This window comes from Streptomyces sp. NPDC059718 (genome assembly GCF_042733315.1).
Taxonomy (GTDB): Bacteria; Actinomycetota; Actinomycetes; order Streptomycetales; family Streptomycetaceae; genus Actinacidiphila.
Genome location: NZ_JBHWGA010000030.1, coordinates 62832 through 118162, shown reverse-complemented (window position 1 = coordinate 118162; position 55331 = coordinate 62832). Strand labels below are relative to the sequence as shown.

The window sequence follows — 55331 nt, the reverse complement described above, 5'->3', positions numbered from 1 at the left end:
GGAAGCCACCCGAGGTCGAGGAGTCCGTGGCGGCGGAGATGCCGTGTGTGCCGTACCCGCGGGCTTGGCCGGGGATCGGGCCGCGCCGGGCGCAGGACGGAGGGCATTCCGTCTCAGTCGGGCAGACCCCAGAAAAGGCCGTGCAGGCCGACCTCGGCGAAGTAGGCGTCGGCGGCGGCGGGGTCGCGGCGGGTGTAGCCCGGGTCAAGGCGCCCGGTGTACCAGTCGCCGGCGAAGCGCCACAGGGTGGCCAGATCCATGACGTACCCAGGCTCCTGGCTCGTCTTCCGCAGCCAGGTGTCGACGCAGCCGGTGGAGCAGAACAGGCGCTGGTTGGCGCAGGTGTGCACGACATCGTCCCAGGCCCGGCTCATGGGGGTGAGGAAATGGGCCACCTGTTCGCCCTTCGGGGGTGCTTCTCGGCCGACCACCCAGGCGTGCGGGGTGTCGCAGGCCGGACAGCGGGTGGCGACCAGCACGTCGGGCTCGTCCTTGAGCAGGTGGGGCAGGGCGAACGAGTCCCAGGCGCAGCCGCCCCACCAGAGCGTGTGCGCGCCCATGACGGAGAAGCCGAGCGGAACGGAGGCGAAGGGGTGGGCCATCACCACGTGGTCGCTGTCCTGCGGGTCCAGGACCAGATCACGACGTGCGTGAAGGGTGCGCAGCTCCTGACGTACCTGGTCGGGAGCGAGCCGGGCGACTGCGGCGATTTCCGGCACGCCGGGAGCCTGGCCGGTGCGCGCGAAACCGTGGTACACGGCGAGGCGGACCCTCTCCGTCCCGTCGGGGCTCATCGGTACTGGTGAGGCGTTCCTGGTCATTCCTGTGGTTCCTTCGCTGATCGGGCCGATGAGTCCAGCGTGCGCCTTGCGGAGGTCGGGGGGCTTGAACGCTCGTGCGGGACAATGGGACATGGACAATGGGACGTGACGTCTTCAGGGGAACGAGCCGCCTACTGGCGGGTCGCCGGGCTCGCTCTGGAAGCCATGGACGCCCACTTCGAGCGGTACGCGTATCCGATGCACGCCCACGACACGTACTCGTTCGGAGTCACCGATCACGGAGCGCAGTCGTTCGTGTGCAGGGGAGGGCGGCACGTCAGCGCGGCAGGGCTGGTCATGGCGTTCAATCCGGACGACCCCCACGACGGACAGCCGGCCGTCCACGACGGCTACCGCTACCGGATGCTGCACCTCGGCGAAGACCACGTCCGGGAGGTACTCGCCGACGCGACGCCGGGCGCGGCCGGACTGCCGCTCTTCGACACCCCGGTCCTGGACGACCCGGCCCTGGCCCGAGCCGTCGCCCACCTCCACGTCGCGGTCGCCGGGCAAGCGCCCCGACTGATCGTCGAGGAACGCCTCACCGCCGCCGTGCTGGCCCTGAGCCGTCACGCATCGACGAAGCCCGCACCGCTGCCGGACCGGCCAGGCCGCGTGGACGTGGCGGCCATGGAACGGGCCCGCCGCATGCTGCGGCAGCGCTTCGTCGACAACATCTCCGCCGACGACCTGGCGCGGGCGGCCGGATGCAGCCGCTTCGCGCTGTATCGGGGCTTCCGCGCGGCGTACGGCTTCGCCCCCAGCGACTATCAACGCGATCTGCGGCCGCGCCGAGCTCGGGCACTCCTGGCTGAGGGCATGACGCCGGCGATGGTGGCCGCCGGGGCCGGCTTCGCGGACCAGGCCCACCTCACCCGCTGGTTCACCCGCACCTACGGCGTCACCCCGGCCGCCTACCGTTCAGCGTGACGCACTGCGGCCGGCCGGGCCGGCCACGTCCTGAGGAAACGGCACCCAGGGCTCTCACAGCCGCGTGGGGCGAGGCCTTCCGGAAGGGCAACCAGCTGCAAGCGAAGGAACGGTGAAGCGGACTCAAGCACCACGGATACGACCACGAAGGTGACCTAAGCGGCCTGGCCAGTCCACGGCCAGCGCCGCGTGCGGCAGCTGCAGCCGCAGGTGGACCAGGGTGATCAGCACCGGGTCGACGAAGACCAGCTGGTGATCGGGCCCGGCACCGGCCGCCCGCCGCGCTACCGCGTATCGAGTCGTTAGGCTCGGAGACATGACTATTCTGCGGATGGACAACGTCGCCATCGTCGTCGACGATCTGGACGCGGCTGTCGCCTTTTTCACCGAGCTCGGCATGGAGCTGGAAGGAAAGGCGCAGATCGAAGGCCTTTATGCGGACCGCACCGTCGGACTCGACGGCGTCCGGAGCGACATCGCGATGATGCGGACCCCCGACGGCCACAGCAAGCTGGAGCTGACCAAATTCCACGCCCCCGCGGTATCCGACACCGAGCCGCGGAACCTTCCGCCCAACACGCTGGGCCTGCATCGCGTCATGTTCGCCGTCGACGACATCGACGACACCATCGCCCGCCTGCGCGCTCACGGCGCCGAACTCCTCGGCGAGGTGGCGCAGTACGAGAACATCTACCGGCTCTGCAACCTCCGCGGCCCCGCAGGCATCATCGTCGCCCTGGCCGAACAGATCGGCTGACGCGGGCCTGCCGCACGGAGCATGTCGATGGTCAGCACCGCGATGACGCATCCGCGACAGGGGCGGTGCGGGCTGCTGTACGAGCCCGGGGATTCCGCCGGCGGACGGTGTCGGGCGCGGGGAGGACTTCGCGGGCCCGTACGGCCGCCCCGCCCGCAACCGCGAACCGTTCGACCTGACCGTCCCGGAGATCCGCCGTCTGGCCAACGTGCCCTTCAGCCCACCACCCAAGTCCCTGAGCATGCTTCCGCACTGGTCGAACCGGCGTAGAAGCCGGCAGGCTCCAGCACGCCGCAGCCACTACCGACAGCGGCTCTCCACGCCCTCAAGCTTGTGGATCGCGAAGTCGCACTGGAGTACTGACAGGCCGCTGACTGGCGTCACGCATCGAACGACACCCCACCAGGTCGGTCAGGCCAGGGACGGGAGGGACAGCCGCATGCGGAGACCGTGGTCAAGCGGCTCGGCGGTGATGGTGCCGCCGTGGGTCTCGGCGACCTGTTTGACGATGGCGAGCCCGAGTCCGGACCCGGGGAGGGACCGGGCGGACGGCGAGCGGTAGAACCGGTCGAACACAAAGGGCAGGTCGTCCGCCGGGATGCCCGGTCCCTGGTCGGTGACCGTGACCGTGCCGTCGCGGGACACCTCGATCAGCACTTCGCCGCCGTCCGGGCTCCACTTGACGGCGTTGTCGACGAGGTTGCCGACGGCGCGTTCCAACGCTTCGGGGTCGGCGTGTACCAGGCACTCGGTCAGCTCCGTGCGCAGCGACACCCGGGGGCCGCGCCGGGTCGTGCGGGCCACGACCCGCTCGGCGAGGAGATCGAGGCGGGTGTCCTCGGTGTGGACGTCCTGCTGCCCGTAACGGGCCAGTTCCACCAGGTCGTTGACCAGGTCCCGGAGTTCCTGGGCCTGCGTGCGGGCCTGTTCGACCAGGGCGGGGGCCTGCGGATCGGCCAGGCCGGGGCTCTCGCTGAGCAGTTCCAGATTGGTGGTGATGCTCGTGAGCGGAGTGCGCAGTTCGTGCGAGGCGTCGGCGACGAGCCGTCGCTGGGCCCTCACGGATTCCTCCACCGCCGCGATCATCGCGGTGAAGGAGTGTGCGAGCCGGGCGATCTCGTCGCGGCCCCGCACGTCGATGCGTGCCGTCAGATCCGGCGTTGCCGCGACGTGCTCGACCGTCTCGGTGAGCTGCCGTACCGGGCGCAGTACCCGTCCGGCCAGCAGCCGGGCACCGAAGGCGGCCAGTAGGGTGCCGCCCGCGGTGATCACGGCGAGCAGCGCGGTGAGCCGGTCCAGGGTGGAGCCGACGACCGACTGGCGGATGGCGGCCCGGACCAGCGCGCCGTCCCAGTCGGTGAGCGGCGCGGTGTACACCCGGTAGCTCACCCCCTCGAACTCCGCGTCCTGGAAGTACGCCGGTGCCTTGCCCAGGGCGACCTGGACGTCGTGCTTGGTGACGGGAATGAAGCCGCCGCCCGGTCCCGGTGCGACCGGCGGCACTATGAACTGCAACTGCGTGGAGCCGACGGTGACCGGCGAGGTCGGCACCGTCAGATGTGTGCCTTCCCGTTCCATCTGCTGGACCTTGAACTTGAATTCCTTCAGCAACTGCGAGGCGTCCCGGTCGGCGGCGGACACCAGCACGTCGTCACTCTGCCGGTGCAGACCGGCGCTCAGCGAGGGATAGATGATCAGCGACGCCAGCAGCAGGGCCGCGCAGACCACGGCACCACCGGCCAGGGCGACCCTGTTGCGCAGGGTCACGGCTCCTCCCGCAGCACGTAACCCAGTCCCCTCACCGTCTGCAGCAGCCGCGGCTCACCACCGGCCTCCAACTTGCCACGCAGATAGCTGATGTAGACCCACAGCGCGTTCGACGAGGGACCGAAGTCGTACCCCCACACCGCCTCGAAGATCAGCGACCGGCTCAGCACTCGTCGCGGGTTGCGCAAGAACAGCTCCAGCAGGGCGTACTCGGTACGTGTGAGCTCCAGCGTCCGCCCACCGCGGCGTGCCCGGCAGGCAGCCGCGTCCAGCTCCAGATCGGCGAAGCGGATCACCTCCTGCTGCGCGGCGCCGCTGCGCCGCAGCAGGGCCCGGATCCGGGCCCTGAGCTCGTCCAGGGCGAACGGCTTGACCAGATAGTCGTCGGCGCCGGCGTCGAGCCCGGCCACCCGGTCCTCCACCAGGTCCCGCGCCGTCAGCATCAGGATCGGCACGCGATTCCCGCGGGCCCGGATCCGGCGGCACACCTCCAGGCCATTGGGCTCCGGCATCAGCACATCGAGGATGACGGCATCAGGCCGGCTACCGCCGAGCGCCTCCAAAGCCGCCATTCCGTCGGCCGCCTCGGCAACCTCGTGGCCGTCCCGGGCCAGAGCCCGGGCCAGCGCGAGGCGCACCGCGTCGTCATCGTCCACCACCAGCACACGCATGACCGCATCGTCCTGTCCGGTAAGTCAACAACGGATAAGGACGGCCGGCCCGGACTCCTCCGGACCGGCCGCCTGGCCGTGCAGGCTCAGCCCTTCTTGGACCGCTCACCGGCGGCCAGGTCCTGCTTGGTGCCCGACAACGCATCCTCGAACCGGTCGGCGCCGACCCCGAGCTTCTTCGCGATCGCCGCGAACTGCGGGCCGTGCGGGTCGACGCCGCCCGGCCGGTCGGCCAGCGCGAACAGTTCCCCGACCGCTCGCTCCGCCGCGACAGTGCCGACGCCCAGCCGGTCAGCGACGCCCTTCGCGAAGAGCTCCACATCGGCGTCGTTGTCCGGTCCCTGGTGCTTGATGACGACCTTGCCGCCCCCCGGCTTGCCCTTCCCCGCGTGCTTGTCGTTCACGACCTGCTTGCCGAGGGCCCGCTTGGTCTCCCCAAGGGCCCTCTCCAAGCGGTCGGCGCTGACCCCGAGCTTCTTCGCGATCGCCGCGAACTGCGTGCTGTCCGGGTTGACACCGCCCGACCGGTCGGACAGCGCGAACAGTTCCTTGACCGCCTCCTGCGCGGACGCCAGGCTCACCCCCAGCCGAGCGGCGACGCCCTTCGCCAGGGCGTCCGCGGTCTGTGCCCGATTCTCCGTCGGCTTCCCCGGCTTCCCCGGCTTCCCCGGCTTCCCCGGCTTGCCCTTGGCCATCGCGGCCACGACCGCCTCGGCCTTGGCCGGGCCGGGCGACGGGGCCGCAACTGCGGACGCCGTCAGGCAGGCCACTGCGGCGGCCGCACCCGCCACGGTGATCCAACGCGCCTTACTGCTCATACCTGGTCTCCTTCGAACTCGCAGGGCGGTCCGGCGGCTGCCGGCGCCCACGACCGAGAAGACCACCAGGAACTCAAGGAAACTCTCAGGGAACCTTAGGACGGCCTTAGAGGTCATCCGCTCCCGGTGAGCCGACCCCCTGCGGCCCGAACGAGGTGAGCCCGAACGCGCGGGGACCAGCGGCAAGCCCAACGACTTCGGGGCACATTGGGCTTCGGGCGTGCCGGCCTGGCGACTTGTGCGCAGTCAAACGGTGTCGCGGACGGTCCAAGCGGGACGATGACGGTGTCCGCCGAGGCCGTAAAGCGGTGGACAGCCTTGCGGCGCTGGGCGAGTATCTCCGCGATGACCAACGAACCTCACTCCGCCCCCAAACACGTCCGCTTCGTCGAGCTCAGCGCAAAGGCGCTACGGGCGCTGTCCGAGGGTGACCTCGCCGGCGGCAGCGCCGAGGCCGGGGTCGCCCTTGACGAGTACTTCGTCTCCGACCGGGCCCGCGGGATCTTCGGCTACCGCGCCGGCCAGCTCGCCGAGGACCCGTCTGCCGCGCCCTGGATCGTACGGGCAGCGGTGTCCGAGCCGGACGGGACCGTCGTCGGCGACGCCGGGTTCCACGGGCCGCCGGACGAGGCCGGCATGGTCGAGGTCGGCTACACCGTCGCGCCCGGGTACCGCCGCCGGGGCTATGCCCGCGCCATCCTGGCAGCGCTGCTCGTCAGGGCCGCCGCCGAACCCGGTGTCAGGGCCGTGCGGGCCACCATCAGATCCGACAACCACGCCTCCCTGGCCACCATCGCGGGCTTCGGTTTCACGTGCGTCGGCGAGCGGGGGAACGAGTGCGACGGGCTCGAGCTCGTCTTCGAGGTTCCCGCTGACGCGATCCACGCCGAGTAGCCGTACGGCCGCGGCGGACGTCGCAAGCGTCCCGGTCGGGCTGTGCCAGGCCCGCAGGCCCGTCCTGGACGCCGGGCCTCCGTCTCCGGCAGACGCAAGCAGAACACCGTCAAGACCACCGCGTTCAGCGACGGCCAGGGCCCCCTGCTGCTGTCCGGCCTGGTCCGCCCAGGGCGGATGCACGACCAGAGCGCCGTGCGCATCGAGGGCAGGCGTCACCTCGCTTGAGAGGGGCTCTTGCGCATGACCTGGTTGGCGGCGGCCTTCTGCAACAGGCCGTAGGCGAGGACCGGCAGCAGCAGATGCGGCCGGTCGGGCAGCGCCGTGGAGATCAGGACGGCACTCGCGCTGCTGTTGTTCATACCGCAGGCCAGGGTGAGCGAGGACTGGGCACCCGCGTCCAGGCGCAGCAAACGCGCGGCGGTCCGGCCCAGGGTGAACGACAGGACGCACAGCGCCGAGGCCACCGCCAGGGCCGCCACGAACAGCACCGGCCGTGGGTGAGCGAAGAAGGAGCCGAGCGCGCCGCCGGCGTTGACGTAGGTGAGGACCACCGAGCCCCCGAGCGAGGCGGGAAGCACCGCGCTGGAGAGCCGATGCAGCGCACCGCGCGGCAGCATCACCGCGCAGGCGAGTCCGGCGCCGCAGGGCAGCAGCACGGAGGTGAGGGCGAAGCCGCCTGCTGCGACGTGTGCGGCGCGCGACAGCGTGCCCGCGTACTCGCCGCGGAGCAGGGGAGACAAGGCCTTGAACGTCCAGGGGATGGTGAAGGGACTGGCGAGGGTGGACGCGAGCACGATGCCCACCATGACCGCCTGGTCGCCCTCGCCCCGAGCGGTCCACACCGTGGCACCCGCGGCGACAGGCATCGCCGCGCTCAGGATCATCGCGGCGATCATGCCGCTGCCGCCGTCGCTGTCCGGCGTGTGGTGCAGGACGAAGGCCACCAGGGGGATCACCAGCAGCGGAGCGGCCACGTGCAGCACCAGCCCGGCCAGCAGAGCGACCGGCCGACGCAGGCGGCCGCCCAGTGTGCGCAGTGGCACCTGCAACCCGGCCGCGAACAAGATCAGGAACAGCAGCGCCTGGGGCGTGCTCCAGTGCACCGCCTGTCCGGCCACCCGAAGATCGAGCGGACGGCGCAGCCAGCGACCCGGCGACGGCAGGACCACCGCGGCCACGTAGGCCGCGACGACGGCGCTTGTCAGACGGCGCCGCAGCCAGGTGGCCGCGGGCGCCCGCGACGATGGCGGGACATGGGCAGGCATGCCTGGCATGCTCCGTCACACAACGCGCCCACGGCCGTGCGACCGGCCGACGCTCAGGATGCGTTCAGGTTCCCGCTGGCACCGTCGGGTCCCATGACTACTGAGATGTCTGAGACCTCTGGCTCCTCCGGAGCCGCCGCCTCCGGGCGGCACATTCGGTGGAACAAGGTGCCCGAGGTCACCGCGTACTTCTGGGTGATCAAGGTGCTCTGCACGACCGTCGGCGAGACGGCCGCGGACCTGCTGAACGAGAAGCTGGGACTGGGCCTGACCGGGGTGTCGCTCCTGATGAGCGTGCTGCTGACCGGGGTGCTCGTGGTGCAGTTCCGTACCCGCGCCTACCGTCCCGCCGTGTACTGGGCGGCCGTGGCGCTGATCAGCGTCGTCGGCACCCTGATCAGCGACAACCTCACCGACAACCTGAACGTGCCGCTGGAGACGAGCACAACGGTGTTCGCCCTCGCGCTCGTGGCCGTGTTCGCCGCCTGGTACCGCACCGAGCGCACTCTTTCCATCCACGACGTCGACACCGTCCGCCGCGAGGCCTTCTACTGGCTGGCAGTGCTGTTCACCTTCGCCCTCGGCACCGCCGCCGGCGACCTGGTCGCCGAGCGCATGAACCTCGGCTACTGGATCTCGGCCGGCCTGTTCGCCCTGGCGATCGCCGCAGTGGCGGTGGCCCACTTCGCGCTCGGGCTCAACGCGGTGTGGAGCTTTTGGATCGCCTACGTCCTCACCCGGCCCCTGGGCGCGTCGATCGGCGACTACCTCTCCCAGCCCACAGCCGACGGCGGCCTGGGTCTGGGCACCGTGATCACCAGTGCCCTGTTCCTGGCGGTCATCCTCGGACTCGTCGTCCACCTCACGGTGACCCGGCGCGACGTCGTCGAAGCCGACCGCCGCCCCCTGCGGGCGAACTGACACACGCCCACCTACAGGGCCACGGAGCGGTTGCGCACGCCTCCGCGTCCCGGCCGTGTCAGCCGGCCGGCAGCGTGACCGCGAAGCGTGCTCCCGACGGCAGCCGGTGCTCGAAGTGGACATCGCCACCCGCCGAGCGGGCCAGGCGCCGCGCGAGCGGCAAGCCCAGGCCCGCTCCGTGGTGCCCGTCGCCGGGGTCGGCACGTCGCCCCGGCTGGAACAGGTGCGGGACGAAGGAAGCCGGAACGCCGGGGCCGTCGTCGAGTACCTCCACCCGCACCCGGTGGGCGTCCTTCGAGACCTGCACGGTGACCTGCGTCCGGGCGTGCCGCAGGGCGTTGTCCACCAGCGGGCCGACCATCCGTTCCAGCAGGGCCGCCGATACGCCGGCCACCACAGTGCCGCCACCGCCGACCGCGAGGGCGACCTTCTCCGCAGCGTCTCGCCCGTCCGCCAGCCGCCGCAGCACCGGCATGACAGGGGTCGTTCCGGGAGCGGTGCGGGCCGCACCTCGCGCGTCCGCCAGCAGGGTGTCGCAGATCGTGCCCATGGACCGGGCGGCGTCGGCGATGACGGCGTGCGCGGCGCGGGTATCGGCACCGGAGCGGGGCCGTGCCTGGAGCCAGTCGACTTCGGCGACGACCCGGGCGAGCGGGGTCCGCAGCTCGTGCGACAGTTCCCTGGTCAGCTGCTGCTCATGGCGCAGCACGGCGCGTATGCGGTCCAGCAACGCGTCCAAGGACACACCGAGCCGGAGAAGTTCGGTCGGACCGCCCGGCGCGCCGAACCGCTCCTGGGAGGCAGCCGCGCTCCACTGGGTGGCCCGTTCCGTCATCTCTCCCACGGGACGCAGCGCCCGCCCGACCGCCAGCCTGGTGAGACCGTACACGCAGGCAAGGACCGCGCCGTCCAGCGCGAGCGAGCCGGCCAGCAGTGTGTCGGCCGATGCCTGATAGGGGGACAGGTCCAAGGCGGTCACCACCGCGGCCGCCGGCCTGGTCCCGGAGCGGGCGTCCCCGGCAGGTGCCGAACACAGCCGTATCGGATGGCCGTTGGCGACGGTGACACATCGGCGGCCGCGCAGCGCCGCAAGGCTTTCCGCGGCCCGGGACAGCCGGCCGCCGACCGGGGCGGAGGCGGGGTGCTCGATGAGCCGGGTGCCGTCGAAGATCCACACGTTGGTATCGAACAGGGCGTCGTCCGGCATCTCCATCACGCGCACCGGCACGTGGCGCGTGTCGACCGTCGCCACGACCGCGGCGGCGCGGGTCCGGAGTTCATCGTCTGCCTGGTGCCGCAGATGGACTCGTGCAACGGCGTTGAACACCACCGTGAGGATGATCATCAGCAGGGCCGCAGCGGCGAGCGTGATCAGCGACAGCCTGCCACGCAGGGTGCGGGGCCGCAGACGGCGGGGGAGCGTCGTCATGACAGGCGGTGCCCGATGCCGCGGACGGTACCGATCGTCAAATCGCTACCGGCCTCGCGTAGTTTGCGCCGCAACCGGGTCAAGTACTGGTCGAGGGTGTTGTCGCTGACGTGAGCCCCCTCAGGCCAGCCCGCCCGGACCAGGTCCCGTCTGCGCACCATGGCCCCGGACGCGGACAGGAACGCCGCCAGCAGACGGAACTCCGTAGGAGTCAGGGCCACCTCGGCCTCCCGCACGGTGAAGGTGTACGTCACGGGGTTCAGCACCACATCGCCCACTGAAACCGGCACGGGCGGGCCGGCCCGCCGGAGCACGGCGTGCAGCCGGGCGGTGAGCTCCTCCAGATGGAAGGGCTTGGACAGGTAGTCGTCGCCCCCGGCGGAGAAGCCGCTGAGCCGGTCGGTGAGCCGATGGTGCGCGGTCAGGAACAGCACGGGCGCGAGGAACCCGTTGGCGCGCATCGCCTGGCACACATCACGCCCGTCCGCGTCGGGCAGCCCGACGTCCAGGACCACCGCGTCGACCGAGCCTGCGACCAGCCGCAAGGCCGTGGCGCCGTCCTGCGCGGGCACCGTGTCGAACCCCTCGTCCCGTAGCCCGCGCAGCAGCACATCGCGCAGCGCCGCGTCGTCCTCCACCACCAGGACGCGCCGGCGGTCCGTGAGCCGCGTCACCTGACCTCGGTCCTCGGGCCGTGCTCTCCGGCACGGTGGCCCGCCCCTCGGTGTGCGGCCGCGTCCGGCACCGTTCGGCCTGCCGCCGGGCACCGCACGGCGGCTCTGGCAGTACGCGCCTGCTGCCGCACGGTACGTCGGACGGCAGCCCCGGCCGGAGTGGACAGGACCGCGTCGGCCGGCGGCGAAGGCGCCGCTGCGAGCAACGGGACGGACATCGCGTGAGCCCCTTTCCTCGGTCGGGGATCCGGTGAGTGCGGCTGGGCGCGCACGCCGCGATCATCTACAGGGGTGTAGAAGCTTTGCTTCACTGTAGACGATCCGGTCGGCCGGACCGGTACGTCACCGGCCGGTCCGCGGACCGGCGGTCACCTACAGCTCCAGTGATCACGCAGCGGGCCGATGGTGAGGCCACGCTCCGTGCGGTGACCGTGCGGTGGACGGACTGTGGTGTGGCGCGTGCCCGCCAGTCCTCGCTCCAGCAGGTCCACAGCGCCGGGTGAGCCCCGGGCGGCGCGTTTGTGCTTCCACCCCGGTCGACCCCTGTCGTGCCTCGATCGGCCGGGCCCTGCCGCAGGTCCAGCCCCGGATTTCAGGGGCCCCGGCGTGCCGTGCCGCCGTCCTGCCCTGGTGCACCCTTAAGCTGCAGCCGAACGTCTACATGTCTGTAGACGCACGTGCGCGAGGTGCCGCCTGCCGCGCACCCGCTGTGTCGGCAAGGTCACCAGTCGGCCTTCGCACCGCCTGAAGCGGCGGACCTCGTCATGACAGCCCCGGAGGGACGGAGATGGAGAAACCGCAAACCGTTGCCCTGAAACCTGCCGTCGGCATCGGCGAGAGCGCCGATACGGACGCGCTCAAGAAGCTGCCGCAGGTCTCCGCCGCCTTCTGGATCATGAAGATCGCCGCGACGACGCTCGGAGAGACGGCCGGTGACCTCTTCGCCCAGACGCTCAAGATCGGCTACTTCCTCACCACCATCGCCCTGTTCGTGGTCTTCTTGGGCACCCTGGCCGTGCAGCTCCGGTCGCGGCGCTACAACCCCTTCGTCTACTGGACGGTCATCCTCTCCACCAGCACGGCCGGCACCACGATGTCCGACTTCATGAACCGTGACGCCAGCGCCAAGTACCTCGCCCACGGATCGACCTCACTGGGCTGGGGACCCCAGGGGCTCGGGCTGGGCTACCCCACCGGTGCGGGCATCCTGGTCTCCCTGCTGATCGCGATCTTCGCCGCCTGGCGCCTGGCCCGGCTGCCGTTCGCCCTCCAGGACATCCACACCCTCCGCGCCGAAACCCTCTTCTGGACGGCCATCCTCGTGTCCAACACCCTGGGCACCTCGATGGGCGACTTCGTGTCCGACAGCTCCGGACTCGGCTACGCAGGCGGCGCACTGCTCATCACCGGACTGCTCGCGTGCCTGCTCGCACTGATGTACATCCCCGCCGTGCCGAACGTGCTGCTGTTCTGGATCGCCTTCGTACTCACCCGCCCCCTGGGCGCCACCGCGGGCGACTTCCTCACAAAGCCCACCGCCAAGGGCGGACTCGACCTGGGCACCGCGGGTTCCTCGGCGGTGCTCCTCGCGATCCTGTTCGGGTTCATGGGGTACGCCCGTCTTCGCGAGCGCCGAAGCGCCGGAACGCAGGGTGGGCGGCCCGCTCGGACGGCATAGCGACGTGCCTATCCGGCGCCGACGACTTCCAGCAGGAGGTGAAGGTCGTGCACGGCGTCGACCGTCGACATGGCCGCTGCAGCCAGGAACACGGCGGTAAGGACGGTCAGGGCGGGGTGGCGGCGAAGGGGCGGGGCGAGGAGCGCGGCGACGCGGCGGGGCACGGGGCCCGCGCCGGCGAGAGGTGAAGCGCCGCGGCCGAGGATGCCCAGGGAGGCCCATCCGGGGCGGGCAGGAGCGCGGTGGGCGGCAAGGGCGGCTCTGCCGACCGTGTGGGCCACGCGCCTGCGGTCACCGGTGCGGGCGACGGCGTTCTCGTCGGACCAGCGTTCGATCGTGTAGGTCACGGCAGCGGCGAGAGGACGCAGGAAGGGGTTGGCGGCCGCGCCGAGCTGGGCGAATGCGACGAAGGCGTAGTGGTGACCGGTCAGGTGGGCGCGTTCATGGGCGAGCAGGATGTCGCGTTCGGAGGCGTCCAGGGTGCGCAGCATGCCGGTGGAGACCACCACGCGGCCGGGAAGGCCGGGAACCGCGAACGCGTCGGGGGTCTCGTCGTCGACCACGACCAAGCCGTCGTGCGTGGGCATGCATGCCGCCTCAAGCGCGGCGGTGGCCAGTGAGCGGGCGCGGTACCAGAGCATGCGGGCGGCCGTGAGGACAGCGACGCCCAGGAGCAGGCCGGCGATCAGCGCCACGGACATCTCGGCAGGGTCGTTCCGCTGCGCGGCCTGGGCCGACCAGTGGCCGAGCCCGGCCAGCGCCGGGATACGGATCAGGCCGGTGACCGCCAGCAGGCCCAGCGACACCGTGCTTGCAGCGCCCAGGACCACGCAGACGGCCGTCAGCAGCCAGGTGGCCAGGCGTGGATCGCAGCGATCCGACAGCGGCCGTGCCCCGAGCGGGGCGAACAGGGACAGCAGCAGCGGGAGGTAGACGGCGATGCGCATCCGGGCGCCCCTCTACGGATTCTGGTCGGGGCCGAGCAGCTGGCGCAGCAGCTCCGCGTCCGCGTCGGACAGCCCGTCGGCGAAACGGGCGAGTACGGCCTCGCGATCGGAGCGCTCCTCCAGGACGGATCGCATACGACGGGCGGCGAAGCCGGGCTCGTCCGTCACCGGAGCGTAGGCGTAGGCGCGGCCCCGCTGGGTGCGGGTCAGCAGCTGCTTGGTGTGCATGCGGGTGAGGATCGTCACCACGGTGCTGTAGGTCAGCTCGCCGCCGAGACGTTCGGCTACCTCGCCGGGGGTCAGCGCGCTGTCGGCCTGCTGGAGCAGGCCCAGGATCTCGGCCTCGCGCTCGCCGTTGGCCCGTTTGGGGCCGCGGCCTTGCGTGGGAGTGCTCATGGAGTTTGCCGGTCCTCCTCTCATCTTCTACAGTCGTGTAAAACTTCTACGGCGGTGTAAAAGCCGCCGTCCCCCGAGTGTGCCATGCGCCCGCACCAGACAGCACGGCCCCCTGGCTGCGCACGGCAGGAAAGGCTTACCGGTGCCCCTCGCCTTCAACCCACTGGACGCCACATCGCTGCTGACGACGTTCGGCACGGTAGGCGTCTTCCTGGTGCTGTTCGCCGAGACCGGGCTGCTGATCGGTTTCTTCCTGCCCGGTGACTCCCTGCTGTTCACCGCCGGGCTGCTGTGTACCACCGGCACGGACGGCCTGCACTTGTCCCTGCCCCGGGTGCTGGTGGCGGCCGCTGCCGGGGCGCTGCTCGGCGCGCAGGTCGGCTATCTGATCGGCCGCCGCGCCGGACGGACCCTGCCGGCCCGGGCGCGCAACCGGCACCTGATCGACGGCATGACCCGGGCCGAGGACCTGCTCGCCCGGTACGGCCACGGCAAGGCGATCGTCTTCGCCCGCTTCATTCCGGTCGTACGGACCGTGCTCAACCCGCTCGCGGGGATCGTCCGCGTACCTGCCCGAACCTTCGCGCTGTGGCAGATCACCGGTGGCCTGGCATGGACGGCCGGACTCGTCCTCGGCGGCTACGCCCTCGGCGCGAGCATCCCCAACGTCGACCGCTACCTGCTCCCGATGGTCGGCGTCATCGTCGCCGTCTCCCTGCTGCCGCCGGCCCTGGAACTGCTCCGCTCGCGCCGCCGTACGGGCACGGAGACGAGCCGGAACCACGCCGCATGAAGATCACCTTCATGATCCACAACGTCTACGGGATCGGCGGCACCATCCGCACCACGCTCAACCTCGCCACAGCCCTGGCCGGCCGGCACGAGGTGACGGTGGTCTCGATGCTGCGCCACCGCGCCCGCCCCCGCTTCGCCGTCGACCCCCGCGTGACCGTCGTGCCCCTGGTCGACATCCGCCCGGGCTCCGCCGACGCGGCCGACCCGCTGACGCACGAGCCGGCCCGCGTCTTCCCCGCCGCGGAGAAGCGGTACAAGCAGTACAACCGCCTCACCGACCAGCGCGTCGAGCAGTACCTGAGCACCTGCGACGCGGACGTCATCATCGGGACCCGGCCCGGGATCAACGTCTACCTGGCCCGCCTCGGCCCGGACCGGGCCCTGCGCATCGCCCAGGAACACCTCACCCACGACGGCCACAGCAAGAAGCTCCGCGCCCACCTCGCCCGCTGGTACCGCGAGCTGGACGCGGTGGTCACCACCACCGAAGCGGACGCCGCCGCCTACCGGGCGAAGATGCGTCTGCCCGGCGTACACATCCTCGCCGTACCCAACAGCGTCCCCGACCCCAGCCTGCCGCGCACGCAGGAGACACCCAAGGTGATCGCCGCAGCCGGCCGGCTTGTCCGCGGCAAGCGGTTCGACCTGCTCATCGAGGCGTTCGCGCAGGTCGCCGCCGAATACCCCGACTGGACGTTGCGCATCTACGGCACGGGAACCGACCAGCAGCGGCTCCAGCAGCTCATCGACCAGCACGACCTGGGACGGCAGGCGCGGCTGATGGGCGCGGTCTCACCGATCGAGGCCGAGTTCGCCAAGGCCTCGATCGTCGCCTCCGCCTCCGACGCCGAGTCCTTCGGCATGACGCTGGTCGAGGCGATGCGCTGCGGCGTACCGGTCGTCGCCACCGACTGCCCGCTCGGCCCCGCCGAGATCATCGACGACGGCGTCGACGGCCGCCTGGTCCCCATGCGCGACCCGCACGCCCTGGCCTCCGCGCTGTGCGACCTGATCGCCGACGAACCCGGCCGGCTCCGCATGGGCCAGGCCGCCCGCCACGCCGCCGAACGCTTCGACCCCGCCCAGGTCTCCCGAACCTACGAGGAACTGCTCACCAACCTCGCCGCCACCCGGCGCTCCCGCACCTGGCAACGCCACAAGGCCCGCTGGCGCAGCCGGGCGCGCCGGGGCCTGCGCCGACTGCGCCGCTGACCCCGCCCGCACCGCACGACAACCACCGCCCGCACCGCGTCACAGAAACGGACCCAGATGAGCGCCATCAGCATCGGCCAGGCCGCAGTCCTGGGAGTGGTCGAAGGAATCACGGAATTCCTCCCCGTCTCCTCCACCGGCCACCTGAAGATCACCGAAGGGCTGATGGGCATCCCCGTCGACGACACCTCAGTCGTCGGCTTCACCGCCGTCATCCAGGTCGGTGCGATCGCCGCCGTGCTCGTGTACTTCTTCAAGGACATCGTGCGCATCGTCTCCGCCTGGGGCCGTGGCATCCGCAACCGCGATGAACGCCACCACCACGACTACAAGTTCGCCTGGTGGGTCATCTACGCGACCATCCCGGTCGTCGTCGTCGGCCTGGTCGCCAAACCCCTCATCGAAGGACCGCTCGCCTCGCTTTGGGTGGTGGCCGGCTCCCTGATCGTCGGCAGCGTCGTGATGTGGGCGGCGGACCAGATGGGCCGCCACAAGCGCGGCGAGGACGACACCAGCCTCAAGGACGCCATGCTGGTCGGCAGTTCGCAGATCCTGGCGCTCCTCTTCCCCGGCTTCTCCCGCTCCGGCGCCACCATGTCCACCGCCCTCGTCCTCGACCTCGACCGGGTCGCCGCCACCCGGCTCTCCTTCTTCCTCGGCATCCCCGCACTGACCGGCGCCGGACTGTACGAACTGAAGGACGCCGTGGGGTCCGGGGCCGCCGCCGCTCCACTCGTCGTCGGGACCGCCGTCTCCTTCGTCGTCGCCTACGCCTCCATCGCGTGGCTGCTGAAGTTCGTCGCCAAGCACTCCTTCAACGCCTTCGTGGCCTACCGCGTCGTCGTCGGAGTGCTGCTGTTCGGCTTGCTTGCCACAGGCGTGCTGACCGCGTGAGGAACAGAAACCGGGCACTGGCTCCCGATCAGGGACGACACGTCGAAGACTTTGGGCGCACGGGTCCATGACGGGCTGGTTAGGGCAACCGGCAACGAGGTCCATCTCCTGGCCTGCCCGGATCACTGCGACCCGGCTGCCGCCTGGCCGGTCACCCAGAACTGACAGAGGCTTGCCAGGCCATGCCCCAGCGACCCCTGTCAAGTCTTCGAGGCCTGACGTCTCCGGAGGTCGAACGCCAGGTCGGATTCCCGCCAGCTTCCGGCGCTGGTACCAGCAATGCTCAACGTCATGAACCGACTTGAAGGCAAAATGGCCTTGATCACGGGCGGCAGCCGGGGCATCGGAGCCGCTGTGGCGCTACGACTGGCCGAAGAAGGCGCCGACGTCGTCCTGACCTACGAGAACAGCGCGGAACGCGCCACCCAGGTGGTGGAGCAGATCAAGGCCAGAGGGCGCCGGGCACTGGCCATCCAAGCCGACAGCGCCATCCCTGAGGCACTCACCGCCGCGGTGGACGAGGCCGTCGCGATGTTCGGCAGACTCGACATCCTGGTCAACAACGCCGGTGTCTTCCTCGTCGGCCCACTTGAAGAGCTGGGGTCGGCAGAGATCGATCGCACCCTGGCGGTGAACGTCCGGGCGCCGTTCGCAGCGTCTCAGGCGGCCGTGCGTCACATGGGCCAGGGGGGCCGCATCATCAGCATCGGCAGCAATGTCGCCGAGCGCGCGGTCTTCCCCGGACTGGCGCTGTACTCGATGAGCAAGACGGCTCTGGTCGGGATGACGAAGGGCCTGGCGCGAGAACTCGGTCCGCGCGGAGTCACTGTCAATCTGGTGCATCCCGGTCCCACCGACACGGATACCAACCCCGCTGACGGGCCGAACGCCGAGATGATCGCCGGTTTCACCGCTGTGGGCCGCTACGCGGAAGCGGCCGAGATCGCGGCCACCGTCGCCCACCTGGCAACTGCGGACGGCGCGTACATCACCGGAGCCTCGATCCATGTCGACGGCGGTTTCACCGCCTGACACGCGAGCTCGACTTGGCAGCCATGCTGAGGCCCCGCCCGCAAAAGGGACGGCCACCGCGTGATCATCGGGGGTTGTGTGGACTCCCGAAGATCCTGCGGTGGCCGCTGGCCATGGCGGACCTGGTCGAACATGGCCTGATCGGGCGATAGTCGGGCCACCGTGACCACGGCGACAGCGGCGGTGAGGAGCACGGCCAGGACCCACGCGAGGGTCGCGTTGAACGGGAGCAGAGCGGCCGGGGCCGTGGTCATGGCATCACCGTGAAGTCAGAGCTGGACCGTGCCCGTTGCCGGGCCTGCTGGAAGGAGGCTCGTTGCTACTCCGCGGGCGACGGCGAGGCCGACACCCGCCCACACGGGCACCAGTTGGCGGCGGTTGCCGGTCTTGACGAGGTAGGCGACGAGGATGCAGACGACGAGGCCGGCCTCGAGGCCTTCCCGCAGGCCGATGAGGTAGTTGCCGAACACGGGGCTGTCCCTTCCGCTACTTGACGACGGCGACGGCGACGGCGAGCTTGGACAGCGGCTCGGCCGGAGCGTTCACGCCGTCGGACAGTGCGGATCGGAGAGGCGGCATCGTCACCGCAAGGTGACAGGGCAGTGAGAGGGGTCTTCCCCCTGCGCCACCTCGACCCCGTCGTGCAGCCAGATCGCTCCGGTCAAGGACGAGACGGCCGCGGCGCCGCACAGCAGGACCACGGCCAGCAGAACGGGAGCGAGGCGGCGGGTGGGAGCCTGGGCGAGAAGCGCCTTGACCCGGGCCGGCACCGGACCGCTGGTCGCACCCGTGGCGAACGTGGGCAGTTCGGTGCGCTCCCGGTTCCGGGTGACGGCCAGGGCCGCCCTTCCGACCGCCTGTGCCGTCAGCGTCCGGTCGCCGGAGGCCTTGGCCGCAGCCTCGTCTGCGGCCCGCTCGGCGGCGAACGACACCTGCGGGACAACGGCGGCGAGTCCCGGATGGCACCAGCCGGCCAGCTGGGCGACCGACAGGAAGATGTGGTGGCGCCCGGCGAGGTGGGCACGCTCGTGAGCCAGCAAGGGCCCGCGCTCCTCGGGGGCCAGGGCGCGGAGCATGCCGGTGGTCACCACGATCCGGCCGGGTCGGCGCCGCGTGCCGGGCAGGGCGTAGGCGTCCGGCCGGGGATCGTTGAGCACGCACAGGCCCCCGGCCTGCGGGACGTCGGCCACATCGCCGTGCGCGGTGCGGAACCTCCGCACTTCCGAGACCGCGCGCCGCGCACCGATGACGCAGGTGACCACGAGCGCGCCTGCGGCCAGAGCCGAGACGGCCATCACGACAAAGCCCGGTCCGGCCTCGAGTGGCTGGATGACCTTCGCCGGCTCCGCCACCGCCGGCACCTTCAGCGCCATGGGAAGCAACAGCACTCCCAAGCAGGCCACGACCCCGATCGCCAGCGCGGCCGAGGCCGAGGTGACCACCCACAACGCGATCTCGGGCCGCACCTGAAGCACGGCCCGCCGGGCCAGCGGCAGCAGGACGAACGGCAGCAGCAGTGGAAGCAGCAACAGGGCGATCACCGGCCGCCTCCCTCCAACAGGCGCCGAAGCTCGGCCTCGTCGGTGGGGCTGAGCCCCTCCACGAACCGCGCCAGCACCCGGCCGTGATCGTCGTCCTGGTCCAGCGCCCGGTGCATCCGGCGGGCGGTCAGACCATGGGAGTCCTCCACCGGGAAGTACACGAAGCCACGCCCGCCAGGGCTGCGGTTCACCACCCCCTTCTCGTGAAGCCGGGCCAGCAAGGTCGCCACGGTGGTCCGCGCCAGTGGCTGCGGCATCGCCTCCCTGACCTGCGCCGCCGTCTGCGGCTTCCCCGCCGCCCACAGCGCCGCGAGCACGCTGGCCTCCAACTCGCCCGCAGGCCGCCGCTCACCGTCCGCGTCCGCCATGGAACCGTCCTCTCCCCTGGATCGTCTACAGTGCTGTAGACGACCTCTGGCCTGTAGACACAGGTCGCCGGCCGGTCTGACGCCACCCCTGAAACAGGCTCTGGCAGAAGGCAACCGGCACCCCACCCATTATCCAAGGGGCCCGCGCCGATGATCCTCCCCCACCCCGCATCACCGCAGGCAGCGGACCTGGCCGTGAACCTCCTGGACGCACAGTCCCTACTCGCCGCGTTCGGAACCCTCGGCATCGCGTTCATCCTGTTCGCCGAGACCGGCCTGCTCATCGGATTCTTCCTGCCCGGCGACTCCCTGCTGTTCACCGCCGGACTCCTGTGCGCCGGCTCGGCCGGCACCTCAGGCCACCTGTCGCTGCCCTGGGTCCTGACCGCCGCCGCGGCCGGAGCGCTGGCCGGAGCCCAGACCGGATACCTCCTGGGACGGCGCGCCGGGCCGGCCTTCCTCACCCGCGTGAAATCCCCCAAGATCCACGACGGCGCCGTCAGAGCCGGAGAGATCCTCCAACGCTACGGATACGCGAAGGCGATCGTGCTCGCCCGCTTCCTCCCCATCGTGCGGACCGTCCTCAACCCGCTCGCCGGCATCCTCGACGTCCCGGCACGCGCCTTCGCCCTGTGGCAGATCCTCGGCGGACTGCTGTGGACCACCGGCCTGGTCCTCGGCGGCTACGCGCTCGGGGCGTCCGTCCCGAACGTCGACCGCTACCTGCTGCCGATCATCGCCCTGATCGTCGTGATCTCCCTGATCCCCGTCGGCCTCGAACTGCTCCGCTCCCGGCGCACCCGCCGCGCCGAGGAGAGTGCCTGAGCCGTCCATGACCAGCAACAGCGCACGCGCCCACACGGCCGGCGAAGCCGACCCAGCCACACCCAGCCGAGCTGTTCTCGGCTATGCCCTCGCGGCCGCGGTCGCCTTCGGGGTCCTTGCGGCAACCGTCCTGGTCTCCGGAGCCAGGACACTTCCAGCAGATCCGGGCATTCACCGGCTGCTGCTGGAAAACCGCACCTCCCCGGTCGTTACCGTCCTGCGCGCGGTGACCGCCACCGGGACCGGCGTCTACCCCTACCTCCTGGCCCTGGCCGGCGGTCTCATCGCCGGGCCTGCCGCAGACGCCCTCCACGTACGGCGGCCGCCGACCCGCACCGTGCTGTTCTGCCTCGCCTTCGCCGGGTGGCTGGCGCTCGGACAGGCGGTCAGGTTCGTGCTCATGACGACCATCGCCCGGCCGCGGCCGCCGGGCGAGGACTGGATCACCCACGCCTCCCGCTGGTCCTTCCCCTCGGGCCATGCCACCACGTCAGCCATGGCCGCAGGCCTCCTCGTCGCCGCGCTCCTCGCCCGCCGCCCACCCGCGTGGAGACTGTGGGTCGCCCTGTCGTTGTGCTGGGCCGCGCTGGTGGGAGTGAGCCGCCTCTGGCTCGGGGTGCACTGGGCAAGCGACGTGGTGGGCGGCTGGCTGCTGGCCACCGCCTGGGTCCTCCTCGGGTGTGTGATCGCCGCAGCCTCAGGGCTCCTGACCACACGAACCGGGGCGAGAGGCCGACCGCAGCCCTGTTGACAGTCGGGTGAGTCGAATCACGCACCGGCCCGCGCCCTCCGTGCGGGTGATTCGACGGACCGGTCGAGGGTCTGACGGGCCGTACATACGACTCCGGCCCCTGCTCGACGGGAAGTCGGACAGGGACCGGATGTTTCGCCCCGCTGTCCTGGCTGAAGGAGGGCATGAGAGGAACCGGCGTCGGCGTTGGATCACCCGACATGCCCGGCTCTGCCTTCCGGCTCTGTACTCATGAGACGCAGGGCGGGCGAATCGCACCCCTCTTGGAGCGCGGAGAACGCTACGGGTCCCTGGGACACGAGCAAGGCATGGCGCGCGTAGTGCTGCTGGCACCAAAGGCGACGACCTGGGAGCAGGGCGGAAAGGGCTGCGGGATCGAACACGCGGGGCCATCATCGGGTTCGTGAACATCGGGGGGAGCCGGCACCGGTGGGTGTGGCGGACAGTGGGCTGGATCGGCGGAGCCGCAGAGGCGGGGAGCGTGCTCTACGCCGTGGTGCAGCTGTCCCGGGGCGGACTCGGACCGCAGGATGCCGCCGGCCTGCTTGGCCTGCCGATCGGCCTCGCTGCTCTCTTGGTTTCTGTCTTCGCGCTGCGTAAGCCGTCGGAGAGCAACACCGCGGACTTGGTCCGCGGCTGGGCGGCCACCCTTGCCGCCCAGGTTGCTTCCGGTGAGGGCCGCGTCTACGGCCTGCTGTTGGGCGACGACACCTTGCCCATCGATCTCGCCTACACCTTGCAGCCAGCCCCCGGTCGTAACGCCACCGCACCCCCACACGGTCGCCTTCTGCCCGCTCCACCCCCGGTCTCAGCAGTCCTGCCTCCGCCCTCGTCTCCCGCAGGTGGCGCGCCACACGTGGCCAGCTATTGGCGCGATACCCGGCCCCAGCGGCTCGTGGTCACGGGAGCGGCCGGGGCCGGCAAGACCGTTTTTGCTCTCGCCTTGATCCTCGCGCTCACCAGGAACCGCACTGACACCGACCTGGTGCCGGTCCGCATCCCGGTTGCGCTGTGGGACACCACCACGCCCCTGGACGCCTTTCTCATCCAGCGCCTGATACAGGCTTACGGTTGGCCGCACCAACAAGCGGCCGCCCTCGTCGAGCACGGCATGGTGCTGCCGGTGTTGGACGGCCTGGACGAGATGGACCCGATCCTGCCGGACGGCACTCCCGACCCGGACGCCCCCCGCGCCCGGGCAACGCTGGAGAAGCTGGACGCCTACAGGGTGCGGGGTGAGCCGGGGCCGGTGGTGTTGACCTGCCGTACCTCCCACCTGGAAGCACTGGCTGCCCGCGGCTTCCTGCGGGACTCCGCCCGGGTCGCCATCGAACCCGTCGCCCTCGCCGACGCGGTGAACTACCTGACCACCCGTGCCCAGGACCAGACCCGTTGGCAGCGCTTGATCGACCAGTTGACCAGCCGCCCCACCAGCGCACTGTCCACGTGGCTGTCGACGCCATGGCGGCTGTGCCTGGTGGCCACCGTGTACCACCACGACGGTGACCCCCGCGAGTTGAACGACCGCACCACTGCACAGGACCTGGACGACCATCTACTGGCCCGCTTCATCCCCGCTGCCTCGCGCCTCCATTCCCACTCACGCAGGAGATCCAGCCGCCAACCCATGTATCACCCGGATCAGGTTCACCGGTGGCTGCGCCACCTCACTGGAGCACTCGCTCCGACCGCCACCCCGGACGCCGGTACGCCCGTCCCGGCCCGTGCAGGAACCGACCTGGTGCTGCACGAACTGTGGCCGCTGGCCGGCCGTGCTCGCGTCCGCGTCGTCGACACCGCACTGTCCACCATCACCGTGCTTCTCCCCGTTCCGCTGGCGTGGGCCACTCCCGATCCCGCACCCGTGCTGTGCGTGTTCGGCGTGCTCGCCGTCTGTACGGGGCGTATTGCGGCGATGAATCCGTCCCCGCCTCGTCGGCTGGGCTTCACCAGACCCGCTGCTCCACCCCGCGTACTGTCGGGGCTGATGCTCGGGGTGATGTGTGCACTTCTGCTCGCGCCAGCGGTCAGGCTGCCATACCGGCTCGAGCTCCTGCTGATGACGGGCTTCATGGTCGGGCTGGGCGCACTGGCAACGATCCTGCTGCTGAGCGCACTGGCTGCGCCACCCTCCAGGGAAGCGCGCCCTTGGCAACTTCTGAAGGACGACCTGGCAGCCGGTCTGGTACTGGGGCTGACGTTCGGAACGCTTACCGGGCTGTCATCGGTGCTGACGACCGGCCTGCTGAAAGTGATGGCGCCAGGTCGTATGGCGGGTGAGGACGCTACACCGCCCGACATGCTCATGGGCGGTCTGGCCGTCGCTCTGGCAGTCTCACTGATGGGAAGCCAACTGCTGACCGCGACGCGTCGCTACCTGATCTTCGTGCTGTGCTCCAGAACCCAGTTGCCCTTTCGGCTGGTGGTGTTCCTGGACTGGGCCTGCGAGGCCGGCCTGCTGCGCCATGCCGGCCCCGCCTACCAGTTTCGCCACCGTGAACTCCAGCAATGGCTGACCAACCATCCCGAGCCCGCAACCACGCACGGCCCATGACCTGTCCTCGTTGCTGCTTCCGTGCCCTCGTCTGGTCCTGCCAGGCGCCTTGAGAGGATGTGCATGATCACTGGGGCCCGTTGATCACGGCCCAGTGGGGTGCCGTTGGTCCACGCGCCAAGGCGGGTGAGGTCGAGCGCGGTTGCGGTGAGGACTTGCTGAAGGTGATCGCCGCATCTCCGGCTCCTCGCTGTCGGCGCAGGCCCGCTACGCGGCGGGGACACGGGAGATCCCGGAGCCCTGGTTCACGGGCCGGGGCATTCGCGATGAGTACCTGATCGTGGACGGAGGCGCGCGGGCCGGGACCGGGACGAACTCCCTTGCAGCCTTGGCGTAATGCCGATCGCGCACCGTATACGCGTCACACGGTTCCGACTGGCGTCCGTATGCGCACCCGCGCTCAGGCGAGGCGGTTCGTAGCGCGCTCGGCGCCAGGCGCCCTCGGCGAGCAGGCGCAGGCCGTTGAGACCGACGATGGCTGTGGAGCCCTCGTGACCGGCGACGCCGAGCGGCAGCGGCAGTGTGCCGATGAGGTCCCACGCGACCAGTACCGCGATGAAGGCGCCTGCGATGACGAGGTTCTGGACCACCAGCTTCCGGGCCCGCCGGGACAGGGTGACCACGGCGGGGATGGTCGCCAGCTCGTCCCGGACCACGACGGCGTCAGCGGTCTCCAGAGCGAGGTCGGAGCCGGCGCGGCCCATGGCGATGCCGATGTGCGCAGCGGCGAGGGCGGGGGCGTCGTTGACGCCGTCGCCGACGACGAGGACCTTCCCCGAGGCGGCGGTCAGTTCTCTGACCGCCGTGACCTTGTCCTCGGGCAGCAGACCAGCACGGACGTCGGCGATTCCGACCTCGGAGGCCAGGCGCCTGGCGGCGAGCTGGTTGTCCCCGGTGATCAGGACCGGTGCGCGGCTGGTGAGTTCGTGCAGTGCCCGGGTGGTGGCGGCTGCCTCGGGCCGGAGCCGGTCGGCGATGGCGATCACGCCCGCAGGAGTGCCGTCGATGGTGACGATGACGGCGGTGCGGGCCTTCTCCTCCAGGCTTCCAGCGAGGGCGGCTGCGGGGTGGGAGGGATCGTGCAGGACGCGGGCCGGGCTGCCGACCGTGACGGCACTGTCGCCGACGATTGCCGTTACGCCGGTTCCGGGCGTGGAGGCGAAGTCCTCCGTGGCGGTCAGGTCCAGGCCGCGGGCCCGGGCGGCGTCCACGACGGCACGGGCGAGGGGATGTTCGCTGGGGAGCTCGGCCGCGGCCGCCAGACGCAGCAGTTCGTCCTCGTCCAAACGGTGCGGGTCCAGGGCACGGACGTCGGTGACGCGCGGGGTGCCTTCGGTGAGGGTGCCGGTCTTGTCGAGCGCGACCACGTCGATCTGCCCGAGCCGCTCCATGACGACCGCGGACTTGACCAGCACCCCGTGGCGGCCGGCATTCGCCATCGCGGACAGCAGAGGCGGCATGGTGGCCAGCACCACGGCGCACGGCGAAGCGACGATCATGAACGTCATCGCCCGCAGCAGCGAGGGCCGCAGCTCCGCGCCCGTCAGCAGGGGGACGGCGAAGACCAGAAGGGTCGCCGCGACCATGCCGAGGCTGTAGCGCTGTTCGACCTTCTCGATGAACAACTGCGTGGGTGCCTTGGTGGCGGAGGCCTCCTCGACCATCGCCACGATCCGCGCGATCACCGACTCCGAAGGGTCCCTCTCGACACGGACGCGCAGCGCGCCGGTGCCGTTGAGGGTCCCGGCGAACACTTCGTCCCCGAACCCCTTGAGCACCGGCAGCGGCTCGCCGGTGATCGTGGCCTGGTCGACATCGCTCGCGCCGTCCAGGACGCGCCCGTCCGCACTGATCCGCTCCCCGGGCCGGATGACGATCACGTCACCCACGGCCAGCCGGCCGGCGGGGACCGTCTCCTCGCTCCCGTCGGGGCGCAACAAGGTCGCGGTCGGCGGCGCCAGGTCCAGCAGACCGCGCACCGAGTCCGCCGTCCGGGCGGTCGCGATGGCCTCCAGCGCGCCGGAGGTCGCGAAGATGACGATCAGCAGTGCGCCGTCGAGGACCTGGCCGATGGCGGCGGCGCCGAGCGCGGCGACCACCATCAGAAGGTCCACGTCCAGGGTCCTGTTCCTGAGGGCCTTCAGACCTTCCCAGCCCGGTTCCCAGCCACCGGTCACGTAGGTGGCGGCCAACAGCGCACCCCACAGCCAGGCCGGCGCACCGGACAGGTAGAGCGGAAGAGCCGCCAGGAACAGCACCAATGCCGTCAGCGCCCACCGAGCCTCCGGCAGGGACAGGATGCGCGTGCGCCGCGGTGGGAGAGCTGAGCGCGGCGTGACGGCGGGTGCGGGCCGCTCCTGCAGGACAGAAGACATGACAAAGGAACCCTTCAGGGGCGGACAGGGCAACACCGCCACCATACAGGAATATATGAACAGGTCTTCATGTGTCATCGGTATCATGAACCCATGGGCCACGGAACCGATGGCAAAGGCAGTGCGACGACCCGCGAGCGTCTTGACGCGGTAGGCGCATCCGACGTCGCCACGACCCTTCAGGCCCTTGCCACGCCCTCGCGGCTGAGGATCCTGGCCCGTCTCCACGAAGGACCCTGCTCGGTCAGCGACCTTGCCTCAGCCGTCGAGATGGAGTCCTCGGCCTGCTCGCACCAGCTCCGGCTGCTGCGCAACCTCGGTCTCGTCACCGGCGAGCGGCACGGCCGCTCGATCATCTACGCCCTCTACGACGATCACGTTGCCGAACTCCTCGACCAAGCCCTCTACCACGTCGAGCATCTGAGGTTGGGCGTGCGCGACGTGCCCGCCGAGTTGACCAGGGTTTCCGCCTCCGAATAGGCCACCCGCCCTGCTCACCACGCCTCTTGGCAGCCGCAGGCCTTCGAGGATCAAGCCGCCTTTCCGAAGACGAGCACCTCCGTGGAGGCAATGCCCATGGGTGCGAGAAAGCTGGCTTCCAGGCTGCAGCCGAGGGTCGTGAAGAGGTCCACACACATCCGGCGGGGCATGGCTGCTGGATAGGAGTCGTGTCCCGCGCCGCCCTTCGTCGCCCAGGTGCGCACCGTGGCCGGGTCCAGGCAGGTCTCCGTCATGACGTCGAAGACGATCCGACCATCGGGTCGCGTCACACGCGCCATCTCGAAGAAGTAGCGGGAGGCGCAGAGGAAGGTCACGGTGTTGAAGACCTTGTGGGCCAGAACGAGATCGACGCTGTCGTCCGGCGTCGGAGCGAGACTGGATTCCGCGGTCGGCTGGGCGACCACGCGGAATGTGTCCACCAGGTAGTCGGCCCAGGGAGTTGCCGTCTCGTAGATCTCGTAGCGGCCCGGTGAACACGCTTTGAGCGTCTTCTCCAGGTACCGTCCGGACCCAGGGCCGATCTCCAGCACCGTGTCCGGGTTGGCGGCGAAGACGCCGAGGGCGCGTAGTTCGTCGACGGTGGACTGGGTTGCGCCGGGCGTCCCGTTCATGACCTCGTCGATGTAGTCACCGACCGACAGGCCGGCAGCCCGTGCGGCCTGCATGGTCGGCTCGAACGGAAGGAAATCGTCGACGCCCCCCAAGTTGTTCGTGCTGCGCACGACGTCGAGGCCGGCACGGCCCAGGAGCCGCTTGACCCCCGACTTCAACGCTGACTTCCCCCTGCTTGCTGCGGTCATTGCATGTCCCCCCTGGGCCATTTTTGCCATTGATATCAGCATAAGTTCGCGCATGCAGATGCACAGCGAGACGGTGAATTCGCTGCTCGGCTGTCGAGAGTCAGCGCCGGGGACGGGGTCTCACACTGGATACCCGCCCTCCCAGTACGGCTACTTGTCGATCCTCGGTGGCCGGCGCGGGAGCCCGGACACCGAGCAGCCACATGATCGTCCGGACAAGTCCTGGCGCAGGGCCCCATACGTGCCTGTACTGGAAGGGGAGGCGCGCATGAGTCCCTGGGTCCGTCACCTCACCGTCGCGGTGCTGCTCGTGCTGGTGGCCGCCCTCGTGGTCCTGGTCATCGGGCCGGTCCTGATCAACCAGCTGTGATCAGGTCGGGTCCCTGCGGGCCCGGAGCGCACCGGGGCCGCGGAAAGCCCTGCGTCAGGAGCCGGTGGCAGCGCCGCGGCGCTGCCACCACCAGATGCCGCCGCCCACCAGGACCACGGCGGCCACGCCCAGGCCCACGGGGAGGGCGATGGATCCGCCGTCCTCTTCCTTCTCGGAAGCCTTCTCCTCCACCTCGGACGCCTCCACCGTGCTGGGGCCGGCAGCGACGGTCGGCGCGGCGGAGGACGGAGCAGGCGAGGCCTCGGCCGCCGTTGCCCCGGGGGCGGCGGCCTTCAGCTTGAGCACCGGGGCCGGGCTTTCGCTTCCCTCGTCCAGTTCGATCCACCGGTCGATCCGGCCGTCCTTGTAGGACTGCAAGGTCTTGAACGCCAGCGACTTCGCGTCCGGAAGCTGGGCCACGGAGACGGTGAACTCGGCATCCTCCCCCGCCGGGAGGGCACTTCCGGAGACGGTGATGCTGCGGTCGTCGCTGGTCAGCTTCCAGCCCTTCGGGCCGTCGACGTAAGTGACGTCGTCCGGCTTGATCCCTTCCGGAAGGAAGACCTGGGCTTTGGTGATACCGGCCGTCGCCGACTCCGACTCGCACGCGAAGTCCAGGGCGACGTTCTTCGACAGGGCACGGGTCTCCTGCGCGGAGACCTCGACGTGGGCGAAGGCGGGGGACGCGGTGGCCAGCGCCAGGAGCGTGGCGGTGGCGGACACGGCGGCGAAACGGCGCGCGGTGCGCGTCGTGGGCATGCGGGTCATGAAGAAGAACTCCCTGGGGTGCACGGGTCGGGTACCGGCACGCCGCGCAGAGGGCGCACCGGTCAGGCGGCGAGATCGAGCTCAGCCGCCGGCGGACCCCTTCGTACGACCGCGTGGGCGAGGACCGCGGGACCTCGCGGGAGCAGACGGAAGTGCGGAAGTACCCGCCGCGCGCCGGGGACACCCAGGTGAGAGTGGAAAGCCGCGCCGAGCAGCCACGCGCGGACGGTTGCGAAGGCGGCTCGAAGCATGCGCCTCGTCGTCCCGACGGCCTGGCACGCGTGGTCGGCGTGGTGCAGGCACCACGCGACCACCACGGCGGCGGTCAGGTGCACGGCAGCCATCAGCCATCCGTTGTGGTGCCCGGCGTGCCATGCGTCGTGGTTCGCCAGCGCCGTAAGGCCGCGGCCGGCGGGATGGCGGTGATGAGGCCGCACCTCTCCGCTGAGCACCGGACCCACGCCGAGCCAGGAGTGGAGGGCGCCTTGGACGGCGACTGTGGCGACCACGGTGACCGGCAGGGAGCGCGGCTTCCGGATGACCGGCAGGACCAGTGACCAGAGCACGAGGCCGGCGATCCCGGCCGCGCGCCACGCGATCGTGTCCCCGGACACCAGATGGTGGCCGGTGACGGCGAGGACCACGCTCACCGTCGCGAAAACCGCCGCGCGGGCAGCGGGCACACGCACACCGGTCCGGTGCGCCGTCCTGGGTTTCCCGCCGGCTGTGGTCATGGCCGCACCATCATGAGCCATCGCCGGCCTGTTCGGGAAAAGCCGTGTCCGGCCATGGCTCACGCGGCATGATGGGCCAGTTCGGCGTGCGGGTCCGTCGCGCCCGGGCCGGGTGCGGGGTCGGCGTGCACCAGGGCGGCGGTCAGGCGGGGCACCGCGTGCAGCAGGGCGTGCTCGGCGTCCACGGCGACCCGATGGCCTTCGCGTACGTTCAAGTCCCCGTCGACGACCACGGCGACCTCGGCGCGCAGCCGGTGCCCGATCCACCGCAGTCGTAGTTCGCTCACGTCCCGGACCTCCGGCACCTCGCGCAGGGCGCGTTCGGCGTCGTCGACGAGCGTCGGGTCGACGGCGTCCATGAGGCGGCGGAAGACCTCGCGGGCGGCGTCGCGGAGGACCAGCAGGATGGCCGCGGTGATGGCGAGGCCCACGATGGGGTCCGCCAGGCGCCAGCCGATCGCCGCGCCCGCGGCTCCGATCAGCACGGCCAGCGAGGTGAAGCCGTCGGTGCGGGCGTGGAGGCCGTCGGCGACGAGCGCGGCGGAACCGATCTTGCGTCCGACGCGGATGCGGTAGCGGGCCACCCATTCGTTGCCGATGAACCCGACCACCGCGGCAGCGGCGACCGCCGGCAGGTAGCTGATCTCCCGAGGGTTCAGCAGCCGGTCGACCGCCGTCCAGGCGGCGAACCCCGCCGAGGCGGCGATGGTCAGCACGATCACGATCCCGGCCAGATCCTCCGCTCGCCCGTACCCGTAGGTGAAGCGGCGCGTGGCCGCCCGCCGCCCGAGGACGAACGCGACGCCGAGTGGGAGCGCGGTGAGGGCGTCGGCGGCGTTGTGCACGGTGTCACCGAGCAGGGCGACCGAACCGGAGAGCACGACGACCACTGCCTGCGCCAGTGCGGTCACGCCCAGAACGGCCAAGGACACCCACAACGCGCGCATGCCCTCGGCCGACGACTCCAGGGCCCGGTCCACCTTGTCCGCGGACGCGTGGGAGTGCGGCCTGATCATGTGAGCGAGCCGGTGGCGCCAGCGTGCCCACCCCGCTTGCTCGCCTGAGGTGTGCTCGTGACCGTGTTCGTGCCGGTGGGTATCCCCGTGATCCTCGGGGGCGCGACCGTGACGGTGCTCGTGCTGCTCGCGCATCAGGAGCTCCTCTCACCCCCTGAAAAGTGGACACGGGGGGTCCTTCCCTCAATCATGTGCTCATGAACGCACGCACGAACGTCTCACCTGCGCATGGTGCGCACCCGCGAGAGCCGCGCGCCCAGCAGTACATCCGGGGAGCGGAGATCTTGAGCCTGCTCGCCGACCGCACTCGCCTCACGCTGCTGCACAGGCTGACCGAGGGCGAGGCGGACGTCACCACTCTTACGGAGCAATCCGGAGCCGCGCGTCCGGCCGTCAGCCAGCACCTGGCCAAGCTCCGGCTCGCAGGCCTTGTGTCCGTGCGAAAAGAGGGACGCCACATGATCTACGGGCTTCCCGACGCGCATCTGGGGCGGCTCGTCGAGGAGGTGCTCAGCCTCGCGGATCACCACCTGAAGGCGAAACCGCCGCACAACTGAGGTCGTTGAGGTGCATTTCCTCTCGTAATGTTCGGGATGTGCGAGATCGCAACCACGGAACGCTCCTGGCGTTCCTCATTGCGTTGCTGGCCGCGTGCTCCTTCACCGTGGCCGGTGCGCCGGCCCACGTCCACGACGGCATCGCACACGTACACCTCACCAGCGCGGACGAGGCGCCTGATCCCGTCGCCCCGCACCACCCCGGTGAGTACTACTCCCAGGAGTCCCAGGGGGCGCCGGGATCGCGGTACGCATCCCACGATCTCGGACCCGACCCGATTGGGACGGACCCGGCCGAAGCGCTGCCCCTGCAGGTACCGGCCGACCGCCCCACGCTGTGGGGAGGACCCGCTCCTCCGTTAAGAGCGGCCACCACGGCGCAGTCCGTTCTCTGCGCTCTCTGCCTCTGGCGCATCTAGAAGATGCCTGCCCGGACCGTCCGACGGTCCCTCGCCCTTCCCGTGTCCCCACGGGCGGGTGAGTCGTGCACGGCAATCTTCCCGATCCCAGAAAGCAGCCGCCATGAACGACCTCCTCACCGTCCGCGGACTCGCCTCCGCGGTCGGCAACACACCCCTGCTGTGGATCTCCGAACCGCTCACCGCTCCCGGACGTGGTTTCTGGGCGAAGCTGGAGGGCGCGAACCCCGGTGGCATCAAGGACCGTGCGGCTCTGTACATGGTCGCCCGCGCCCGTGAGCGCGGAGACCTGCTTCCCGGCGCGACCATCGTGGAATCCACCAGCGGGACGCTGGGTCTCGGGCTGGTGCTCGCCGGACGCGTCTTCGGGCACCCCGTCACGCTGGTGACCGACCCGAAGATGGAGCCGGACATGATGCGCCTGCTGACCGCACGCGGCGCCCGGCTCGACATCGTCCCCGAAGAACACTCCTACGGGGGCTGGCAGGAGGCCCGCCGCCGGCGAGTCGGCGCACTGATCGCCGCCGAACCCGGGGCCTGGTGCCCGAACCAGTACAACAACCCCGACAACGTCGACGCGTACACAGGGCTTGCCAACGAGCTCATGGACGAGCTCGACCGGATCGACGTGCTCGTCGCCAGCGTCGGCACCGGCGGCCACTCCGCCGGGATCAGCCGGACTCTGCGCGCCCGGTATCCCGACCTCCAGGTCATCGGCGTGGACACCGTGGGCTCGACGATCTTCGGCCAGCCCGCCCGGTCGCGCCTGATGCGTGGCCTCGGCAGCAGCATCCACCCGCGCAACGTGGCCTACGAACAGTTCACCGAGGTGCACTGGGTCGCCCCGGGGGAAGCCGTCCGCACCTGCCGGGCGCTGGCCCGGTCCCACTACGCGACGGGTGGATGGAGTGTCGGCGCCGTGGCCCTGGTCGCAGGATGGGCAGCCCGCACCTACTCCTCCGACGCGTGCGTCGTGGCGATCTTTCCCGACGGCCCGTACCGCTACCTCTCCACGATCTACAGCGACACATGGTGCCAGGACCGCGGGCTGCTGGACGTGGTCCCCGCGGCGGAGCCCGCGGAGATCGACTCGGCCGACGAAGCAGAGGTCCTTCGCTGGACCCGCTGCCGCAAGGTCACGGATCCGCTGAGCACCCTCGTCGACGTCGATCTCGAGCTGCAGGTCGTCGCCTCGCAAGAGCCGGAGGCAGCGGTATGACCCCCGGCGTCCTCGCCCAGGTCCGCTCCTTCGACCGCAGCGTGCAGCTGCTGCTCCTCAACCAGTTCACGATCAACGTGGGCTTCTACATGCTCATGCCGTACCTGGCCCAGCACCTGTCGGGCGAGCTCGCTCTGGCGGGCTGGCTGGTCGGGCTGATCCTCGGGGTACGCAACTTCAGCCAGCAGGGCATGTTCCTCGTGGGCGGCACCCTCGCCGACCGGTTCGGCTACAAACCGCTGATCGTGGCCGGCTGCACCCTGCGGACCGTGGGGTTCCTCGCGCTCGGTTTCGTGGACTCCGTCCCCGCGCTGCTGGCCGCCTCGGCTGCCAGCGGCTTCGCCGGAGCCCTGTTCAACCCGGCCGTCCGCGCCTACGTGGCGCGGGACGCGGGCGAGCGCCGAGTGGAGGCCTTCGCCCTGTTCAACGTCTTCTACCAGGCGGGGATCCTGGCCGGGCCGCTGGTCGGCCTCGCCCTGACAGGCGTGGACTTCCGTCTCACCTGTCTGGTCGCCGCCGTCGTCTTCGCGGTCCTGACCTTGGTGCAGATCCGCTCCCTGCCGCAGGCCCGTGACCGCGGTGTCAGCGCCAGTGATCCCGAGCCCGTCGCCCGGCAGTGGCGGCGCGTGCTGGGCAACCGGTCGTTCCTGCTGTTCGCGGCGTCGATGACCGGCTCGTACGTCCTGTCCTTCCAGGTCTACCTCGCCCTGCCGTTGGTGCTCCGCGAGAGCACCGGCAACCGGACCGTGGCGACCATCGGCGCCTCGGCCCTGTTCGGGGTGTCCGCGCTCGCCACGATCCTCGGGCAGACCCGGGTGACCACCTGGTGCAAGCGGCGCTGGAGGCCGGACCGGGCGATCGCCTGGGGCCTCGTCCTGATGGGGGCGGCGTTCCTGCCGATGCTCACACCGGTGGGTACGACCGCGGCCGTGGTCCTGTGCGGACTGCTCCTCGCTCTGGCAACGATGATCATCTACCCCTTCGAGATGAACACCATCGTCGCCCTGGCCGGCGAGCGCCTGGTCGCCACGCACTACGGCCTCTACAACACCATCTGCGGGATCGGCATCGCCGCGGGAAACCTGCTGACCGGAGCCGCGCTCGACGCGGCCGGCAAAGCCGGTGTGCCGGGTCTGCCCTGGCTGTCGCTCGCGGCTCTCGGCCTCGCTTGCGCCGGGGCGGTGCACTCCCTGGGCAGGACAGGGCGGCTGAACGTCGTGCGTCCGGAACCGGTGCCGGCGACCTAGCTGCCCGGTTCTCTCGATCCAGGGCCCGGCAACACCCACTCGACGGTTCGCAGGAGAGGGCGTACCCGCCCAGGGACACCCGCCTCCGACGCTCCAGCAGCCCTGGCCAGGTGGCCGCGCTCGCCTTGAGCAGTCATGGCGACGCGGCCGCCCCCGGCCACACAGCCGCAGGGACGTGAGTGCGAACGTCCGTATCTCCCAGGGATGTTGATGGCACATCGCCCGGTCTGTCCCAACGTAGTCGGTGACGGCAGCCAAAGGAGAGTGCGGAGCAGGGGCCGGATGGGAACCGCGCTCGCGGTGCCCGTCCAGAGTGTCGTGCGCTCAGACGGCGTCGTGCAGGCGGTAGTTGCCGACCGCGCGCCGCTTGGAGGTGGACCACGTCATGGCCGGGCCGTCCTGTGCCACTCCGGTGGAATTCCTTTCCCGGCACGGGACTTCATGGACCCTGTCCTCGGCCGTGCTTCACCGGCCCGCCCACGGCCGCCGACATTCCTCCCGGTGAGGCGCTTCGTGTGCGGCACTGAATTCGCCTAGCCTCGCGCCGCTGCCTTCGTGACCTCCCACACCGCCTGACGTCAACGGACATCGCGAACGCAGGGGTGAGCTCAGCGGTTTGAGCTCACCCCTGCCTGCCCATGCATCTGCGACGAACGCTGCCGCGACCTGTCTTTGCCCCAACAGCCGCACGCCCCGGGGCACATGGCGACCCATGACAACGTCGCCGTGATGCCCGAGCATTGCGCCGCAGAGGTGCTATCGGGTGATTTATGAGGTCGCGTTCATGGACACGGTCGAGGCTGAAACCCGCCCCTCACCAGGTAGTTACTACCATCGGTTTATGTAGAGTTACTAAAAGTGTCCGAGGTGTTGAGTGGCAACTCCCGTGGCGGGACCTGACACTTCGAATACGGCTTCTCCGTGAGCGGCTGACCCGGAGACACATTCCCTTCCGGATCGAACGCTCGGGCCTCGCTGAGGCCCCAGGAGCCTGGGGTACTCCACTCGACCGCGAGTGGACCGAAATCCTCGTGGAGCCAACATGGTGGACAACTCGGTCGACGTACTGACCACGGAGCCCGGTGACCCCGCGATCACCGATTCCGAACGAATCCTCGCCGAGATCCTGGCGGACATCGTGAAGGTCGAGCAGGTCTCGATCGACAGCGACTTCTTCACCGACCTCGGCGCGGACTCGATGGTGATGGCCCGCTTCTGCGCGCGTCTCAGGAAGCGGGAGGACGTGCCGTCGGTCTCGATCAAGGAGGTCTACCGGTACCCGACCGTCAGGAGCCTGGCCGCAGCGCTGGCTGCCGAGGCGCCCCCTGCGCCCGGCGACTCCCCGCCACCCGTCGCGATGCCGGTCCAGGCAGCGGCGCCCCCGGCGGCGTCCGGCACACCACGGTACGTGCTGTGCGGAGCCCTGCAGCTGGTCTTCTTCCTCGGCTACTCCTACGCGGTGTCCGTCGTCTTCGCCGCAGGTGCGGAATGGATCGCCGACGGCTCGGACCTGCTCGCCACCTACCTGCGCTCCGTCGCCTTCGGTGCCGCGGCCTTCCTCGGGCTCTGTACGTTCCCCGTCGCGGCCAAGTGGGCGCTCGTCGGGCGGTGGCGTCCCCGGCAGATACGCATCTGGAGCCTGGCGTACTTCCGCTTCTGGTGCGTCAAGACGCTCATCCGGACGAACCCGCTGGTCCTCTTCGTCGGATCACCGCTCTACACCCTGTACCTGCGCGCCCTCGGGGCCAGGATCGGGCGCGGGGTGACGATCTTCACGCGCCACCTGCCGGTCTGCACCGACCTGCTCACCATCGGCGAGGGCACGGTGATCCGCAAGGACGTCTTCCTCAACTGCTACCGCGCCGACGCCGGGGTGATCCGGACGGGTCCGGTCACTCTCGGCAAGGACGTACTCGTCGGCGAGGTGAGCGTGATCGACATCGACACGTCGATGGGCGACGGCACCCAGCTCGGCCACAGCTCCTCGCTCCACGCCGGTCAGAGGGTGCCCGACGGCCAGCGCTGGCACGGGTCCCCGGCGCAGCCCACCGAGGTCGACTACCGCATGGTCGGCCCCGCCCGCTGCGGAACGGCCCGCCGGGTGCGGTACGCGGTCACCCAGGTCCTGACAGCGATGGTCGCCTACATCCCGCTGGCCGTCGGCGGCGTCGCACTCCTCTTTGCCGCGGTGCCGCAATTTTCCGATCTCGTGGAGCCGGGATCGACGACCCTGACGGGCTGGATGTTCTACGCCGACGCCCTGGCCGCCTCCGCGCTCTTCTTCTTCGGGGCCGTGCTGCTGGGCCTCGTCGTCTCGGTGACGGTTCCGCGCGTGCTGAACCTCGCCCTCAAGCCGGACACGGTCTACCCGCTGTACGGGTTCCGGTTCGGGATCCACCGGGCGATCGGGTTCCTGACCAACCGGCGCTTCCACAAGAACCTGTTCGGCGACAGCTCGGCCATCGTCCACTACCTGCGCTGCATCGGGTACAAGCTGACCCATGTGGAGCAGACGGGCTCCAACTTCGGCACCATGGTCAAGCACGACGTCCCGTACCTGAGCACCGTCGGCACGGGGACGATGGTGGCCGACGGCCTGTCGATCATCAACGCCGACTACTCCGGCACCTCGTTCAAGGTCTCCGCCGTCACCATCGGGCCGCACAACTTCCTGGGCAATCACATCGCCTACCCCTCGCAGGGCAGGACCGGCGACAACTGCCTGCTCGCGACCAAGGTCATGGTCCCGCTCGACGGGGAGGTCCGGGAGGGCGTCGGACTGCTCGGGTCGCCCAGCTTCGAGATCCCGCGCACGGTCCTGCGGGACAGCAAGTTCGATCACCTCAAGGACGGCGAGACGTTCCGCCGCCTCCTGGCCGCCAAGAACGGGCACAACGTCGCGCCCGTGGTGCTCTACCTGGTCACGCGCTGGCTCTTCTTCTTCTGCGTGGCACTGGTGATGTCGACCGCCGCGGACTTCTACGCCGACTTCGGCGCGGCCGTCATCGCGCTGGCCAACGTCCTCACACTCGTGATCACGGTCGCCTACATGGTGGTGGCCGAACACACCACCACTGGTTTTCGCGGCCTGCGCCCGATGTACTGCTCGATCTACGTGCGCCCCTTCTGGCGGCACGAACGGTACTGGAAGCTCACCTCCCCGACCGAAGCGATCGCCGTCTTCAACGGCACGCCGTACAAGAACCTCATCTGGCGGCTGCTCGGCGTCCGGATCGGCCGCAGGGTCTTCGACGACGGCTGCCACATGCCCGAGCGCTCCCTCGTCACCATCGGCGACGGCTGCACGCTCAACGAGGGAAGCCGGATCCAGTGCCACTCCCAAGAGGACGGTGCCTTCAAGTCCGACCGCACCGTCCTGGGCGCCGGCTGCACCATCGGCACCGGCACCCTCGTCCACTACGGCGTGACCATGGGCGACGCGGCGGTCCTGGCGCCCGACGCCTTCCTCATGAAGGGCGAGGAGGTCCCGGCCCACGCCTACTGGATCGGCAATCCGGCCCTCGAAGCGCCGGCCGCCGTGCGCGGCACCTGAACACGGCGGCCGGCCCTGCTCTCCCGCGGGGTCAGGCCGCCGACGGCTCCGGGTCGGCACCGGCAGGCGTCACCGCTTCCCTCGCCGGGCGGTCGAGCCACGTGGGACCGGAGCCCTCCGGTCCCGCGGCCGGCCACAACCGTCCCGCCACCAGACCTCCGGCCAGGGCGATCACGCCGAGCGCGCCCACGGCGGGGAGCAGCCCGACCGTCGCTCCCAGCCACCCGGCCAGGGGGTAGGTCAGCAGCCAGCAGCTGTGCGAAAGGGAGAACTGAGCGGCGAACGCCGCGGTGCGCTCCGCCGGCGGAGCCGCCCGCCGGATCAGACGCCCGGTAGGGGTGAGCACCATCGAGCAGGCCCCACCGAACGCCGCCCACAGGGCGAGCAGCGCGGGCCAGCGCCAACCGCCACTCCCGGCGACGGTCATGGCGCCGAGACCCACGAAGACCGTTGTGAGCAGAAGCGCGCCACGCATCATCACCGACCGGTCGGCCACGCGGTCGAGCACTCGCGGCAGGAGGAGCGCCACGAGCATCGACCCACCGCCGTACGCACCGAGCGCGACGGACACGTCCGCCGCCCCGCGCCCCAGCTGATCCCGCACGTAGACCACGGTGTTCACGGTGACCATGGCAGTGGCCGCCGCCACGGCGAGATTGAGCGAGAGCAGCGCCCGCAATTGCGGAGTGGAGAAGAACAGGCGGGTGCCCGCCGTGGCCTTGGCGTAAGCGCCTTCGCTCCGCGCCTCCCCACCGAGCTGCTTGGGCAGGACCACCGAGACCACCAGGACCGCCGAAGCCAGGAACCCGACCACCGTGCCGAGGAACAGCCAGTTGTAGGTGATCAGCGACAGCAGCGCTGCGGCGAGAGCGGGACTGAACAGGCTCTCTGTGTCGTAGGCGAGGCGGGACAACGACAACGCCTGGGTGTAGTCGCGCTCCTTGGGCAGCACATCAGGGATGACCGCCTGGAATGTCGGAGTGAACGCGGCCGACGCGGACTGGAGCAGGAAGACCAGGACGTACACCTGCCACACCTGGTCCACGAACGGCAGCGCCAGCGCGACGGAGGCCCGGGTCAGGTCCGCGCCGATCATCAGCGCCCGCCGCGGAAGCCGGTCGGCGACCGCGCCCACGGCGGGGGCGATCGCCACGTACGCCACCATCTTGATCGCCAGGGCGGTACCGAGGACCGACCCGGCGTCGGAACCCGCGATGTCGTAAGCCAGCAGGCCCAGCGCGACCGTCGCCAGGCCTGTGCCGACCAGGGCGATCGCCTGGGCGATGAACAGGCGACGGTAGGCGCGGTGGCGCAGGACGGCGAGCATGGGGCGGGTCCTCCTGACGGCTGGAGCGGGCAACGGACACCCACTATACAAATATGTGCGCATCTGCGCACATGACGTTTGCGTCAGAGCGGAGGCTTCTGGGAAGAGGCCCTGGGCCTACGCTGTGGTCATGCCTATTCGCGAGTCGGTGCCACCTGCGGGCGATGTGCATCTGAGCCCCCCGGACAGTGCGCGCCTCACCGAAGCGGCAGAAGTGTTCACCCTGCTCTCGGACGCGACCCGGCTGCACCTGGTGTGGCTGCTGGCGCAGGAGGAGTCGGACGTCGGTTCCTTGAGCGAACGCTGCGGAGCCTCGCGGACCGGCGTGAGCCAGCACCTGGCGAAACTGCGCCTGGCGGGCCTGGTGGAGACGCGGCGCGAGGGCCGGCACGTGTACTACAGCCTCCGCGACGGGCATCTTCGGCGTCTGGTGATGGAAGGCCTCAGCTACGCGGACCACCGGGTGACCGGCAAGGCCCCGCACGACTGACCCGGCAGGCACAGGGGCCCGATCCGCCGTCTCACCGAGATGGCGGCGGACGACCAGGCCGCGCTGTGACATGGGCGCCGAGTCGTGGCCTCGGCTCTCCTGGAGATGTGCTCCGCCTCGGCTCCCGCCGTGGCCCCGACATGCCGGGGACGACCGGCCCGGACCCGGCCGAACGGATCCGTTGTCTGATCGCCGCTCCGTCCGCCGCGCCTTGTTCCCACCCTGGCCTTGTTCGCGGTGACGGCCGCCGTGGTCGTGGCTCCAGTGGTCGTGGCGCCGGGCCCGGCGATCCTCTTGGCGGACGCGGCCCACCCGACTCAAATACGGCGGTGCCCATGGCTGGGCAATCGTCTTCGGTCGGCTCCTGGTCGGCTGGATGGAGACCCATCCGGAGCTCATGCACGACATCGATTACGTCGTCGGTAACCCCACGCACGCTGGACGAATACCAGTCCAGCACATCGAAGCGATCAGGGATGCCGCGTACAACGAGGACGTTGCCCGCGCTTTCCCACTCAGTGCGCCCGGTGTTCATCTTCTGACGAAGACATCCGAGACCCCTGGCAAGGGTCCCCTGGAGCGGATGAAGCACGCCCCTCGCGAGGGGCATCGTCCGTGCCCGCGATTCGCCGCCGCCTTGGCGCCCTCGACGCCTCGTGCCCGGCAGCGCGACGAGGCCCCCACGGCGCAGCCCGCAGCCTGAAGGGGCCTTCGCCAGAGCCGGGAACATACCGGGCTCGATCACGACCCTCGTCTCGTACTACCCCTCTGATTGCGGAATGACCTCCGCTCCTGGCCCGTGCAGGGTGTGGATGGCGTCCGCGTGCTCAGCCAGGGCCTGGTCGTGGGTGATCAGGATCGTGGTGCGGCCGGCCATCAGCCGCCTTAGCGGAGCCAGGACATGCGCGGCCGCCTGGTAGTCGAGGCCGGCGGTCGGCTCGTCGAGGACGAGGACCGGGGTCGCTCGGAGGAAGGCCCGGGCGATGGCGATGCGCCGGCTCTGGCCTCCGGAAAGCTGGAATCCGTTCTCCCCGGTGATGGTCATGTAGCCGTCGGGAAGAGCAGCGATGAACTCGTGGGCGTCGGCGTCCATCGCCGCCTGGACGATCTCCGCCATCGTGGCCCCGGGCCGGCCGTAAGCGATGTTGTCGCGGATGGTCGCATGGAAGAGCTGGGCGTGCTGGGGGAGCAAGGTGACCGCCGCGCGCACCGAGGCCGTTGTCACGTCCCGGAGATCGACCCCGTCCAAGCGCACCGACCCGGAATCCGGGTCCATGAAGCGCACCAGCAACTTGGCCAGGGTGGATTTGCCCGCGCCGCTCGGGCCCATAACGGCGAGCACCTCGCCGGGCGCGACACTGAAACTGACGTCACGCAGGACCGGTCCGCGTCGGCTCGACGGGTAGGCCGCCGCAATGCTCAGACACTCGATACGGCCCTGTACGCGGGTGAGCGCAGGCGCGCCGGGGCGCTCACGGACCGGAGACTGCGTGTCGAGCAGTTCGATGACCCGTTCGGCACCCGCGCTGGCGGAGCCGAACACTGAGGCCAGACCGGAGAGTTCCTGCACGGGCCCGAAGAGGTAGGCCAAGAAGGCGGCGAAGGCGAGCAGCCCGCCCAAGGTCAGGGCGTTCCGGGTCAGTTCGAAGGCGCCGAGGCCCACCACGGCAAGGCCGCCCACCACCTCGAATACGTTCAGCAGCGATGGGTACAGATGTGCGACTCGTGCCGTGGCGACCTCCGCGCGCAGCAGTGCCTCCCCCTCCCGGTGGACCCGTTCAACCTCGTGGGCCTGGCGGTTGTAGGCGTGAGCCAGGGAAGAGCAGGCGAGACTCTCCTCAACCACAGCGGTGAGGCTGCCCTCACACCGCCGGGCCTCGCGAGACAACGTATGGATACGGCCGCTGAACAGCCGGGCCGCGAGCCAGAAGAGCGGCGCCGCGGCGAGGGCCGCCAGGGCGAGCGGCCAGCTCAGGTAGAAAGCAGCCGCCACGAAGAACAGCAGACTGATCAGTGCCGAGCCCGATGAGACCAGACCGGAGGCCACCAACTCCTCGATCTGGGAGATATCCGAGGTCAGCCGCGCCACCACGTCGCCGTGCCTACGCGTTCGCAGGATGTCGGGAGGCAGGCTGTGCAGATGTTCCATGACCGAGGTGCGCAGACGCAGGAGGAAGCGCTCGGCGACCCAGGTGGCCAGGTACTCACCCGCAAAGGTCAGCAGCGCCGCGACCACGGCCACGGCGGCCATGAGCCCCGCCAGCGCCGGGAACGCTGTGAACCGGTGGGGGATCAGGACCTGGTCGACCAGATTCTTGAAGAGCCACACGGAAGCGACCTCACCTGCGGACCCCGCGATGAGGAGGACGGCACCCGCGGCGAGCCAGTGCCGGTCGGGGCGCGCCCACGGCCAGAAGCGGCGGAATGCGTCGGCCGGAGACACGGCCGCCGCGAGGGGCACGGGACTGTCCTCGGCTGCCGGAGTCACGGGCTTGATGTCAGCAGGGGCGGCGTGTGTTGCGTACGCCAAGCGGGGTCACCTTCTCCGAGAGGGGGCCGGATGGGGTCAGGCTGTTGATAGGGGGCCGACGGATGAGCCGTCGACCCCCTCGATGAGGATCTTCAGATGAAGCGACGACGCCTAGTAGCGGCCGCCGTGGCCCCTACGGTGACCGCGGTGACCGCGGTGGTGGTGACGGTGGTGACGGCCGCCTCGGCCGCCTCGGCCACCTCGGCCACCGCGATCGCCGCGGCCGTTGAAGATCGAGAAAACGCTCACGATGAACTCCCTGTTGTGACTTGATGTGCCGGGAGGACTTAGCAGCCCATCAGTTGCCTGAGATCGGACCTAATGGCACCGAAGACATTTATGCAGCTGGGGTTGGGACCCCTTGGGCAATCCGGCGTGTACTGGGGGTGATCGATCAGGACCCTTTGCCCACTGCGAATCTACCTAGACCAGCTCAAGAGTGCGCGTTCTCTGACGAATGGGGCGGCCCTCGTGTGGGTGTCTGGCGCTTGGCGGACGTCCCCCGAGGGCAGTAGGAAGGCGGCCCCGTTTGCGGCCTGGCGGCACGGCTGCCAAAGCCCTCGGGACGGAACGTTGTCACTGCCTCAGAGGCCTTGAGTGCAAACTCATATGAGGTCTCGTCAGGTTCTCTCTCGCGGAATGTGTCGGTGATCGGCGCTGACTCTGGGGCCGGCCCGGGAGGTATCGGGCCCGGGGTGTCCCCGACCCTCGGATGCGTGATCGCAATGGCCGGGAATCACGGAAGGCATTCGAGTGACGCGGCGTCTGAAGAGCTGTGCTGACAGCGTTGTCACGTTGTTGAGCGCGTCGGCCGAGGGTGCTGCCGAAGTGTGGTGTGGTCTTCTGCAGGCCGCGACGGGGCGGCAGTTGCTCTCGGTGACGAAGCCCCAGATTTGGAAGCGGACAGTAACATCGAAATGCTGTTCGGTGACGGCCGAAGAGCCGGCGGCGGGTTGTGAAGTGGCGGGATGTGCCGTTGACCCCCGAACAGGAAGCGTTGGGTGACGTCGGATGAGGCCGCCCTGATCGCCGTCTCCGCCCCCGGGACGAAGTGCAGCGCCAGCCACGAACCGCCGTAACCGGCGACGGCCAGTGCGCCGCCGCAGATGGCGATCTTGGCGCGGACCCCGGCCCGGCTGAGGTCGAGGCGGGCCACAGCCATGCCGCCGATGAGGAAGGGCACCCAGGTCAGCACCGGGTAGGAGCCGGTGATCAGCAGTTCCAGGAATCCGTCCGAACCGGTCAGCCGGGCCAGGGGGTCATGGGCGATCACCGCGGCGCCCCAGCTCCCGCGGTCGAGGGAGACCCGCAATACGTACAGGACCTGCGGTACGACGAGCGCGGTGGCCGCGGCGATCAGCGCCAGCGTTTGGGCCCGCAACCGATACAGGGGAAGGAGCAGCACGAAGGCGAGGCCGTAGAAGGACAGGATCACGTCGATGGAGGTGTCCAGGGCCGTCAGGAGATACCCCAGGACGATCAGCACGCCCGCGCGGATCAGCACTCGCCCCACCGCTTGCCTCCCCGCCCGGCTCCGCTCGCCCGGTGAGAAGGATCAGGGAGAAGCCGGCCAGGAAGGCGAACAACGCGGAGGACCTGCCCCGCGCCAACTCCATCGTCCAGCCGAGTGGGCCGCCCACCGAATGGTCGGGACCGACGTGCGCCGCGAACATCCCCAGGATCGCCAGACCCCGTGCAAGATCCACGCCGACCAGTCGGCCCGTCACCGCCGGACGGAAACGACGGTGCCCTTCCACGGCCCCGGGGCGTGCTGCAGGAGCCGGGGCTGTGGCCGGCGATGCGTTGGTCATGCCCCCAGATTTGTGGTGCGCCCACTCGCACACCATCCGGCGGATGTCGGGAATTTCTCCAGCCGACTGGCTGGCGCAACCACGCTGTTTCCCCTGTAATTGTGACGAATGGGTTGCTCGTGGCGTGGTAGGGATCCGGCGGTGATCGGCTGCGAGTGGAGCACATGTGATCCGGGTGTTGGTGGTCGACGACGAAGCCCTGATTCGTACGGGGTTCCAGCGGATCCTCGAAGCGGCGGGCGACATCGAGGTCGTCGCGACCGTAGCCGGTGCGCAGGCAGTCCAGACGGTGCACGATACGCAGCCTGACCTGGTGCTTCTGGACATCCGGATGCCGGACGTGGACGGACTGACGATCCTCGCCCGGCTGAGCCGTCTGCCACGACCTCCGGTGGTGGCGATGCTGACCACCTTCGGCATGGACGAGTACGTTGCGGCCGCCCTGCGCTCCGGCGCAGCGGGCTTCCTGCTGAAGGACACGGACCCGGAAGAACTCCCCTTCCTGGTACGCGCCTTGGCCAGTGGCGGGACCGTGCTCGCCTCCAAGATCGCCCGGGCGGTCGTGAACGGCTATCTGGACGCCGCACCTCACGAGGTCGCCGCCCGGGGCGTGGCGCGGTTGACCGACCGCGAGCGCAGCGTCCTCCTCCTCATCGCGCAGAGCATGTCCAACAGGGACATCGCCGCACGCCTCTGCCTGAGCACCGGCACGGTCAAGGATCACGTCAGTTCGCTCTTCGTCAAGCTCCAAGTCAACAGCCGCGTCCAGGCCGCCCTCCTCGCCGAACGCGCCGGCCTCCTGAGGCCGACGCGGGAGGAGCCGTGACTCGCATCCGCAGCCGTAGACAACGTCGGGGCATGAACACAGGCCGGATCCGAGTGCGTCCTGGACGAGTCGGTTTCCCCTGCATACGGACTGACCCGGGAGTCGTCCATCGCCGCCGCGTCAGCTAGATGATCGATTCCAAGGGGGTTACATAACAGCCAGGAGATCAGCTTCTTCCGTTCCATTCGGAACATTGACGGAAGGCTTATGCCCGTGCCGGGGAAATCCATCGGCGCTTCGGCACACCCTGCGCCGCCCCGGCGCCCCACGCAAGGGGCATTGCCACGGCACCGTGCCAGTAGCACCTTTCATCGCCAACTATCGGCAGATACATCGCTGCGACTGGGCCTTTCGGCTGTCCGCGGGAAGGCATGGGGATCCGCCTTTCGGTCACCGATCAACGAGAACCGGCCGATGCCCGTATCGATGGGGTCACACCCTTCCGGTGCGAACGGGTGTTCCCGTAATCTCCCCTCCTGATGATCAAGGAGGTCGGGCCTCCCGCCACCTTGGGGCAACATCGGATCGGCATGGCCTGATGCACCCCGCCGGGGCATCGGCCGGGGCGGCTTCAGCGCGCATACCGGGCCGGTGACCTCAGGCCGAAGGCGGCTTCCGCAACCGAGGGGAACACGTTGGACTTCGACACCGCAGTGTCGCGCCATGTCGGCCGTTGCATCGGCCCGACGCTGGCGGTCGTGGCCGTGACCGCTCTCGCGGCCGGATGCGGCCCGTCGGACGGGAAGCCGTCCGCGGCTCGCGCGACGTCGCCATCCCCGCTCGTCGTGGTGACGGCTCACGCAAGCCCGTCACAGTCCGAGGCCGAGCTGCGGGACGGCGGAACCGGCGAGGCGGGGACCGCCGCCTCCAAGGACGGTGTCATGGTGCGTGAGCCTGTGCTGAAGGAGACCGGCGACGCCTTCCGGGTCGGCGTCAGGGTCGTCAACACACGCTCCGCACCGGCCAGGATCCATGCCGTCATCCGGCTGACCGGACCGTGGGGATACAACGCGGTGCTTGATGTGCAGACCGACGTTCTGGGGTACGGCGATTCCCAGGACGGCGTGTACACCGCGCACGACGAGGCTGAGGGTGCGGTGATCCCCGACCGGCCAACGGTCGTGGTGGTCGCGGTCACTCGAACCCGCGTGTGACGCCCCGCGTTTCCCATCATCGCCCTGGCCGCGGGCTCGCGCGGATCCGCCGAGCCGAGCGGACGGGCCTGGCGGTGCGACCGGGACGCGTACGGCAGGTCGACGCCACGGTGACGAGCAGCGCTGTGCGGTAATCCACTTGAGCGGGCGCCGGTAGACGTGCAGGCTAGCGCGGTGATTCCCGTGCTGGCCCCTGGCTTTCTGAGCTGGGACGAGGTGGACCCCGCCCGTCATCCCTTCGACAGTGCGTCGGCAGCGCAGGTGGTGCGCTCGCTCGGGCCGGCCGGGCGTGTGCCCCGCCGCCCTGACGTTGCTTCGGCCGACCCGGCAATGAGTGCCTGGAGCCACGGCGAGGGCAAACTCTGGGCCGGCGCCATGTCGCATGTCCTCATGGAGCGCTATGGCCGCTGGGCCGTGGGCTGGCGCTGGGCGCACGACGAGGGCGACTTCGACGGCGGGCCGGTCGGGAACTGGTGCTGCCCCAGGGACTCGATCACCACCCCGGAGGAGACGCTCGCCCGGGTTGTCGCGGCGCTGTGCGAGTGGCGAGGATGGCTGGAGAGTCTCGCCGGGTGGTTCGAGGCGTACCCGTTGGACCTGGCCGCCGTCGAGGACCAGCGGATCCTGTGGGAGCGCGCCGCCCGCAACCTGATCCTGCAGGTGACCGACCGCACCGGCTGCGGCAGCGGTTGGCACAGGCACTGTCAGCAGGTGCTCATCTGGTTCCTCAGCCGCTGGGGAGTCGACCCCGATGTCGCTCAGGAGCTGGTCGACCAGGCCATCGGCGGCCGGTTCCAGAGCTGGACCGGCCCCGACGCGTTGCTCGTCGAGGACATCGCGGAACGGCTCGCGCTGTCCCTGCGGCCGAACGACGGCGCGGGCCTCGCCGGGCCCGCGCCGGACCACCTGCAGCGCTGGCTCGAGGTCCGCGAGACGGTGGCGTGGCAGAAGGCGCCGGACGGCGTCACCGACGGACCGGTCGTTCCCGCCCGCGACGGCGCGGCGGAGGACATCCGCGCCTTCGACGGCGCTGTGGACGCCACGAGGGCGGCTGGCCTGCTCGCCGCCCTGGAACAATTGCGGGCCGACGCGGCGCGCGGTGCCTCACTCAATTTCGCACTACTGCAGGGTTGGCAGCAGCACGTCCTGAACACACCGCAGCCCCCGCCGTTCCGAACCCTGCCCGCCTTCGCCAAGGGCGGCCGGGAACGCTACGGCATCGGTCCGGACACGCGCGACCGCCTCGACGCCTGCCTGACCGAGAGCGCAGCCGGCGGCGGGCAGCCTCTGTCCCTGACAGCTCGAGCCGCCCGCACCTATCTCGACGTCTGCTTCTTCCATCCCTTCGACGACGGCAACGCCCGGTCCGCGTTCCTCGCCCTCGTCTTCGTACTCGTCCGCGAGGGCGTCGCGTTGAACGGGGTCAGCTTGCTGCGTCGCATCGCCTTCCAGGCCGCCGACCCCCAGGACGCGCTGATGCTCGCCCGGTACATCGACGTCCACCTCGCGGATACCCGACGCAGCCTCGCCGCCCCCGGCTCCTAGGCCGACCGGCAGAACGACACCTGGGCGTCCGGCGCCGCGCCTGCGTCTCCACCTCTCCGGGCTGGTGACCAGGATCACCTACGTGATCAAGTCGAGGCTGGGCTAGAAAGTCATGGACAAGGCCAGAAAACACAGGCAAGCCGGAGATGGCGGTGAAGGCAGAGATGACAACTGAGCCGGACGAGGAGAAGCGCGGGTTCTCGCTGCTGCGCTTCACTCTCATGCTCTGCGCCATCGTGATCGCCCACTTCGCAACCGCCCTCACCTTCGGCCATTCCGTCACGAACGGGTTGGGGACCCTGTCCGAGGACACGGTCATGCTCATCGTCGTGGTCTCGGTGGTCGCCTACGTCAGGTCCCGGATGAGGCGGAAGGCACAGAGCTGAGCGGATCCTGTCGGCGATGCGTCGGGGCGACGGCCGCTGAAGCGACCGCACATCGTCTTTGCGACACTGGTTGAGTGCCGCACAAGGAACGGCGGACGGACCAGCGCCTGGAGCGAGCCATCCTGGAGTTGTTGGACCGTCGTGCGCCGACCGCGACGATCTGCCCTTCTGACGCCGCGCGGGCGGTCTATGAAGGGGATGGCGACGGCTGGCGCATGCTCATGGAACCGGCCCGGCGAGCGGCCCGGCGGCTGGCCGCAGCCGGCGAGGTGGAGATTACGCAAGCCGGCCGTCCCGTCGAGGCGGCCAAGGCCCGCGGCCCCATCCGTATCCGCCGCCTCCGCTGAGCTGTTCGGGGCCGCACCACCGAGTGTGGGCCGCCGTCTCGGGCGCTCCTTGTGGGTCCCAGCCACGCCGGGTCAACCCGCTGCTCGTGGTCCGGTGGTCTGCCGGCCGCGTGGGGGAGGCACCCGGTTGGACGCGGTGATCAGAGGGCTGTAGTGGCGGCGCTTGCCGGGGCCGGGTCGCCTTCGGTGCGGGCGGTCGCCCTGAACTGGCCCGGCGGCTGTGAGCGCGCCCGGCGGAAGGCCCGGCTGAAGGCGTAGCCGGAGGAGTAGCCGACCGAGGCGGCGATCGCGTCGAGGCTGTCGTGGGTGTCGCGCAGGCGCCGCGCGGCGAGGTCCATGCGCCAGCGGGTGAGGTATGCGCCTGGCGACTCGCCGGTGGCGGTGGCGAAGCGGCGGTCGAGAGTGGCGCGCGAGACTCCGACCTCACGGGCCAGGGTGGCGGTGGTCCACGGTCTGGCGGGTTCCTCGTGGAGCTTGGTCACGGCGGCTCCCACCACCGGGTCGTCCAGAGCCCCGAGCCAGGAGGGTACGGACGTTCCTCCGGAGGCGAGCCAGGCCCGCAGCACTTGGACGAGCAGTACGTCCACGAGTCGGTCAAGGACCACGCCGGTGGCCGCTCGCGGAGCGGCGAGTTCGCGGCCGAGCAGGCGCACGGTGTCCTGGGCCAGCCCGTCCGGGTCGTCGCCCGCGCGCAGGTGGACCACGTCGGGCAGCAGAGTGAGCACCTGCGTCGAGACCGTCCGATCATGGTCGTAATCGGCGCACAGGATGCGGGCACGTACCGGTCCGGTGCCGATCGACACGGTTCCGGAGCCGGTGAGATGCCAGTCGTCGAACGTGCGGGGCCCCGTGCGGGCCACTGCTGCCGGGTCGCTGCCGAGTGCGTGCGCGGCCCCGCCGGGCAGGAGGACGACGTCACCCGGCATCAGGTGCAGGGGCGGGCCGTCGGGCAGACCCACCCAGACCGTTCCCGCGGTGACCGCGTGGAGCGACGCGCGCGGCGTTGCGGAGGTCCACCACCAGCCCCAGTCCTCGCCGGCCTCGATGCGTGCACCGACAGCTCCCCGCACATCCGACAGGGCCAGTACCTCGGCGAGCAGATCCACGAATGCAGTCTACTCAAGTGCGGTGAGGCAAACAGACATGTTTTTGCGCCATTGAGCCATCGTTCCGCTCAAGGTCTGCGTCATACGGTGAGGCCATGAAGATTTCGGGAAGCACAGTACTGATCACCGGAGCCTCTCGCGGGCTCGGCCGTCACTTCGCCGAGGAACTCCTCGCACGCGGTGCCAAGGTGTACGCGACCGCACGTGACCCCGAGCGCGTGGACATCGCGGGCGCCGAGCGTCTGCGCCTCGACCTCCTCGACCCCGCCTCCGTCACCGCTGCGGCCGCAGCCGCCTCGGACGTCACGCTGCTCATCAACAACGCGGCCATCAGCCTCTACCAGAACCTCGTCACGGGTGACCTGGACAAGATCCGTCGCGAGCTGGACACCTCCTTCTACGGCACCCTGTCGGTCGTGCGTGCCTTCGCCCCGGTGCTCGCCGCGAACGGCGGAGGCGCGATCCTGAACGTTCTCTCGCGGCTGTCGTGGCTCTCGTACCCGGGGGCCAACTCCTACGCGGTCGCCAAGGCGGCCGCCTGGAGCCTGACCAACGGCGTCCGCCTGGAGCTGGCGGGGCAGGGCACCCAGGTCACCGGCCTGCTGATGAGCTCGACCGACACGGACATGATGAGCGGGTGGGACATCCCGAAGAACGACCCCGCCGATGTCGTGCGCCAAGCCCTGGACGGACTCGAGGCCGGCGAGCTGGAAGTCCTCGCGGACGAGGACACCCGCTTGGCGAAGGCGGCGCTCAGCGCAGACCCGGGCGAGACGTACGGCGCGCTCCTCACTCGGTCAGAAACCCATGGAGACCCGGAGGGCGCCCGGCAGTGAGGCGGAGGAAGTGACGCGTCGCGGGAGGCCCCACCGCCGTGGGCTGCGCGGCGGGGCCTCGCGAGGTTCCGGGTTCGTGCGCGGTACCGGGTGTCCGATGCGGTCCGGGGCCGTGAGCCAGAGCGTGGGCGGGTACGGTCGATGCGGAGCGAACGCTGCGGCTCACCCGCGTGTCAGGCGACCGATGTGTAGTGCGAGGCGTCGCCCTTGATCGAGTAGCTCGCCTTGCCCTCGACGCCGACCGGCACGTCACCGGCGACCGTCACGCGGTGCAGGCGGCGCGGCAGGCCGTCGTAGTTGTCGATGGCGTAGTGCTGGGTGATCCGGTTGTCGAACAGGACGAGCTGGTTCGGGGACCAGCGCCAGCGCAGGATGTTCTCCGGCCGGGTGACGTACGCCTGGAGCAGGTCGAGGACCCGGCGGGACTCCGGCACCGACAGGCCGGCGATCCGCTGCGCGAACCCGCCGATGAACAGGCCGCGCTCGCCGGTCAGCGGGTGCACCCGGACGACCGGGTGGGCGGTCCGGTAGTCGATGGAGGTGAACTGGGCGCGCTGCTCGGCCTTCTCCTCGTCGATCTCCTCGTCGGGCACCGCGTAGTCGAAGTCGTTGGTGTGCTCGGCCCACAGGGTGTCGGCGAGCAGCCGCAGCGGTTCGGGCAGTTGGCGGTACGCGGCGGCCGCGTCGGCGATGAGGGTCTCGCCGCCGTACGGCGGGACGGTGATGCTGCGCAGGGTGCTGGCCTGCGGCGGGTTGAGGACGAAGGTGACGTCGGTGTGCCAGTGGTTGGCGCGGCCGCGTTCGCTGTCCACGGGGAGCACGTTCGGTGCTGCGTTCACCGAGGGCACGGTGGGGTGGGCGGTGGTGAGGTCGCCGAAGTGGCGGGCGAAGGCCTGCTGGCCCTCGTCGTCGAGGTCGACGCCGTCGAAGACCAGTGCCTTGTGCTCGTTGAGGGCGGTGCGCAGTGCGGTGACGGTGTCGTCGTCGAGGGGCTTGGCGATGTCGACGCCGGACACCTGGGCGCCGATGTGGGCGGTGACCTTGCGGATCTCGATCTCGGGCATGGGCGCGTCCTTCCGGGTTCAGACGAGAGCGGCGGTGTACTGGTTGGCGGGATGCGGGAGGCCGTAGCGCTGCCGCAGGGTCTGCCGCGGGCCGTACTCGGTGCGCAACAGGCCGCGGGAGCGCAGGATCGGCACGACGCGGTCGACGAAGAGAGCGAGGCCCGACGGCAGGACGGCGGGCATGATGTTGAATCCGTCGGCGGCTCCCAGCCGGAACCACTTCTCGATCGTGTCGGCGACCTGCTCGGGCGTGCCGGTGAAGGTCAGATGGCCGCGGCCGCCGCCGAGGCGGGCGATGAGGTCCCGAACGGTGAGGTGCTCGCGTCGGGCGAGCTCCACGACCAAGGTGTAGCGGCTCTTGGCCCCTTCGATGGCGCTTTCCGGCGGCAGGTCGGAGGGCAGCCGGGCGTCGAGTTCGAGGACGCCCGGTTCGAGGTGCAGGAGGTGTTCCAGACGCTTCAGGCCGTGTTCGTGGACGATGTGGTCCTCGAGGTCCTGTTCGTGGGCGCGTGCCTCGGTCTCGGTGGAGCCGATGACCGGGACGATGCCGGGCAGGACCTTGATGTGGTCGGGGTCGCGGCCGGCCGCACGAGACCGGTCCTTGAGGTCGGCGTAGAAGGCCTGCGCGTCCGCCAGTGTCTGCTGGGCGGTGAAGACCGCCTCGGCGTACCGGGCCGCGAACCGCTTGCCGTCCTGCGACGAGCCCGCCTGCACCAGGAGCGGGTAACCCTGCGGGCTTCGGGGGACGTTGAGAGCGCCTTCGACGCTGAAGTACCTCCCCCTGTGGCGCGGCGGATGGATCTTGCGTTCGTCGCCCCAGACTCCCGCCGCCTTGTCCGCGACGATCAGGTCGTCCTCCCAGCTGTCCCAGAGCTTGAGCGCGACGTCCAGGAACTCCGCGGCGCGCTCGTAGCGGTCGGCGTGGGCGGGCTCGTCGTCGAGCCCGAAGTTGCGGGCGGCCTCGACCCCGGCGGTGGTGACGATGTTCCAGCCCGCGCGGCCGCCGCTGACGTGGTCCAGGGAGGCGAAACGTCGGGCGAGGTTGTAGGGGGAGTTGTACGACGTGGAGGCGGTGGCGATCAGCCCGATGTGCTCGGTGGCCGTGGCCAGGGCGGTGAGCAGGGTGAGGGGTTCCAGAGCACCGGAGGGGCGCTGGCCGACGTCGCTGAAGAGGACCGGGCCGTCCGCGAGGAAGATCGAGTCGAAGGTGCCGCGTTCCGCGATGCGTGCGAGGTTGCGGTAGTGGTCCAGGTCGACGCTCGCGTACGGGTCGCTCTCGGGCAGACGCCAGGACGCCTCATGGTGGCCGGTGTTCATCAGGAAGGCGTTGAGGTGCAGTTGGCGCCCGGTCACTGGTGTTCCTCCCCGGGGTTCGGGTGCTCTTGGTGGTGGCGGTGTTCGGTGACGCCGAGGGCGGTGAGCAGGCGCTCGCGGTATTCGGCCAGGAGCGGGTCGCGGTGCGAGCGCGGGTGCGGGCGCTCGATGGTGAGGTCCAGGCCGATGCGGCCCCGGTCGAGCACGAGCACCCGGTCGGCCAGAACGAGGGCCTCGTCCACGTCGTGGGTCACGAGCAGGACGGAGGGCCGGTGGCGTTCCCACAACGCGCGCAGCAGTGCGTGCATCCGGATCCGGGTGAGCGCGTCCAGGGCGCCGAAGGGCTCGTCGGCGAGCAGCAGCTCTGGGTCGCGGACCAGGGAGCGGGCCAGCGCTGCGCGCTGTGCCTCACCGCCGGACAGTTCGTTGGGCCAGGCCCGTTCGCGGCCGGCCAGACCCACCTCGGCGAGGGCGGCGCGGCCGCGTTCGGCGGCTTCCTTGCCGTCCGTCCCCAGCAGCGCGTTGTCGAGCACGCGGCGCCAGGGCAGCAGCCGGGAGTCCTGGAAGACGACGGAGACCCGTTCCGGGGCGGTCAGTTCGCCGCTGCCGACGACGTGGTGGTCGAGCCCGGCGATGGCCCGGAGCAGGGTGCTCTTGCCAGAGCCGCTGTGGCCGAGCAGGGCCGTGAACTGTCCGGCCGGGATGGAGAGATCGATGCCGTCGAGGACGGTACGACCGTCGAAGGAGCGGGTCAGCCCGGTGAGCCGGACCGCCGGGTCCTCGACATCGGTCAGTTGCTCAGCGTGCGTCGCCACGACAGCACCCTCCGTTCGATGAGGCGGACCGTGCTGTCGGAGACCAGGCCGAAGACGCCGTAGATCAGCAGGCCGACGAGGATGATGTCGGTGCGTCCGTAGTTCTGGGCCTGGAACATCATGTATCCGAGGCCGCTGGTGGCGTTGATCTGCTCCAGGACGACCAGGGAGAGCCAGGACCCGGTCACTCCGAGCCGCAGGCCGACGAAGAAGCCGGGCAGCGCCCCGGGGATGACGATCTGCCGGATGAAGGCGATCCTGGACAGGCCCTGAACCTCGGCGAGTTCGACGTAACGGTGGTCGATGCCGGACAGTGCCGCGTGCAGGTTCAGGTAGATCGGGATGTAGACGACGATCGCGATGATGGCGATCTTGAAGGTCTCACCGATGCCGAGCCACAGGATGAACAGCGGGATCAGACCGAGGGTCGGGATCGCACGGTTGAGCTGCACCGAACCGTCGATCAGGGCCTCGCCGACCCGGCTCAGACCCGCCGCCAGGGCGAGGACCACGCCGGCGGTCAGCCCGAGGGCGAACCCGTATCCGGCGCGTTCCAGCGACGTGAGCACGTCGGTGGGCAGCGTCCCGTCGGTCCACAGCCGGCCGGCGGTGCGCAGCACCGTCCAGGGGGCCGGGATCGCGCCAGGGTCGAGCTGACCGGCGGCGGACGCGGCGGCCCACAGGGCGACGAACAGGCCCGGGCCGACGAGCCGGGAGGCGGGAAGCCGTTTGCCGGGCGCAAGGCGGCGGGATGTGGTGCGACGTACCGCGGGAGCCTTCGTCGCGGGCGTGGTCACGAGGGGTGCCGTTTCGGTGGCGGTCATGGTCGTCACCTCCGGTACTCGGCCGGGACGGCCTTCGCCGCGATGCCCTCGAACCGCCGGTCGAACAGCGAGTCGACGTCGAACCCCTTCACGAAGCCGCCCTCGGCCAGCAGGTCCGCGGTCTCCTGCTCCCACTTCACCGCCTCGTCCCAGCTCGGCGGGAACAGAGGCTTGTTGGTGAGCGCGGTGATCGACCGGGCCTGCGCGAGGGTGAGGTTCTGGGTCTTGACGTAGAACTCCCGGTTCCAGGCGTCCGGGTGCTCGTACGCCCACACCTGGCCCTCCGCCCAGTGCGGGATGTACGCGGCGACCGCGGCGGCCTTCGCGGGGTCGGCCAGCACGGATGTGGGCGCCCACAGCAGGTTGAGGAGGTCCACGACGTCGGTGGCGATGGTGCGCGCGCCCTTGGAGCCGTACTGCTGGATGTAGGCCGGGGTCTGCTGGTTGGCCAGCGGGGCGATGTCGACCTGGCCCGCCTGGAGCGCGGTGAGGAACTGGTTGCTGGTCAGCGGCACCAGGTTCACCTCGTCGTACTTCAGCCCGGCCTTCTTCAGGGCGCGCAGCAGGACGACGCCCTGCGCCTGCCCCTGCGAGAAGGCCAGCTTCTTGCCCCGAAAGCCCTGGACGTCCTGGATGTCGCTGCCGGGCTTGGTGGCGAAGGCATAGGTGGGCTTGCGGGTGATGTTGATCGCGACGATCTTCGCGTCGTAGCCCTGGAAATGCGCCTGGATCGGCGGGATCCCGGCGTTGTTCGCGAGGTCCAGGGACTTCGCGCGGAAGGCGTTGATGACGTCGGGACCGGCCCCGATGTTCAGCCAGTCGGCGACGGTGAAGGGCAGGTCGGCCAGGCCCGCCAGCTTGAACTGGAGCTGCTGGACACCCTGGTAGGAGGCGATCTTCAGGCTCGTCCCGGAGGGGACCTGGGACGCCAGCGGTGCGGACGCGGCCTCCTTGGACCGGGCGACGTCGGCGCTGGCTCCCGCGCAGCCGGCGAGCCCGGCAGCGGCGGCGACGCCGAGCAGGGAGGACAGGAACAGCCGTCGGTCGACGCCGGATGGGGAGGGGGACAAAGGTGGCATGGGAGCACTCCGGGAGTTCATGGGACGGGAAACGCGCGTGTCTCCGGGCAGGGCGAAGCAGGAAGGGAAATCGCGCGCAGAAACAGGCACACGCCGAAGGCGCGGCAAAAGAGGGAAGTACGGCGTCGTCAGCGCGTCAACGTCAACGTCAACGTGTTAGCGCGTCAACGCGTCAACAACTCAGCAACACAGAGTGCGACCGACCCGCATCAGGTCGATGACACGGCACTTGGTCAGCCTGACCTGCCGCGACGGCGTCAGCGCGACACCGGTGTTGCGGGGGGGGGCCCGCCGCCGCCCGCGCACCCGGGGCAAATACGGGGGGCGGCGACATGACAACTAGAGGCAAGGGCACCCCCCCCCCCCGGAACAAAA

The 55331-nt window shown here is 70.1% G+C and carries 51 protein-coding genes and 2 pseudogenes; 26 read left to right on the top strand and 27 right to left on the bottom strand.

Annotation, left to right across the window (positions count from 1 at the left end; all coding sequences use genetic code 11):
• Positions 1-113 precede the first annotated feature (113 nt).
• The gene (gene merB, locus ACFV3E_RS30085) at positions 114-821 is read right to left on the bottom strand and encodes an organomercurial lyase (protein WP_500537524.1); all 708 of its coding nucleotides are present in this window, start codon (positions 819-821) and stop codon (positions 114-116) included.
• A gap of 105 nt (positions 822-926) precedes the next feature.
• Between merB and ACFV3E_RS30080 the strand changes: the two genes are divergently transcribed.
• Positions 927-1751: an AraC family transcriptional regulator gene (locus tag ACFV3E_RS30080; protein WP_500537523.1), complete on the top strand. Its 825-nt coding sequence runs from the start codon at positions 927-929 to the stop codon at positions 1749-1751.
• A 123-nt stretch (positions 1752-1874) separates the two neighbouring features.
• On the opposite strand, the gene ACFV3E_RS30075 is transcribed toward ACFV3E_RS30080, so the two are convergent.
• A complete protein-coding gene (locus ACFV3E_RS30075; RefSeq protein ID WP_500537522.1) occupies positions 1875-2069 on the bottom strand; it encodes a hypothetical protein in 195 nt (64 codons plus the stop codon).
• Here ACFV3E_RS30075 and ACFV3E_RS30070 point away from each other — a divergent pair.
• Positions 2068-2508: a VOC family protein gene (locus tag ACFV3E_RS30070; RefSeq protein WP_500537521.1), complete on the top strand. Its 441-nt coding sequence runs from the start codon at positions 2068-2070 to the stop codon at positions 2506-2508. The two genes, ACFV3E_RS30075 and ACFV3E_RS30070, sit on opposite strands and share 2 nt — an antisense overlap.
• 411 nt (positions 2509-2919) lie before the next feature.
• Here ACFV3E_RS30070 and ACFV3E_RS30065 read toward each other — a convergent pair whose 3' ends face one another.
• The 3 genes from ACFV3E_RS30065 to ACFV3E_RS30055 form a co-directional block, all read right to left on the bottom strand.
• Positions 2920-4275 (bottom strand): sensor histidine kinase, encoded by a 1356-nt coding sequence (locus tag ACFV3E_RS30065; RefSeq protein ID WP_500537520.1) that lies wholly within the window; start codon positions 4273-4275, stop codon positions 2920-2922.
• Complete coding sequence (locus tag ACFV3E_RS30060; protein WP_500537519.1) at positions 4272-4946, bottom strand: response regulator transcription factor; 675 nt, start codon at positions 4944-4946, stop codon at positions 4272-4274. The genes ACFV3E_RS30065 and ACFV3E_RS30060 overlap by 4 nt, the downstream gene beginning before the upstream one ends.
• A gap of 86 nt (positions 4947-5032) precedes the next feature.
• Positions 5033-5764 (bottom strand): hypothetical protein, encoded by a 732-nt coding sequence (locus ACFV3E_RS30055; RefSeq protein ID WP_500537518.1) that lies wholly within the window; start codon positions 5762-5764, stop codon positions 5033-5035.
• Between the two features lie 345 nt (positions 5765-6109).
• Between ACFV3E_RS30055 and ACFV3E_RS30050 the strand changes: the two genes are divergently transcribed.
• Together ACFV3E_RS30050 and ACFV3E_RS30045 are read left to right on the top strand one after the other, a co-directional pair.
• Positions 6110-6658, top strand: coding sequence for a GNAT family N-acetyltransferase (locus tag ACFV3E_RS30050; protein WP_500537517.1), 549 nt, complete (start codon positions 6110-6112; stop codon positions 6656-6658).
• 42 nt (positions 6659-6700) lie between these two features.
• Positions 6701-6886: a hypothetical protein gene (locus ACFV3E_RS30045; protein ID WP_500537516.1), complete on the top strand. Its 186-nt coding sequence runs from the start codon at positions 6701-6703 to the stop codon at positions 6884-6886.
• Here the strand turns inward: ACFV3E_RS30045 and ACFV3E_RS30040 are convergent.
• On the bottom strand, positions 6874-7926 hold the full coding sequence (locus ACFV3E_RS30040; RefSeq protein ID WP_500537515.1) for a bile acid:sodium symporter family protein: 1053 nt from the start codon (positions 7924-7926) through the stop codon (positions 6874-6876). The two genes, ACFV3E_RS30045 and ACFV3E_RS30040, sit on opposite strands and share 13 nt — an antisense overlap.
• A 93-nt stretch (positions 7927-8019) precedes the next feature.
• On the opposite strand from ACFV3E_RS30040, the gene ACFV3E_RS30035 reads away from it, so the two are divergent.
• On the top strand, positions 8020-8847 hold the full coding sequence (locus ACFV3E_RS30035) for a COG4705 family protein (protein ID WP_500537514.1): 828 nt from the start codon (positions 8020-8022) through the stop codon (positions 8845-8847).
• Positions 8848-8905: 58 nt separating this feature from the next.
• On the opposite strand, the gene ACFV3E_RS30030 is transcribed toward ACFV3E_RS30035, so the two are convergent.
• Positions 8906-10276, bottom strand: coding sequence for a sensor histidine kinase (locus tag ACFV3E_RS30030; protein ID WP_500537513.1), 1371 nt, complete (start codon positions 10274-10276; stop codon positions 8906-8908).
• The gene (locus tag ACFV3E_RS30025; RefSeq protein ID WP_500537512.1) at positions 10273-10950 is read right to left on the bottom strand and encodes a response regulator transcription factor; all 678 of its coding nucleotides are present in this window, start codon (positions 10948-10950) and stop codon (positions 10273-10275) included. The genes ACFV3E_RS30030 and ACFV3E_RS30025 overlap by 4 nt, the downstream gene beginning before the upstream one ends.
• A 787-nt stretch (positions 10951-11737) precedes the next feature.
• Here ACFV3E_RS30025 and ACFV3E_RS30020 point away from each other — a divergent pair.
• Entirely contained in the window at positions 11738-12628 is an 891-nt protein-coding gene (locus ACFV3E_RS30020) for a COG4705 family protein (RefSeq protein WP_500537511.1), read from the top strand.
• An 8-nt stretch (positions 12629-12636) separates the two neighbouring features.
• On the opposite strand, the gene ACFV3E_RS30015 is transcribed toward ACFV3E_RS30020, so the two are convergent.
• Together ACFV3E_RS30015 and ACFV3E_RS30010 are read right to left on the bottom strand one after the other, a co-directional pair.
• Positions 12637-13575: a M56 family metallopeptidase gene (locus tag ACFV3E_RS30015; RefSeq protein WP_500537510.1), complete on the bottom strand. Its 939-nt coding sequence runs from the start codon at positions 13573-13575 to the stop codon at positions 12637-12639.
• Positions 13576-13587: 12 nt separating this feature from the next.
• Positions 13588-13971, bottom strand: coding sequence for a BlaI/MecI/CopY family transcriptional regulator (locus ACFV3E_RS30010; protein WP_500537509.1), 384 nt, complete (start codon positions 13969-13971; stop codon positions 13588-13590).
• A 142-nt stretch (positions 13972-14113) separates the two neighbouring features.
• Here ACFV3E_RS30010 and ACFV3E_RS30005 point away from each other — a divergent pair, with 142 nt between their 5' ends.
• The 4 genes from ACFV3E_RS30005 to ACFV3E_RS29990 all read left to right on the top strand — a co-directional run bounded on the left by ACFV3E_RS30005 (position 14114) and on the right by ACFV3E_RS29990 (position 17904).
• Positions 14114-14764, top strand: coding sequence for a DedA family protein (locus ACFV3E_RS30005; protein WP_500537508.1), 651 nt, complete (start codon positions 14114-14116; stop codon positions 14762-14764).
• On the top strand, positions 14761-15978 hold the full coding sequence (locus tag ACFV3E_RS30000) for a glycosyltransferase family 4 protein (protein WP_500537507.1): 1218 nt from the start codon (positions 14761-14763) through the stop codon (positions 15976-15978). Before ACFV3E_RS30005 ends, ACFV3E_RS30000 begins: the two co-directional genes overlap by 4 nt.
• Positions 15979-16035: 57 nt before the next feature.
• Positions 16036-16872, top strand: coding sequence for an undecaprenyl-diphosphate phosphatase (locus tag ACFV3E_RS29995; RefSeq protein ID WP_500537506.1), 837 nt, complete (start codon positions 16036-16038; stop codon positions 16870-16872).
• 291 nt (positions 16873-17163) lie between these two features.
• A complete protein-coding gene (locus ACFV3E_RS29990) occupies positions 17164-17904 on the top strand; it encodes an SDR family NAD(P)-dependent oxidoreductase (RefSeq protein ID WP_500537505.1) in 741 nt (246 codons plus the stop codon).
• A 317-nt stretch (positions 17905-18221) separates the two neighbouring features.
• Here the strand turns inward: ACFV3E_RS29990 and ACFV3E_RS29985 are convergent.
• From ACFV3E_RS29985 to ACFV3E_RS29975, 3 genes and pseudogenes are all read right to left on the bottom strand, one after another.
• Positions 18222-18374, bottom strand: a pseudogene (locus ACFV3E_RS29985) (FTR1 family protein); the annotation flags it as partial.
• Positions 18375-18485: 111 nt separating this feature from the next.
• Positions 18486-19445, bottom strand: coding sequence for a M48 family metalloprotease (locus ACFV3E_RS29980; protein ID WP_500537504.1), 960 nt, complete (start codon positions 19443-19445; stop codon positions 18486-18488).
• Positions 19442-19813: a BlaI/MecI/CopY family transcriptional regulator gene (locus ACFV3E_RS29975; protein ID WP_500537503.1), complete on the bottom strand. Its 372-nt coding sequence runs from the start codon at positions 19811-19813 to the stop codon at positions 19442-19444. Before ACFV3E_RS29975 ends, ACFV3E_RS29980 begins: the two co-directional genes overlap by 4 nt.
• A 150-nt stretch (positions 19814-19963) precedes the next feature.
• On the opposite strand from ACFV3E_RS29975, the gene ACFV3E_RS29970 reads away from it, so the two are divergent.
• From ACFV3E_RS29970 to ACFV3E_RS29960, 3 genes are all read left to right on the top strand, one after another.
• Complete coding sequence (locus ACFV3E_RS29970) at positions 19964-20638, top strand: DedA family protein (RefSeq protein ID WP_500537502.1); 675 nt, start codon at positions 19964-19966, stop codon at positions 20636-20638.
• Between the two features lie 7 nt (positions 20639-20645).
• On the top strand, positions 20646-21389 hold the full coding sequence (locus tag ACFV3E_RS29965; RefSeq protein WP_500537501.1) for a phosphatase PAP2 family protein: 744 nt from the start codon (positions 20646-20648) through the stop codon (positions 21387-21389).
• A 481-nt stretch (positions 21390-21870) separates the two neighbouring features.
• On the top strand, positions 21871-23943 hold the full coding sequence (locus ACFV3E_RS29960; RefSeq protein WP_500537500.1) for an NACHT domain-containing protein: 2073 nt from the start codon (positions 21871-21873) through the stop codon (positions 23941-23943).
• 245 nt (positions 23944-24188) lie between these two features.
• On the opposite strand, the gene ACFV3E_RS29955 is transcribed toward ACFV3E_RS29960, so the two are convergent.
• A complete protein-coding gene (locus ACFV3E_RS29955; RefSeq protein ID WP_500537499.1) occupies positions 24189-26318 on the bottom strand; it encodes a heavy metal translocating P-type ATPase in 2130 nt (709 codons plus the stop codon).
• 93 nt (positions 26319-26411) lie between these two features.
• On the opposite strand from ACFV3E_RS29955, the gene ACFV3E_RS29950 reads away from it, so the two are divergent.
• Positions 26412-26798, top strand: coding sequence for an ArsR/SmtB family transcription factor (locus tag ACFV3E_RS29950; protein WP_500537498.1), 387 nt, complete (start codon positions 26412-26414; stop codon positions 26796-26798).
• Positions 26799-26848: 50 nt separating this feature from the next.
• On the opposite strand, the gene ACFV3E_RS29945 is transcribed toward ACFV3E_RS29950, so the two are convergent.
• The 4 genes from ACFV3E_RS29945 to ACFV3E_RS29930 all read right to left on the bottom strand — a co-directional run bounded on the left by ACFV3E_RS29945 (position 26849) and on the right by ACFV3E_RS29930 (position 30642).
• Positions 26849-27619, bottom strand: a complete 771-nt coding sequence (locus tag ACFV3E_RS29945; RefSeq protein ID WP_500537497.1) for a methyltransferase domain-containing protein — start codon at positions 27617-27619, stop codon at positions 26849-26851.
• Between the two features lie 424 nt (positions 27620-28043).
• Positions 28044-28757: a DUF1775 domain-containing protein gene (locus ACFV3E_RS29940; protein WP_500537496.1), complete on the bottom strand. Its 714-nt coding sequence runs from the start codon at positions 28755-28757 to the stop codon at positions 28044-28046.
• A gap of 62 nt (positions 28758-28819) precedes the next feature.
• Positions 28820-29491: a hypothetical protein gene (locus ACFV3E_RS29935; RefSeq protein WP_500537495.1), complete on the bottom strand. Its 672-nt coding sequence runs from the start codon at positions 29489-29491 to the stop codon at positions 28820-28822.
• Positions 29492-29550: 59 nt separating this feature from the next.
• Complete coding sequence (locus ACFV3E_RS29930; protein ID WP_500537494.1) at positions 29551-30642, bottom strand: cation diffusion facilitator family transporter; 1092 nt, start codon at positions 30640-30642, stop codon at positions 29551-29553.
• A gap of 62 nt (positions 30643-30704) precedes the next feature.
• On the opposite strand from ACFV3E_RS29930, the gene ACFV3E_RS29925 reads away from it, so the two are divergent.
• The 4 genes from ACFV3E_RS29925 to ACFV3E_RS29910 all read left to right on the top strand — a co-directional run bounded on the left by ACFV3E_RS29925 (position 30705) and on the right by ACFV3E_RS29910 (position 37502).
• Entirely contained in the window at positions 30705-31064 is a 360-nt protein-coding gene (locus tag ACFV3E_RS29925) for an ArsR/SmtB family transcription factor (protein ID WP_500537493.1), read from the top strand.
• Positions 31065-31586: 522 nt separating this feature from the next.
• The gene (locus ACFV3E_RS29920; protein ID WP_500537492.1) at positions 31587-32702 is read left to right on the top strand and encodes a PLP-dependent cysteine synthase family protein; all 1116 of its coding nucleotides are present in this window, start codon (positions 31587-31589) and stop codon (positions 32700-32702) included.
• A complete protein-coding gene (locus ACFV3E_RS29915) occupies positions 32699-33949 on the top strand; it encodes an MFS transporter (protein WP_500537491.1) in 1251 nt (416 codons plus the stop codon). The genes ACFV3E_RS29920 and ACFV3E_RS29915 overlap by 4 nt, the downstream gene beginning before the upstream one ends.
• Positions 33950-34991: 1042 nt before the next feature.
• A complete protein-coding gene (locus ACFV3E_RS29910; protein ID WP_500537490.1) occupies positions 34992-37502 on the top strand; it encodes a Pls/PosA family non-ribosomal peptide synthetase in 2511 nt (836 codons plus the stop codon).
• Positions 37503-37533: 31 nt separating this feature from the next.
• On the opposite strand, the gene ACFV3E_RS29905 is transcribed toward ACFV3E_RS29910, so the two are convergent.
• Positions 37534-38829, bottom strand: coding sequence for an MFS transporter (locus tag ACFV3E_RS29905; protein ID WP_500537489.1), 1296 nt, complete (start codon positions 38827-38829; stop codon positions 37534-37536).
• 130 nt (positions 38830-38959) lie between these two features.
• Here ACFV3E_RS29905 and ACFV3E_RS29900 point away from each other — a divergent pair, with 130 nt between their 5' ends.
• Positions 38960-39319 carry an ArsR/SmtB family transcription factor gene (locus ACFV3E_RS29900; protein WP_500537488.1) on the top strand — a complete coding sequence of 120 codons (360 nt, stop codon included), beginning with the start codon at positions 38960-38962 and terminating at the stop codon, positions 39317-39319.
• Between the two features lie 760 nt (positions 39320-40079).
• Here the strand turns inward: ACFV3E_RS29900 and ACFV3E_RS29895 are convergent.
• Complete coding sequence (locus ACFV3E_RS29895) at positions 40080-41849, bottom strand: ABC transporter ATP-binding protein (RefSeq protein WP_500537487.1); 1770 nt, start codon at positions 41847-41849, stop codon at positions 40080-40082.
• A 147-nt stretch (positions 41850-41996) separates the two neighbouring features.
• Here ACFV3E_RS29895 and ACFV3E_RS29890 point away from each other — a divergent pair, with 147 nt between their 5' ends.
• Positions 41997-42122 (top strand): hypothetical protein, encoded by a 126-nt coding sequence (locus ACFV3E_RS29890; protein WP_500537486.1) that lies wholly within the window; start codon positions 41997-41999, stop codon positions 42120-42122.
• A gap of 739 nt (positions 42123-42861) precedes the next feature.
• Here the strand turns inward: ACFV3E_RS29890 and ACFV3E_RS29885 are convergent.
• Positions 42862-43660 (bottom strand): annotated as a pseudogene (locus tag ACFV3E_RS29885) (heparan-alpha-glucosaminide N-acetyltransferase domain-containing protein); the annotation flags it as partial.
• Between the two features lie 166 nt (positions 43661-43826).
• Between ACFV3E_RS29885 and ACFV3E_RS29880 the strand changes: the two are divergent.
• From ACFV3E_RS29880 to ACFV3E_RS29860, 5 genes are all read left to right on the top strand, one after another.
• A complete protein-coding gene (locus tag ACFV3E_RS29880; RefSeq protein ID WP_500537485.1) occupies positions 43827-44486 on the top strand; it encodes a response regulator in 660 nt (219 codons plus the stop codon).
• Positions 44487-45121: 635 nt separating this feature from the next.
• Positions 45122-45640: a hypothetical protein gene (locus ACFV3E_RS29875; RefSeq protein WP_500537484.1), complete on the top strand. Its 519-nt coding sequence runs from the start codon at positions 45122-45124 to the stop codon at positions 45638-45640.
• Positions 45641-46030: 390 nt separating this feature from the next.
• Complete coding sequence (locus ACFV3E_RS29870) at positions 46031-47185, top strand: Fic family protein (protein ID WP_500537483.1); 1155 nt, start codon at positions 46031-46033, stop codon at positions 47183-47185.
• A 164-nt stretch (positions 47186-47349) separates the two neighbouring features.
• Positions 47350-47571 carry a hypothetical protein gene (locus ACFV3E_RS29865; RefSeq protein ID WP_500537482.1) on the top strand — a complete coding sequence of 74 codons (222 nt, stop codon included), beginning with the start codon at positions 47350-47352 and terminating at the stop codon, positions 47569-47571.
• A gap of 74 nt (positions 47572-47645) precedes the next feature.
• Positions 47646-47918, top strand: a complete 273-nt coding sequence (locus ACFV3E_RS29860) for a DUF3253 domain-containing protein (protein WP_500537481.1) — start codon at positions 47646-47648, stop codon at positions 47916-47918.
• A 140-nt stretch (positions 47919-48058) separates the two neighbouring features.
• On the opposite strand, the gene ACFV3E_RS29855 is transcribed toward ACFV3E_RS29860, so the two are convergent.
• A complete protein-coding gene (locus tag ACFV3E_RS29855) occupies positions 48059-49024 on the bottom strand; it encodes an AraC family transcriptional regulator (RefSeq protein WP_500537480.1) in 966 nt (321 codons plus the stop codon).
• A gap of 95 nt (positions 49025-49119) precedes the next feature.
• On the opposite strand from ACFV3E_RS29855, the gene ACFV3E_RS29850 reads away from it, so the two are divergent.
• Entirely contained in the window at positions 49120-49860 is a 741-nt protein-coding gene (locus tag ACFV3E_RS29850; RefSeq protein ID WP_500537479.1) for an SDR family oxidoreductase, read from the top strand.
• 173 nt (positions 49861-50033) lie between these two features.
• On the opposite strand, the gene ACFV3E_RS29845 is transcribed toward ACFV3E_RS29850, so the two are convergent.
• From ACFV3E_RS29845 to ACFV3E_RS29825, 5 genes are read right to left on the bottom strand one after another with little or no spacing between them, the layout of a single operon-like run.
• Positions 50034-50924 (bottom strand): TauD/TfdA dioxygenase family protein, encoded by an 891-nt coding sequence (locus ACFV3E_RS29845; RefSeq protein ID WP_500537478.1) that lies wholly within the window; start codon positions 50922-50924, stop codon positions 50034-50036.
• 18 nt (positions 50925-50942) lie between these two features.
• Positions 50943-52277, bottom strand: a complete 1335-nt coding sequence (locus tag ACFV3E_RS29840; RefSeq protein ID WP_500537477.1) for an LLM class flavin-dependent oxidoreductase — start codon at positions 52275-52277, stop codon at positions 50943-50945.
• Positions 52274-53053 carry an ABC transporter ATP-binding protein gene (locus tag ACFV3E_RS29835; RefSeq protein WP_500537476.1) on the bottom strand — a complete coding sequence of 260 codons (780 nt, stop codon included), beginning with the start codon at positions 53051-53053 and terminating at the stop codon, positions 52274-52276. The genes ACFV3E_RS29840 and ACFV3E_RS29835 overlap by 4 nt, the downstream gene beginning before the upstream one ends.
• On the bottom strand, positions 53029-53877 hold the full coding sequence (locus tag ACFV3E_RS29830) for an ABC transporter permease (protein WP_500537475.1): 849 nt from the start codon (positions 53875-53877) through the stop codon (positions 53029-53031). Before ACFV3E_RS29830 ends, ACFV3E_RS29835 begins: the two co-directional genes overlap by 25 nt.
• Positions 53878-53882: 5 nt before the next feature.
• Entirely contained in the window at positions 53883-54956 is a 1074-nt protein-coding gene (locus tag ACFV3E_RS29825; protein WP_500537474.1) for an ABC transporter substrate-binding protein, read from the bottom strand.
• Positions 54957-55331: the final 375 nt, after the last annotated feature.

What these genes read in the sequence shown, in the direction of transcription:
- merB (WP_500537524.1), bottom strand. Translation starts at nt 821, where the DNA reads ATGACCAGGAACGCCTCACCAGTACCGATGAGCCCCGACGGGACGGAG.
- ACFV3E_RS30070 (WP_500537521.1), top strand. Translation starts at nt 2,068, where the DNA reads ATGACTATTCTGCGGATGGACAACGTCGCCATCGTCGTCGACGATCTG.
- ACFV3E_RS30075 (WP_500537522.1), bottom strand. Translation starts at nt 2,069, where the DNA reads ATGTCTCCGAGCCTAACGACTCGATACGCGGTAGCGCGGCGGGCGGCC.
- ACFV3E_RS30060 (WP_500537519.1), bottom strand. Translation starts at nt 4,946, where the DNA reads ATGCGTGTGCTGGTGGTGGACGATGACGACGCGGTGCGCCTCGCGCTG.
- ACFV3E_RS30055 (WP_500537518.1), bottom strand. Translation starts at nt 5,764, where the DNA reads ATGAGCAGTAAGGCGCGTTGGATCACCGTGGCGGGTGCGGCCGCCGCA.
- ACFV3E_RS30050 (WP_500537517.1), top strand. Translation starts at nt 6,110, where the DNA reads ATGACCAACGAACCTCACTCCGCCCCCAAACACGTCCGCTTCGTCGAG.
- ACFV3E_RS30040 (WP_500537515.1), bottom strand. Translation starts at nt 7,926, where the DNA reads ATGCCTGCCCATGTCCCGCCATCGTCGCGGGCGCCCGCGGCCACCTGG.
- ACFV3E_RS30035 (WP_500537514.1), top strand. Translation starts at nt 8,020, where the DNA reads ATGACTACTGAGATGTCTGAGACCTCTGGCTCCTCCGGAGCCGCCGCC.
- ACFV3E_RS30030 (WP_500537513.1), bottom strand. Translation starts at nt 10,276, where the DNA reads ATGACGACGCTCCCCCGCCGTCTGCGGCCCCGCACCCTGCGTGGCAGG.
- ACFV3E_RS30020 (WP_500537511.1), top strand. Translation starts at nt 11,738, where the DNA reads ATGGAGAAACCGCAAACCGTTGCCCTGAAACCTGCCGTCGGCATCGGC.
- ACFV3E_RS30015 (WP_500537510.1), bottom strand. Translation starts at nt 13,575, where the DNA reads ATGCGCATCGCCGTCTACCTCCCGCTGCTGCTGTCCCTGTTCGCCCCG.
- ACFV3E_RS30010 (WP_500537509.1), bottom strand. Translation starts at nt 13,971, where the DNA reads ATGAGCACTCCCACGCAAGGCCGCGGCCCCAAACGGGCCAACGGCGAG.
- ACFV3E_RS30000 (WP_500537507.1), top strand. Translation starts at nt 14,761, where the DNA reads ATGAAGATCACCTTCATGATCCACAACGTCTACGGGATCGGCGGCACC.
- ACFV3E_RS29995 (WP_500537506.1), top strand. Translation starts at nt 16,036, where the DNA reads ATGAGCGCCATCAGCATCGGCCAGGCCGCAGTCCTGGGAGTGGTCGAA.
- ACFV3E_RS29990 (WP_500537505.1), top strand. Translation starts at nt 17,164, where the DNA reads ATGAACCGACTTGAAGGCAAAATGGCCTTGATCACGGGCGGCAGCCGG.
- ACFV3E_RS29975 (WP_500537503.1), bottom strand. Translation starts at nt 19,813, where the DNA reads ATGGCGGACGCGGACGGTGAGCGGCGGCCTGCGGGCGAGTTGGAGGCC.
- ACFV3E_RS29970 (WP_500537502.1), top strand. Translation starts at nt 19,964, where the DNA reads ATGATCCTCCCCCACCCCGCATCACCGCAGGCAGCGGACCTGGCCGTG.
- ACFV3E_RS29965 (WP_500537501.1), top strand. Translation starts at nt 20,646, where the DNA reads ATGACCAGCAACAGCGCACGCGCCCACACGGCCGGCGAAGCCGACCCA.
- ACFV3E_RS29955 (WP_500537499.1), bottom strand. Translation starts at nt 26,318, where the DNA reads ATGTCTTCTGTCCTGCAGGAGCGGCCCGCACCCGCCGTCACGCCGCGC.
- ACFV3E_RS29950 (WP_500537498.1), top strand. Translation starts at nt 26,412, where the DNA reads ATGGGCCACGGAACCGATGGCAAAGGCAGTGCGACGACCCGCGAGCGT.
- ACFV3E_RS29945 (WP_500537497.1), bottom strand. Translation starts at nt 27,619, where the DNA reads ATGACCGCAGCAAGCAGGGGGAAGTCAGCGTTGAAGTCGGGGGTCAAG.
- ACFV3E_RS29940 (WP_500537496.1), bottom strand. Translation starts at nt 28,757, where the DNA reads ATGACCCGCATGCCCACGACGCGCACCGCGCGCCGTTTCGCCGCCGTG.
- ACFV3E_RS29935 (WP_500537495.1), bottom strand. Translation starts at nt 29,491, where the DNA reads ATGACCACAGCCGGCGGGAAACCCAGGACGGCGCACCGGACCGGTGTG.
- ACFV3E_RS29930 (WP_500537494.1), bottom strand. Translation starts at nt 30,642, where the DNA reads ATGCGCGAGCAGCACGAGCACCGTCACGGTCGCGCCCCCGAGGATCAC.
- ACFV3E_RS29925 (WP_500537493.1), top strand. Translation starts at nt 30,705, where the DNA reads ATGAACGCACGCACGAACGTCTCACCTGCGCATGGTGCGCACCCGCGA.
- ACFV3E_RS29920 (WP_500537492.1), top strand. Translation starts at nt 31,587, where the DNA reads ATGAACGACCTCCTCACCGTCCGCGGACTCGCCTCCGCGGTCGGCAAC.
- ACFV3E_RS29915 (WP_500537491.1), top strand. Translation starts at nt 32,699, where the DNA reads ATGACCCCCGGCGTCCTCGCCCAGGTCCGCTCCTTCGACCGCAGCGTG.
- ACFV3E_RS29910 (WP_500537490.1), top strand. Translation starts at nt 34,992, where the DNA reads ATGGTGGACAACTCGGTCGACGTACTGACCACGGAGCCCGGTGACCCC.
- ACFV3E_RS29905 (WP_500537489.1), bottom strand. Translation starts at nt 38,829, where the DNA reads ATGCTCGCCGTCCTGCGCCACCGCGCCTACCGTCGCCTGTTCATCGCC.
- ACFV3E_RS29900 (WP_500537488.1), top strand. Translation starts at nt 38,960, where the DNA reads ATGCCTATTCGCGAGTCGGTGCCACCTGCGGGCGATGTGCATCTGAGC.
- ACFV3E_RS29870 (WP_500537483.1), top strand. Translation starts at nt 46,031, where the DNA reads ATGGAGCGCTATGGCCGCTGGGCCGTGGGCTGGCGCTGGGCGCACGAC.
- ACFV3E_RS29865 (WP_500537482.1), top strand. Translation starts at nt 47,350, where the DNA reads ATGACAACTGAGCCGGACGAGGAGAAGCGCGGGTTCTCGCTGCTGCGC.
- ACFV3E_RS29850 (WP_500537479.1), top strand. Translation starts at nt 49,120, where the DNA reads ATGAAGATTTCGGGAAGCACAGTACTGATCACCGGAGCCTCTCGCGGG.
- ACFV3E_RS29845 (WP_500537478.1), bottom strand. Translation starts at nt 50,924, where the DNA reads ATGCCCGAGATCGAGATCCGCAAGGTCACCGCCCACATCGGCGCCCAG.
- ACFV3E_RS29830 (WP_500537475.1), bottom strand. Translation starts at nt 53,877, where the DNA reads ATGACCGCCACCGAAACGGCACCCCTCGTGACCACGCCCGCGACGAAG.
- ACFV3E_RS29825 (WP_500537474.1), bottom strand. Translation starts at nt 54,956, where the DNA reads ATGCCACCTTTGTCCCCCTCCCCATCCGGCGTCGACCGACGGCTGTTC.